This window comes from Pseudomonas sp. NPDC085632 (assembly GCF_044541255.1).
Taxonomy (GTDB): domain Bacteria; phylum Pseudomonadota; class Gammaproteobacteria; order Pseudomonadales; family Pseudomonadaceae; genus Aquipseudomonas.
Genome location: NZ_JBITSX010000007.1, coordinates 111,398 through 167,830, shown reverse-complemented (window position 1 = coordinate 167,830; position 56,433 = coordinate 111,398). Strand labels below are relative to the sequence as shown.

Genomic DNA, 56,433 nt, shown 5'->3' with positions numbered 1-56,433 from the left:
AAATTGCTTGGTCCAGGTCAGACCGCCGTCTGCGCTGGCGAGGATTTGCGCGTCGTGGCCGACCGCCCAGCCGTGCTTGTCGTCGACAAAGTACACCGCGGTCAGCAGTTGCCGAGTCGGCACCTTGGCTTGGGTCCAGGTTTTGCCCTGGTCGTCAGAATAGAGAATGTGCCCGCGATCCCCGACCGCGACCAAACGCGCACCGGCGTGGACGACATCAAGAATCAGGCTTTTAGTGGCTTTGGCGGATTCGGTGGCGTAGACCACGTCGGCTGGAGCCTCGGCGGCATTCACCGGGGCCGATAACGTGGCAAAGCCCAGCAGAGAGAGTGCTGTGGCCAGCAACGCGGTGTTGCGTAACGCCGGCGGGCGGCAACGACTCATAGACCTTCCCCTATTTATTATTGTTAGGCCATTTGGCCTTCAAGGGCGCCGCAAGTGTGCTCCGCTGATGGCTGCTCAGGAGCATAGTCCTGAAACCCGCAATCCAGAGCCACTTCGGAAGCTGGCTCATCCTATCGGGCTTTAGAAACGTCTGACAATCGGCGCCACGTTATCTTTTGTTAACCGCGCGGCATCAACGCATAACCCTGTAGGAGCTGCGGCACGCTGCGATCTCTTGATCTTTAAAACGAAAATCAAAAGATCGCAGCGTGCCGCAGCTCCTACAGGGATTTCGCGTTGTTATGACGGAGGATTCGTCGGATGGATGAGGGGAATCTTGCGAGAGGGACTTGCACGATCGGTATTATGGTATACCATCAGACGCACAGACACTCTCAATTCCTCAACGGAGCAGCTCATGAGTTTCGAAATTCGCAAGATCGTCAGCTATGTCGAAGAAACCTTCATCGAAGGCGGCAAGGCCACTGACAAGCCAGTGACCATGGTTGGCCTGGCCGTGGTGATGAAAAACCCTTGGGTGGGCAACGGTTTCGTTGAAGACCTCAAGCCGCAGATCCGCGCCAACTGCTCCGACCTCGGTGCGCTGATGGTTGAGCGTCTGGTCGGCATCATCGGCGGTGCGGACAAAATCGAGGCCTACGGCAAAGCTGCTGTGGTGGGTGCCGATGGCGAGATCGAACACGCCTCTGCGGTGATCCACACCCTGCGCTTCGGCAACCACTACCGCGAAGCCGTCAACGCCAAGAGCTACCTGAGCTTCACCAACAAGCGCGGCGGCCCGGGCACCTCGATTCAGATCCCGATGATGCACAAGGACGACGAAGGTCAGCGTTCGCACTACATCACCCTGGAAATGCAGATCGAAGACGCGCCGCGCGCCGACGAAATCGTCGTCGTGCTGGGTTGCGCCGACGGTGGTCGCCTGCACCCGCGCATCGGTAACCGCTACATCGATCTGGAAGAACTGGCCGCCGAAAAAGCCCAGTAATCACAATAAAAAGGCATTGCAGGAGCGCTCCATGATTCGGCTCACCGCTGAACTCACCCCGGCTGGCACCAGTTACCTGGCGACCGGCCAAGGCCAGCCCGTGGTTTTGATCCACGGCGTGGGCCTGAACAAAGAAATGTGGGGCGGCCAGATTGTCGGCCTGTCCAGCCAATACCGGGTGATCGCCTACGACATGCTCGGCCATGGCGCCAGCCCGCGACCGGCCAGCGGCACCGCCCTGCTCGGCTACGCCGATCAGTTGCTGGAGTTGCTCGATCACCTGAATCTGCCGCAGGCAGCGGTGATCGGTTTCTCCATGGGCGGTCTGGTCGCGCGGGCCTTTGCCCTGCATTACCCGGAGCGCCTGCAAAGCCTGGTGGTGTTGAACAGCGTGTTCAATCGCAGCGAAGAACAGCGTGCCGGCGTCATTGCTCGCACCGCGCAAGCGGCCGAACATGGCCCGGACGCCAATGCCGAAGCCGCGTTGTCTCGCTGGTTCAGCCGCGAATATCAGGCGGCCAATCCGGCGCAGATCGCCGCATTGCGCCAGACCCTCGCCAATAATGATCCGCAGGGTTACCTGACCACCTACGAATTGTTCGCCACCCAAGACATGTACCGCGCCGACGACCTGGGCAGCATTCAGGCGCCGACGCTGATCGCCACGGGCGAACTCGATCCGGGATCGACCCCGGAAATGGCCGAGCAACTGGCCCGGCGCATCCCCGGTGCGAAGGTTGCCGTGCTGCCCGAGCAACGGCATATGATGCCCGTAGAGTCGCCGCGTCTGGTCAACCAGACGTTGCTGGAATTTCTCGAATTCGCACACTCCCGACAAAACCATATAAAGGGGATCGTTGCATGACACTCGCACGCTTCCAGATGTGCATCGGCGGAGAATGGGTCGACGCCCTCTCCGGCAAGACTTTCGAAAGCCTCAACCCGGCCACGGCGCAAGCCTGGGCCGAACTGCCTGACGCCGATGAAGCGGACGTCGAACGCGCCGTGCAATCGGCACAGACGGCTTTCGACAGCCCGGCCTGGCGCGGGCTGACCGCCACCGCACGCGGCAAATTGCTGCGTCGTCTCGGTGACCTGATCGCGGAAAACAAGGAACAACTGGCGCAGCTGGAAAGCCGCGACAACGGCAAGCTGATCCGCGAAACCCGTGGGCAGGTCAGTTATCTGCCGGAGTTTTTCCATTACACCGCAGGCCTTGCCGACAAGCTTGAAGGCGGCACACTGCCGCTGGATAAGCCCGACCTGTTCGCCTACACCGTGCACGAAGCCATGGGTGTGGTCGCGGCGATCATCCCCTGGAACAGCCCGCTGTATCTGACCGCGATCAAACTTGCCCCGGCCCTCGCCGCCGGCAACACGATTGTGATCAAGCCGTCCGAGCACGCTTCGGCGACCATTCTGGAACTGGCGCGTCTGGCCCTCGAAGCCGGGATTCCGCCGGGCGTGGTCAACGTCGTCACCGGTTACGGGCCGAGCACCGGTGCCGCCCTCACCCGCCATCCGCTGATCCGCAAAATTGCCTTCACCGGCGGCGCAGCCACGGCGCGGCATGTGGTGCGCAGCAGCGCCGAGAACTTCGCCAAGCTGTCGCTGGAACTGGGCGGCAAGTCGCCGAACATCATCTTCGCCGACGCTGATCTGGACAGCGCGATCAACGGTGCGATTGCCGGGATCTACGCCGCGTCCGGGCAGAGCTGCGTGTCCGGTTCGCGCCTGTTGGTGCAGGACGAGATCTACGAAGAGTTCGTCAATCGGCTGGTCGAGCGCGCCCGGCGCATCCGCATCGGCAACCCGCAAGAAGACGACAGTGAGATGGGCCCGATGGCGACCGCGCAGCAACTGGCGGTGGTCGAAGGTCTGGTCGCCGATGCCATCGCTGAAGGCGCGCGCTTGCGTACCGGTGGCAAGCGTCCGGCGGATCTCGGCGAAGGCTGGTTCTACGAGCCGACACTGTTCGAATGCGACCGCAATTCGATGAAGATCATGCAGGAAGAAGTCTTCGGCCCGGTGGCTTCGGTCATCCGCTTTAAAGATGAAGCCGAGGCGCTGGCAATCGCCAACGACTCGCAGTTCGGCCTTGCGGCGGGCATCTGGACGCGCGATCTGGGCCGGGCGCATCGCCTCGCTCGTGATGTGCGCTCGGGGATCATCTGGGTCAACACTTACCGCGCGGTGTCAGCGATGGCGCCGATCGGCGGCTTCAAGAACAGTGGCTATGGACGCGAAAGCGGCATCGATTCGGTGCTGGCCTACACCGAACTGAAAACGGTGTGGATCAACCTCTCCCAGGCACCGATGCCTGATCCGTTTGTGATGCGCTAGGAGTCCTGCGAAATGATCGAACCCGGCATTTACAAAGACGTCATGAGCTCGTTCCCGTCCGGCGTCACGGTGGTCACCACCCTGGATCCTGATGGCGGGATCGTCGGCATCACCGCCAGCGCCTTCAGCGCGCTGTCGATTGACCCGGCGCTGGTGCTGTTCTGCCCCAACTACGCCTCCGACACCTACCCGGTGCTGCGCGACAGCAAGAAATTTGCGATCCATTTGCTGTCCGCTGACCAGACCGCCGAGGCCTATGCGTTTGCCGGTAAAGGCAAGGACAAGGCCAAGGACATCGAGTGGCACTTGAGCGAACTCGGTAACCCGATCCTGGCCAAAGCCACGGCGATCATCGAGTGCGAGTTGTGGCGGGAATACGACGGCGGTGATCACGCGATTATCGTTGGCGCGGTGAAGAACCTGATTCTGCCCGCGCAACCGGTGACACCGATGATTTACCACAAAGGCAAGCTCGGCCCCCTGCCGACACTGGCCTGACAGAACAACACAAAACCCTGTGGGAGCTGGCTTGCCAGCGATGGCGTCAGGTCAGTCAATATCGGTTTCGACTGTGACGCCGTCATCGCTGGCAAGCCAGCTCCCACAGGAATAAAGGTTGAGGCAAAGAATATGAGTAACGAAAAGTACGAAAAAGGCCTGAAAATCCGCACTCAGGTACTCGGCGAAGCCTACGTCCAGCGCTCGATCGAGAACGCCGACGACTTCACCCGCCCCCTGCAGGAAATGGTCACCGAATACTGCTGGGGCCATGTCTGGGGTCGCGAAGGCTTGTCCCTCAAGGAACGCAGCATGATCAACCTGGCGATGATCTCGGCGCTCAACCGTCCGCACGAACTCAAGCTGCATGTGCGTGGCGCCTTGCGTAACGGCCTGAGTCGTGAGCAAATACGCGAAATTCTGCTTCAGGTCGGCATCTATTGCGGCGTTCCGGCAGCCGTGGACAGTTTCCGGCTGGCCCGTGAAGCCTTTGCCGAAGCCGACGCCGAAGCCCCAGTTAACCCCTCGGCTGTTTAGATGCCCGTCTGGCATGGACAGCCAACCGAAAGAGCGGACCCCATGAAACGCCAGCCCCTCGACGACAGCTTCAAGGTCAATCGCAACCCCGTTACCCTGCGCGAAATCGTGCTGGATAAACTGCGTAGCGCGATCATGAATTTCCAGCTCATGCCCGGTGATCGTCTGGTCGAGCGCGATCTTTGCGATCGCCTTGGCGTCAGCCGCACCTCCGTGCGCGAAGCTTTACGTCACCTGGAATCCGAAGGCCTGGTCGAGTTCGCCGATGCCAAAGGCCCGCGCGTAGCGATCATCACCCTCGCCGATGCCGTCGATATCTACGAGCTGCGCTGCGTGCTCGAAGGTTTGATCGTCCAGCTGTTCACCCTGCGCGCCAAGGCCAAGGACATCAAAGCCCTGGAAAAGGCCCTCGATGACAACCGCAAGGCGTTGAAGGATGGCGAGTTGCAGCAGGTGATCGACTCGGTGCAAGGCTTCTACGACGTACTGCTCGAAGGCTCGGGCAACCATGTGGCGGCGACTCAGTTGCGTCAGTTGCAGGCACGCATCAGCTACCTGCGCGCGACCTCGGTCTCGCAGGCAAACCGTCGCGGCGCGAGTAACCAGGAAATGGAAAAAATGGTCGAGGCGATCAAGAGCGGTGATCCGCTGGTGGCGCATCAGGCCTGTGTTGATCACGTTCGCGCTGCCGCTGCGGTAGCGCTCGACTATCTCAAGCGCAAGCAGGAAGAGACCGGCGCAACCCCGGCCATGACCCTGCCGATCGCGCTGAAAGAACCCCGTATAGGTCACTGATATGTTCAGCCCGAGCTATTGCCCGAAATGCGGTGGCCCTGACCTCGGTCAGCAGGTACCGCCAGGTGATACGCACGAGCGCCTGATGTGCCGCGGCTGCGGCTACATCCATTACGTCAATCCGAAGATCATTGCTGGCTGCATCATCGAGCAGGACGGCAAATACCTGCTGTGCCAACGGGCGATCCCACCGCGCCCGGGCACCTGGACGCTGCCGGCTGGGTTCATGGAAAGCGGCGAGACCACCGAGCAAGCGGCTATCCGCGAAGTCTGGGAAGAAAGCGGTGTGCGCGCGGAAATCGTCTCGCCGTATTCGATTTTCAGCGTGCCGAAGATCAGCGAGGTGTACATCATCTTCCGTGCGATCGCGCTGGAGATCACCGGGCAGTACGGGCCCGAAACCATGGATTACAAATTCTACGCGCCTGAAGACATCCCCTGGGAGCAGATCTATTACCCGGCGATCCGGCAGATTCTCGAGCGCTATATCGAAGAGCGCCAGGCTGGGGTGTACGGGATTTACATGGGCAATGACGATAGCGGCAAGATTCACTTTATCCGCTGATCTCATCCCTCTGACACCCCAAAATCCCTGTAGGAGCTGCCGAAGGCTGCGATCTTTTGATCTTGTTTTTAGAAGCAAGATCAAAAGATCGCAGCCTTCGGCAGCTCCTACAGGGGTTCACGGTGAGTCTTAAATTGGGGTGATGCCTTCAACGATGATGATTTCCGCCCTCGCCCATTCTTCGCGATAACTTTTCGCCTCCTGGTACGCCGCCGAGTGGTAGCACGCCACGGCCTTCTCATAGCTTTCGAACTCGATCACCACGCTGCGCTGCGGCGTCTTGCGCCCTTCCATCGCCTCGCTGCGCCCGCCTCTGGCCAGAAACTTCGCGCCGAACTCAGCGAAGGCTGCCGGCGCGCGCTGGGTGTATTGGCTGTAGTGATCGGCATCGGCTATATCCACATGAGCAATCCAGTACGCCTTCATAGTGACCTCTTTGTTGATTTTGTATTATGGTATACCAATATATTTCCAACGAACCCTGAGAGTCCAGCATGGCCTTCAACAGCATCGAAGAAATCATCGAAGATTATCGCCTCGGCAAAATGGTCCTGCTGGTCGATGACGAAGACCGCGAAAACGAAGGCGACCTGCTGCTGGCTGCCGACCGTTGCACGCCAGAAGCGATTAGCTTCATGGCCCGCGAAGCGCGCGGGCTGATCTGCCTCACGCTGACCGACGCACATTGCCAGCGTTTGGGCCTGGAGCAAATGGTCCCGGCCAATGGCAGCGTGTTCAGCACCGCGTTTACCGTGTCGATTGAAGCGGCGGTCGGCGTGACCACCGGTATTTCGGCGGCAGATCGCGCCTGCACCGTTGCCGCCGCCGTCGCGCCGAATGCTCGCGCTGAAGACCTGGTGCAGCCCGGCCATATCTTCCCGCTGCGCGCCAAGGAAGGTGGCGTGCTGACCCGCGCCGGGCATACCGAAGCGGGTTGCGATCTCGCCCGCCTCGCCGGATTCACCCCGGCCTCGGTAATTGTCGAGGTGATGAACGACGACGGCACCATGGCCCGTCGCCCGGATCTGGAAGTGTTCGCACGCAGGCACGGGATCAAGATCGGCACCATCGCCGACCTGATCCACTATCGCCTGAGCACCGAACACACCATCGAACGGATTGGCGAACGCGAACTGCCGACGGTACATGGCACCTTCCGTTTGATCACCTTTGAGGATCGCATCGAGGGCGGCGTGCACATGGCGATGGTCATGGGGGATTTGCGCCGTGAAGAACCGACGCTGGTGCGGGTGCATGTGATCGATCCGCTGCGGGATCTGGTCGGCGCCGAGTACAGCGGGCCGACCAACTGGACGTTGTGGGCGGCGTTGCAACGGGTCGCGGCGGAGGGTCATGGAGTTGTGGTGGTGTTGGCCAATCATGAATCGTCGCAGGCGTTGCTGGAGCGGGTGCCGCAATTGACCCAGCCGCCAAGGCAGTTCAGTCGTTCGCAATCGCGGATTTATTCGGAGGTGGGGACTGGGGCGCAGATTTTGCAGAATCTGGGGGTGGGCAAGCTGCGGCATCTCGGCCCGCCGCTCAAGTACGCCGGCCTGACCGGGTATGACCTGGAAGTGGTCGAGAGTATTCCGTTCACCGAGTGAAGCTGCCCTCACCCCAGCCCTCTCCCGGAGGGAGAGGGAGCTGACCGAGTTGTTTGCACGCAATACGCCGACCTGAGATTCCGAGCCGAACTCAGGTTTTAAACAGCCTCCGATCGGCCCCCTCTCCCGAAGGGAGAGGGCTGGGGTGAGGGGCTGGATCTAACATTCACAAAAACATCCAAGCCGAACGCATCAAATAACCGCCCAGCCAGATAACCGGTAAGGCAAAGTGCTTGCACAAAGTTTGGAATACCATAATATGATATTCCATAGACCGGACACTCAAACGAACCGTCCGGCTACTGCTCCCGACAGGCGGGCAACAACGCAAGCCCGCTCAAAAACACAACAATGAGGGCGTGAAAATGGTGTTGAACAAAGCTGCAACCGCGATCTTTTTTGCGGGACTGCTCAGCGTCACCGGCCAGGCTGCAATGGCTGCCGAAAGCGTGAACTTCGTCAGCTGGGGCGGAAGCACCCAGGATGCGCAGAAACAGGCCTGGGCCGATCCGTTCAGCAAGGCCAGCGGCATCACCGTCGTGCAGGACGGCCCGACCGACTACGGCAAACTCAAAGCCATGGTCGAGAGCGGCAACGTGCAATGGGACGTGGTCGATGTCGAAGCCGATTTCGCCCTGCGCGCCGCGGCTGAAGGCCTGCTCGAACCCCTCGATTTCAAAGTCATTCAGCGCGACAAGATCGACCCGCGTTTCGTCAGCGATTACGGCGTCGGCTCGTTCTTCTTCTCCTTCGTCCTCGGCTACAACGAGGGCAAACTCGGCGCCAACAAACCGCAGGACTGGAGCGCCCTGTTCGACACCAAAACCTACCCCGGCAAACGCGCCCTCTACAAATGGCCAAGCCCCGGCGTGCTCGAACTGGCGCTGCTGGCTGATGGCGTAGCCGCCGACAAGCTCTACCCGCTGGATCTGGATCGCGCCTTCAAGAAACTCGACACCATCAAGAAAGACATCGTCTGGTGGGGCGGCGGCGCGCAGTCGCAGCAACTGCTGGCGTCCGGTGAAGCGAGCATGGGCCAGTTCTGGAACGGTCGCATTCACGCCCTGCAAGAAGACGGCGCGCCGGTCGGCGTGAGCTGGAAACAGAACCTGGTCATGGCCGACATTCTGGTCATCCCCAAAGGCTCGAAAAACAAGGACGCGGCGATGAAGTTTCTCGCCAGCGCCAGCAGCGCCAAAGGCCAAGCCGACTTCTCCAACCTGACCGCCTACGCCCCGGTCAACCTCGACAGTGTGGAGCGTCTGGATTCGACGCTGGCCCCCAACCTGCCGACTGCCTACGCTAAGGATCAGATCACTCTTGATTTCGCGTACTGGGCCAAAAACGGCCAGGCCATCGCGACACGGTGGAACGAATGGCTGGTCAAATGAAAATGGCGGCCACCGCGTCCCGTCCCTCCACTGCCACCGGGAGCGCCGCCAGCGCTGCCGGCTTGGCCCACGGAACACAGGCGGTTGCGATGCAGCAAGCCCCGTCCCTCAGACAACGCTGGCGCGGCGCCGGCAACCTCGCCCCGGCGCTGCTGTTCATCGGCCTGTTCTTTCTGGCGCCGTTGATTGGCCTGCTGTTGCGCGGCGTGCTCGAACCTGTGCCTGGCCTTGGCAACTATGAACAACTGTTCGCCAACTCCGCTTATGCGCGAGTGCTGCTCAACACCTTTTCGGTGGCCGGGCTGGTGACGCTGTTTAGCCTGTTGCTGGGCTTTCCGCTGGCCTGGGCGATCACTCTGGTGCCGCGCGGCTGGGGTCGCTGGATCCTCAACATCGTGCTGCTGTCGATGTGGACCAGCCTGCTCGCCCGCACCTATTCATGGCTGGTTTTGCTGCAAGCTTCGGGCGTGATCAACAAGGCCTTGATGGCGCTGGGCATCATCGATCAGCCGCTGGAGATGGTCCACAACCTCACCGGCGTAGTGATCGGCATGAGCTACATCATGATCCCGTTCATTGTGCTGCCATTGCAGGCGACCATGCAGGCGATCGACCCGATGATTCTGCAGGCCGGCTCGATCTGCGGCGCCAGTCCGTGGACCAATTTCTTCCGGGTGTTTCTGCCGCTGTGCCGGCCAGGTCTGGCCTCCGGTGGTTTGATGGTGTTCGTCATGTCGCTCGGTTACTACGTGACCCCGGCGCTGCTCGGCGGGGCGCAGAACATGATGCTGCCGGAGTTCATCATTCAGCAGGTGCAATCGTTCCTCAACTGGGGCTTGGCCAGTGCCGGCGCCGCGTTGCTGATCGCGATCACTTTGGTGCTGTTTTACTTCTACCTGAAGCTTCAACCGGAATCCCCGGTTGGCGCCAGTAACGCGAGGTAAGCCGACATGCTCCTGACCCCCAATGCGATGAGCCGGCGCATGCGCTTCGGCCTCTACGCCACCACCGGGCTGATCGGTCTGTTCCTGCTGTTGCCGATCGTGTTTATCGTGCTGCTGTCGTTCGGCTCCTCGCAGTGGCTGGTGTTCCCGCCACCGGGCTGGACGCTGAAATGGTACGGCCAGTTCTTCTCCAACCCCGACTGGATGAACGCTGCAGCAGCGAGCCTCAAAGTTGCTGTCCTCACGACGATTTGCGCTGTGGCCCTCGGTTTGCCGACGGCGTTTGCGCTGGTGCGCGGGCGTTTTCCTGGCCGGGAAATGCTCTATGGCTTGTTCACCCTGCCGATGATCGTGCCGTTGGTGATCATCGCCGTGGCGGTGTACGCGCTGTTCCTCAAGCTCGGCTACACCGGGACGATGTTCGCGTTTGTCGTCAGCCATGTGATCGTCGCGCTGCCGTTCACCATCATCTCGATCATCAACTCGCTGAAGCTGTTCGATCAGTCGATTGAGGACGCGGCGGTGATCTGCGGTGCTTCACGCCTGCAAGCGGTGTTCAAGGTGACCTTCCCGGCGATTCGCCCGGGGATGGTCGCCGGCGCCCTCTTCGCCTTTCTGGTTTCGTGGGACGAAGTGGTGCTCAGCGTGATGATGGCAAGTCCCACCCTGCAAACCCTTCCCGTGAAAATGTGGACCACCCTGCGCCAGGACCTGACGCCAGTGATCGCCGTCGCTTCGACGTTGCTGATCGGCTTGTCGGTGTTGGTCATGGTCATCGCCGCCGCATTGCGCCGGCGCAACGAAATCAGCGCCTGAGCGCCAGGAGTACGACATGAGTGCCGTGATCAAAGACGCTTCCCAGCAGAATGACAAACCCCTGGTCAGCCTGCGCAATCTGAACAAGCACTACGGTGACTTTGCCGCCGTCGACAACATCTCGCTGGATATCAAGGACGGCGAGTTCCTGACCTTCCTCGGCTCCAGCGGCTCGGGCAAAAGCACCACGCTGTCGATGCTCGCCGGGTTTGAAACACCGAGCAGTGGCGAGATCCTCGTCAACGGTCAGTCGCTGGTGAATGTACCGCCGCACAAGCGTGACATCGGCATGGTGTTCCAGCGTTATTCGCTGTTTCCGCATCTGTCGGTGCGCGACAACATCGCGTTTCCTTTGGCGATCCGCAAACTCGCGGCGGCTGAGCGCGACAAGCGTGTCGATGCGATGTTGAAACTGGTGCAACTGGAGCAGTTCGCCCATCGCCGCCCTTCGCAGTTGTCTGGCGGCCAACAACAACGTGTCGCCATCGCCCGCGCCTTGGTCTACGAACCACGCATTTTGCTGATGGACGAACCGCTCGGTGCGCTGGATAAAAAACTGCGCGAGGATTTACAGGATGAATTGCGCCAACTGCATCGTCGTCTGGGCATCACCATCGTTTACGTGACCCACGATCAGGAAGAAGCCATGCGTTTGTCGCAGCGCATCGCGATTTTCAGTCATGGCAAGATTGTGGGATTGGGCAGCGGTTATGACCTTTATCAGAATCCGCCGAATGCGTTTGTCGCCTCGTTCCTCGGCAACTCGAACTTCCTCAAGCTCAAGGCGCAGGGCAATGCGGCGGCTTCGTTTGAAGGACAGTCATTGTCGATTCGACTGACCGCTGGGTTGCACACCGATCAGGATGTGTTGCTGATGGTGCGGCCGGAAAAAGCGCAGGCGTTGAGCGTGTCGCAGGCGATCAGCGAACCGTTGCCTTCGGGGTGGAATGAGGTTTCAGCGAAGGTTGTGGAAGTGCTGTTTCTGGGTGAGAGCCAGACGTGCAGCGTAGTCACTTCGGGCGGGACTTCGATGACGGTCAAAGCGTTGTCCGCCGCCGGCATGCCGCTCAAGGCCGGGGATCCGGTGCAGGTACGCTGGGCCACCGCTGATGCTTGCGTCTACACCGAATGGACCGAAAGCGACCTCAACAAAGCCGCCGGCTCTCACTGAAATCCCCTGTAGGAGCTGCCGCAGGCTGCGATCTTTTGATCTTGCCGTTAAAAACAAGATCAAAAGATCGCAGCCTCGTTTCACTCGACAGCTCCTACAGGAATGCATTGCAAATGTGGGAGCGAGCTTGCTCGCGAAGGGGCCGTGTCAGTCACCAGCAATGTTGAATGACACACCGCATTCGCGAGCAAGCTCGCTCCCACAGGGTCTGCCGTCATTTCAAGAAAGTCCCCCTCAGGGCCACCCCAGCGTCGGGCTGCGGTGGCTCTTTTTTTGGTCTCAAGGCGCCACCGTCACATCGCCCTGCCCACTCTCGGCGAGTGCGGCAGCGACAAACCCCTCAGCCTTCTTGCGCTCGACAAACGCCCGCACATACGCCGCGCCTGCCTCTCGCCCACGGGGCACCGCCATGGCCTGGCGAATCGCCGTGAACGCGCCGTCCAGCACGCGGTAACGCGCGTCGGCATCCGCGACTTTCTGCAATGGCTGACGGACACCGGCGGCGGCATCCAGGTGTTGCTCGATAAACAGGTCAACGGCACCCGCCGAGGTTTCGGCACGCTCCAATTGTGCGTGCTGCAGCGTGCGACTGAGGAACAGGTCGTAAGCTGCGCCTTTGCCAACGGCCAGTCGCAATTCTGGCTGATCCAGATCCTCGACCTGGCGATACGCCGACTGCACCTCGACCAGATAAGTCCCCTCGATGATCACGTACGGCTCGCTGAACGCAATCTGCGCCTCACGCACCGGCTCGATGGCGAGGAATGCCAGGTTCCACACGCCCTCCTCCAGCGCCGCGAAAACCTTGCCCGCCGCATCAAAGGTGCACATCTCCAATTCGACACCCAACTCGGCAGCCAATGCTTTGGCCAATGCCACCGAAACCCCCTGCGGCGCACCGTCCGCCCCGCGCTGTGCCAGCACCGGGTTGCCAAAATTGATGGCGGCATGCAGCACGCCGTCGGGCGCGAGATCGGCCATTACGGCCGGGGTGATTGCACTCATAGTGTTGCTCCCTGATCGGATAAAAAGTCAGTGTGCGTCGTAGCTGACACTGTCGAGGACACAACACGCAGCGCGTAAGCCTTATGTCGGTGCCTGACAGGCACTCAAGTGTTCCAGCGCCCGACGCGTCACCGCATCGATGTAAGCCGCGTCACCATAGACCCGCGCCAGCAGAATCGCCCCCTCGTAATCCGCCACCCATTGTCGAGCGGTCAGCAAGGCTTGTCCCTCATCGACCTGGCCTTCCAGCAAATGCGCAAACGCCTTGGCCCATGCATCGAAAAAGCCGCGAATCGGCTCCAGCAATTCACTTTTACCGTACGCCGCATCGACCGCCACCACGCCCATCAGGCAACCAATCGAGTCATCCTGAAACAGCCGCGCAGCCTTTCGGCCCATTTTGCTCAGGCGTTCTTGCGGCGTGAGTTTTTCGTCGAAGGCCACGGCAAACAAGGTCTGGTTGATGACCTGATGCGTCCAGTCGAGCACGTCACGCAGCAAGGCCTCCTTGTTCGGATAGTGGTGATAGAACGAAGCCTTGGTAAAGCCGCAAGCGGACGCGAGTACGTCCATGGTGGTGCCATGGTAGCCGAGGCGTTTGAAGGTATTGGCGCACCGCAGGAGCAGCTCTTCACGGGGGATTTTCAACGGTCGCACGGGTATTTCCTGATCCGGATAACTGGCGGTGATTCTATGACATAAGCCTGCCCTTCTCAATTTGACGGTTACCAACTGTTCGTTTAGTTTCTATTTACCGAACAGATGGTCAGTAACTGGCCGCCGACAAAAAATCAGGGAAAGCAGAGATGAACGAAGCCAACAGTGGCCCCGGCCGAGTCACCCGCGAACAAAGCGGTCAGTTGTTTTTGATCGGTCTGGATCGCGCCGGCAAACGCAACGCATTTGACAGTGCAATGCTGACGGACCTGGCATTGGCCATCGGCGAGTATGAGCGCAATGACGAACTGCGCTGCGCCGTGCTGTTCGCGCATGGCGAGCACTTCACCGCAGGCCTGGACTTGATGGAGCTGACGCCGAAACTGGTGTCAGGCGCCTTCAAGTATCCTGAAGAAGGCATCGACCCATGGGGCGTTTCCAAACCGCGCAGGCGTAAACCGGTGGTGGTTGCCATTGAAGGCATTTGCTGGACGGCGGGTATCGAATTGATACTCAACGCCGACATCAGCATTGCCGCCACCAATGCCCGTTTCGCTCATCTGGAAGTGTTGCGCGGGATCTCACCCGCCGGCGGTTCCACCGTGCGCTTCACCCGCGCAGCGGGCTGGACCGCCGCCATGCGCTACATGCTCACGGGGGAAGAGTTCGATGCCACTGCCGCCCTGCACATGCGCCTGCTGACCGAAGTGGTCGCACCCGGCCAGACTCTGGCACGCGCCATCGAATACGCCGAACGCATTGCCAAGGCTGCGCCTCTGGCGATTCAGGCGACGCTGCAATCGGCGTTTCTGGCGCAGGATCAGGGAGACGATGCGGCGCTGTCGAAGCTTGATGAACAACTGCTGGCCCTGATCAAAACCGAGGATGTCCGCGAAGGCGTCATGGCGATGATGCAAAAGCGCGAACCGCAGTTCAAAGGTCGCTGAAGGCTTTGCTCAACTCACTCGGAACAATTTCATGAACACCATGGCCGCAGCCTTTGCCAAATCGATCCAGAGACAGGACATCGCCCTCATTGCCCGCGATGGTTATCCGTTGTCCGCCAAGCGCTACGGCGCAGCGGGCGTCGTCAAAGGTAACCTGATCATGGCCGGTGCCACCGGGGTCCAGCAGCGCTTTTATCGGCGTTTTGCCGAGCACGCGGCGCGCCAGGGCTTTCACGTGCTGACCCTCGATTACCGGGGCATCGGTGAATCGAAGCCGGCTTCCCTCAAAGGCTTTGAGATGTCTTATCTGGATTGGGCTTATCAGGATCTGGCGGCGGCAGTGGATCTGCTAAGCCAGGAAGCGTTGCCGTTGTATTGGGTCGGCCATTCGTTTGGTGGTCACGCGATTGGTCTGTTGCCCAATCACCCCGCCCTGACAGCTTGCTACACCCTGGGCAGTGGCGCGGGGTGGAGCGGCTGGATGTCCCGAACCGAGGCCTGGAAAATCCGTCTGATGTGGACGTTTGTGCTGCCGGTGATTGTCGCCCGCAAAGGCTACATGGCCTGGAGCATGCTGGGCATGGGCGATGATTTGCCGCTGGGCGTTTACAACGACTGGAAACGCTGGTGCAAATTCCCCCACTACTACTTCGACGACCCCGAGATGAGCCATCTGCATGCGCTCTACGCCGAGGTCACAACGCCATGCGTTTTCGCCACGTCGGTCGATGATCCGTGGGCGCCGCCGCGTTCGCGCGATGCGTTTGTCAAAGCCATGGTGAATGCGCCGCTGACATTGCTGGATCTGCAGCCGCCACTGGGCAGCAAACCGTACGGGCACATGGGTTACTTCCGCGAAAGCGCACAGCCGTTGTGGGATGAGGTGCTTGATTGGCTGCAAAGCGTCCCTGCACACACCACATAAGTTGTAGGAGCTGCCGCAGGCTGCGATCTGTTGATCTTGCCGTTAAAAACAAGATCAACAGATCGCAGCCTCGTTTCACTCGACAGCTCCTACAGGGGTTTTGTGGTGTTTAGGTGATTGGGGAATAGCCTTCGATTTCATCCGGCCAAGCGGTGAGAATTTCGAAGCCGGTCTCCGTCACCGCCACCATATGCTCCCACTGCGCCGACAACGAGCCATCCTTGGTCAGCACCGTCCAGCCATCCGGCATGTTCTTCACATGACGCTTACCTGCATTAAGCATCGGCTCCACGGTAAAAATCATCCCGGCCTTGAGCTTCATCCCTTGATTGGGAAAGCCGTAATGCAGAATCTGCGGCTCATCGTGGTAGACCTTGCCAATCCCGTGCCCGCAATACTCGCGCACTACGCTGAAGCCTTCCTTCTCCGCCAGGCTCTGAATCGCATGGCCGATATCGCCCAACGTGGCGCCAGGTTTCACCACACGAATACCCGCGCACATTGCTTCGTAAGTGGTCTTGATCAAGTGCTGCGCCTCAGGCGTCGCCTCGCCGACCACGTACATACGGCTGGTGTCGCCGAACCAGCCGTCCTTGATCACCGCGATGTCGAGGTTGACGATATCGCCATCCTTCAGCGGCGTGCCCGACGGAATCCCGTGGCAGACCACGTCATTGACCGACGCGCAGACAGTTTTCGGAAAGCCGTGATAGCCGACGTTGGCCGGCACCGCTTTCTGCACGTTGACGATGTAGTCATTACACAGTTGATCGAGCTGATCAGTGGTGACGCCAGCCTTCACATGCGGCACCAGCATCGCCAGCACTTCAGCGGCGAGTTTGCCGGCAGCGCGCGATTGGGCGATGTCGGCCGGGGTGTTGATCTTGATCTGGTTTCTCATGCGCTGACGGCTTCCTGAGTCAGTTGTTGCAGATCCAGCCCACCGTTCTGTTCGGCGCGGATCAGCAAGCGGCAAATGGCGCTGTGGTCGAGGTTGGGGTGCAGTTCGGCGAGCATGCCGATGCGCATCCAGTGCTCGGCCTGCGCGTTGATCGAGCGGCTGAGGGCGTTGCTGGAGATACGCAGGTTCTCGTGCATGTCCTCTGAAATTTTTACGATGCCCATATATGAATCCGATACGATGTGTATATGGATCGTATATTAGCCAAGCCTTACGCAGAATTGCAAATCAACTCAGCGCCGCGTCGAAAAACGATGAGATGAGACGGCTGGAACGCCGTTCGGCCAAACAGTACAGATACGTCTCGGTGAACAGCGCTTCGCCCTCGATTCTGATCGTGCGGATGTTCGGGTCGGCAATAAACTCCGCTTCCGACACCACCCCCAAGCCCAGCCCACGCACCACCGCTTCCCGCAACGCCTCACGACTGCCAATTTCCATGGCGATCCTCGGTTTCACCTGCGCCGCATTCAGCGCCTGCTCCAGCACCAGCCGCGTGGTCGAGCCGGGTTCGCGTTGCAGCAGCCGTTGCCCTTCCAGTTCTTCCAGGCGCACGCTGCCGCGATTGGCCAGCGGATGCTCATAGTGCGCAAAAAGGATGATCGCGTGCCGCGCATAACGCACCGAACACAACGCCGGATCATCCTGACGCCCGGCCAGCACGGCGATGTCGGTCACGTAGTTTTCCAGATCCGACAGCACTTGCGCCGAGTTACCCACGCGGATCGACACATCGATATTCGGATGCTGTTGCAAATAGCTGTCGACCATCTCGATCACATGAAACGGCCCCACCGCACCGACCTTGAGCTGGCCGCTGTCGAGCCGCCCGGAATCACGCAGCAGGTTATGCGCTTCCAGTTCCAGCAGGGCGATGCGCTGAGCGATAGGCAGCAGTTGCCGACCCACATCCGACAACTCGATCCGCCGCCCACGCCGGTGGAACAGCTCAACATTGTGCTGACGTTCCAAGGCCTGCACCTGCGTAGTCAGGGTCGGTTGACTCAACCCCGACGCCCGCGCCCCGGCACTGAAGCTGCCGTGACGGGCAACGGCCAGAAAGGCCCGCAGTTTGGCGCTCGACATCCATAGACTCCATCAATAGTTAGCTGCTATTTCCCATATTGAATTGATTGAATGACTGTCACGTGACAGACCTAGCCTGTGGCAACTCCCAACCACACCGTGGAATGCCATGAAAACAATCAAACAGTTTCTGCGTGCCGCCAGCCTGGCCTTACTTGCCCTGAGTACCGGCCAGGTCTGGGCCAAGGACAAACTGACCATTGGCCTGATTCCCTCCGAAGACTCCCAGGCGATGATCGAATCGAGCAAGCAAGTGCTCGACGATCTGCAAGCCAAAATCGGCATGCCGGTGGTGCCGTTCGTGGCCACCGACTACAACGGCATCATCGAAGCGCTGCGTTCGGGCAAGCTCGATGTCGCCTACCTCGGGCCGTTCTCCTACGTGCTGGCGACCTCGGTGGCCGATGTCGAAGCGTTCTCCGTGGCGGTGACCAAGAAGACCGGTCAGAGCGCCTACAAAAGCGTGATTCTGGCGCGCAAGGACAGCGGCATTCACACATTGGCCGACCTCAAGGGCCATACGTTCGCGTTCGTCGACCCAAGCTCGGCGTCCGGTCATTTGTTCCCAAAGGCAGGACTGGAACAGGCTGGGTTTGCCCCGGACACGCTGTTCAAGCGGGTGATTTTCTCCGGTTCCCACGACGCCAGCATCCTCGCGGTGGAAAACAAGAAAGTCGACGCAGCCGCCGTGGCTGACCGCATCTTCGCCAGTGCCGTGGCCAAAGGTGTGGTGAAGCAGGATGACTTCGAAATCGTCTGGAGTTCCAGGCCGATCCCCGAATCGCCGATGGTCTGGCGCAAGGCGCTCGATCCGGAACTGAAGAAGAAAGTCGCCGACGCACTGGCCTCGATCAAGGACGTGCCGTGGGGTGATCAGGGCGTGCTCAATGGTTTCCAGCCGACCACCGACGCTTCTTACGACGTGGTGCGTGAAACCGCCAAGGTGCTCGATCTCGATTTGCGGAGCATGAAATGATCAGCATCCGCCAACTGACCAAACACTACGGCAGCAACCCAGTGTTACGTGGCATCGACCTTGAAGTCGCTGCGGGCGAATTCGTCGTGGTGCTCGGTCAGTCCGGTGCCGGTAAATCGACCTTGCTGCGCTGCATCAATCGCTTGGCGCAGGCCGACAGCGGCACGTTGACCGTGGCCGGTATCGATGCCCTCGCCTGCCCTGATACCAGCGTTTTGCGCCGTGAAGTGGCGATGATTTTTCAGCACCACAACGTCGTGCCGCGCCTGAGCGTATTGAAGAATGTGCTGACCGGTCGCCTCGGCTCCGTCGGCACCCTCGCCTCGATTCTGCAACTGTTCCGCCGTGACGATGTGGCGCTGGCGATGCAATGCCTGGAGCGCGTCGAACTGGCGCACAAGGCCGGTGAGCGCACCGATTCATTGTCTGGCGGGCAGAAGCAGCGCGTCGGCATTGCCCGCGCCCTGGCGCAACGGCCGCAGGTGATTCTGGCCGATGAACCGATCGCCAGCCTCGACCCGAAAACCGCGCGGCTGGTGTTGCAATACCTGAGAGATGCCACCCGCGAACTGGGCATCACCGTGCTGTGCAACCTGCATCAGGTCGAATACGCCCGCGAGTTCGGCGACCGCGTGGTCGGCCTCGCGCACGGCAGTCTGGTGTTCGATGGCAAAGCGTCGAGCATGACCGACGCCGATCTGGCGCGAATCTATCCGGGGCAATCGGCGGAATCCACTGCTGACGTGCCCACGCCCACCCTTTCCTACCGTACTGCCTCGAGGGCCTGAGCATGCAACCGCAAAACTATCAGTGGGTCGGCGACCGGCCCCGTGGCCCGCGCAGTTGGCTGACCACCGGCGCCGTCGTCCTGATCGTGCTGTGGACGCTGAACTGGAGCGCCCAAGGCGCGCAGCTCAGCCTCGGTGAACTGGCGGCGGGGTTGCCGCAGATTGGTGATTTCCTTTCGCGCACCTTCCCACCGGATCTGAGCATTCTTCCGCGTCTGCTCGCACCAGCGGTGGAAACCTTGCAGATCGCCATTTGGGGAACCCTGCTTGGCGTCTTACTGGCGATTCCAATGTCGTTTCTCGCGGCGCGCAATCTGAGCCGCAACCGCTGGGTGTTTCACGCCACCCGCCAGGCACTGAATTTCACCCGCAGCATCAACGAACTGATCCTCGCCCTGATCTTCGTCTCGGCGGTCGGGCTCGGCCCGTTCCCCGGCGTATTGGCGCTGGCGCTGCATGGCCTGGGCATGCTCGGCAAGTTCTTCGCCGAGAGCATCGAAGAGATCGACCAAGGCCCGATTGAAGCACTGCAAGCGACCGGTGCGCGGCCACTGCAGGTGATCGTGTTTGGCGTTTTGCCGCAAGTCATCACCGCGTGGATTGCAGTGATTCTGTACCGCTTCGAAGTCAATCTGCGCTCGGCCACGGTGCTGGGCATGGTCGGTGCCGGCGGCCTGGGTTTCGAACTGGTGAGCAGCCTCAAGTTGTTCAAATATCAGGAAACCGCGACCTGCATCATCGTCATCACCTTCATGGTGATCGTCGCCGACGCCGTATCGAGTCGACTGCGTGCCGCCATCCAGAGCGGTTCAACGCATTAACCGCCGCTGTTATCGGTTCAGCCGATTCAAACCTGCGATTTATCGATTTGTACCGTTGTCGACCGCCATCGAGTATGTGGCCACACGACAACAACAAGAAGGATCCACCATGACTGCCCGTTTTCAGAACCCCGTCGATACCCGCTTCGGCTGGGGCAGCCTGCAAGACCTCGCCGCCATCACCGAGCAGCAGACTGTCGCCCTCGTGACCTTCCCTGAGGCCCGAGGGCTGGGATTGGTGGACCGTTTGCAACGCTTGCTCGGCGATCGTCTGATCTACATCTTCGAAGACGTCCAGCCCAACCCCGACGTCGCCCATCTGCGCAGCACCTACGAGCATTTCTGGCAGCACGCCGGCGACTGTGACGTGGTACTCGCCGTGGGTGGCGGCAGCGCCATCGACACCGCCAAGGCGTTGATCGTCGGCACCGAATCCGGCCATTTCGATGAACTGTTGGCGCTGCTGGCGACCGGCAAACCGTTCACCCCGGCACACTGCAAGCAGTTGATCGCCGCACCGACCACCGCCGGCACCGGCAGCGAAGTCACGCCGTGGGCGACGATCTGGGACAGCGCCAGCCAGAAGAAATATTCGCTGCACCTGGACTGCACCTGGCCAAAGGTGGCGATCATCGACCCGCAACTGATGCTCACCGTGCCGGGCGGCGTGACCGTTTCCACCGGTCTCGATGCGCTGTCCCATGCGCTGGAAGCGATCTGGAATGTCAACGCCAACCCGGTCTCGGACACCTTCGCGATCTCCGCGATCGAGGACATTCTCGAATGCCTGCCGCGTTTGCACAAAGATCTGTCGAGCCAAGAGTTGCGCACGCGCATGGCGCTCGCCGCGCTCAAGGCCGGGTTGGCGTTTTCCAACACCAAAACCGCGCTGGCGCACTCGATTTCCTATGAGATGACCTTGCGCCACGGCCTGCCCCACGGCATCGCCTGCTCCTTCACCTTGCCGCTGGTATTGGGCTTGGCCTGGGGCCACGACGCCACGCGCGACCGCACCTTGCAACGGGTATTCGGCGATGACCTGGGTAAAGCCCAGCAGCAGTTGCGCGAGTTCCTGCACAGCCTCGGGGTGAAGACCGAATTTGCCGATTACGGCGTCTCGGCCAAGGACGCCGACGCCATCATCCAGTTCGCGATGCAGGGCGCGCGCGGCAAGAATTTCATTGGCTCACAAGCCGCCTGACGCCTGATAAAACCCGAGTAACCCAAGCACCGACAGCGGCATGCAGCCGCGGTGATTTCCTGCCGCACCGAAAAAGAGTGCACCCGCCGACGACACCCGGCGGGAACCGACAACAATAAGGAAAAGATCATGAATCGTGCCGAAACAATGCCTGGTCTCGCCGTCCGTTCTGCCTCGTTCCGGGTCGCCCAGTGGCGCATGCTGCTGGCGGCGATGTTCTGTTACCTGTTTTTCTACACCGGGCGGCAGACCTTCGGTTTTGCCATTCCGGGGATTCAGGCTGAATTTGGCTTGAGCAAGGAAACCCTCGGTTGGGCGTCCGCTGCGATGCTTTGGGCTTATGCGATTGGTCAAGCCATCAACGGCAACCTCGCCGACAAGTTCGGTGGCCGGCGGATCATGACGCTGGGTGCGGTGTTGTCCTGCGCGGCGAACTGGGTGACCAGTTTTGCCAGTGGTTTCACCAGCCTGATTCTGCCGTGGGGCGTCAACGGTTACTTTCAGGCCTTGGGCTGGGCGCCGGGCGGGCGGTTGATTGCCAATTGGTGGGCAGCGGGTGAGCGCGGCAAGGTCTATGGCTTCTACACCTTCGCCGCCGGTTGCGCGTCGATTCTGTCGTACGTCACCTCTATCGTCGTGCTCGAAGTGCTGCAACTGGAATGGCGCTGGATCTTCCGCTTGCCGGTGCTGCTGATGCTCGCCGGCGGGATCATCTTCTATCTGGTCGCCCGCGAACGGCCGCAGGATCTGGGCTTCGAACCGGTGGGCGATACCGGCGTGGCCAACGCTGACGACAAACATCAGGAAGCCGCCCATGGCGAAGTCGAGTCCTCGGCACAACGCTATAAAGCCGTGCTGAGGAATCCCCGGCTGCTGATCGCCGCACTGTCACTGGGTTTTCAGAACGCGGCGCGCTACGGCTTGATCGTCTGGGTGCCGGTGCACTTTCTCGGCGCCAACTGGAAAAGCGGCGACAGCATGGTCGACCCGAAATGGATTACCGTCGCCCTCCCCGTCGGCATGGCGGTCGGTGCGTTGAGCAACGGCTGGGTGTCGGACAAGCTGTTCGGTTCCAAGCGTTATCTGGCGATCATGCTCTATATGGTGCTGGGTGCTGCGACCAGTTTGTGGATGTGGAGTCTGCCGCCACACAGCGTGATCGGTTTGGTCGCCCTGTTCCTTTGCGGCTTCTTCGTCTATGGCCCGGCCTCGAGTTTCTGGGCGCTGTGTCCTGACCTGGTCGGTGCCAAACGCGCGGGTACGGCGACCGGGATCATGAACTTTTCGTCCTACCTGTTCGCCGGACTGGCCGAGCCGATGATCGGGCGTCTGCTTGACACCACGGCAAACACGTCTCTCATCTTCATAGTGGTCACCAGCGCCTGCCTGTGCAGCGCAGCAGTGGCATTGTTCATTCGTCGCTGACGGGGCTTGCATGTACCAGTATCACAAGTGGTTGCGTTCGTTTCATGCAGTGGCCAAGACCGGCAGTTTTACCCTTGCGGCAGAGTACCTCAGTGTCGGTCAGCCGACCGTCAGCGAGCAGGTCAACGCACTGGAGAACACCTTCTCGGTCGAGCTGTTCCATCGCCGCGGACGCTACATCGAAATGAGCGCAGCCGGGCACAAGCTCTACGCCATCACCCAAGGCCTGTTCGGTCAGGAGGATGAAGCCGTGCAGCTGTTGCAGAGCTTCAAGCAGCGCAAGACCGGCATGTTGCGCCTTGGCGCGGTGTCGCCGCCGATTGCCATGAACCTGACCTATGAGTTGATGCAGCGCCATCCGGATATCGAACTGGAAACGTCGTTTTCCTCGGAAAAGGACACTCTGGCGCGGCTGTTCAACTTCGATATCGACGTGGCGATTCTGGCCTTGTCGGAATTCGATGAGCGCTTCCACACGCGGCTGTACCACCGTTATCCGATCATCGCCGTGGTCCGCGATGACCATCCGTGGGCCAGCCAGTCGCAGGTTCACATCAGTGAAATCAGCGGCGAAAAATGGGTGATGCGCGAGAAAAGTGCGCGCACCCGGCAACTGGTGGAAGAAAGCTGCAAGCGCCTCGACATCGAACTTAATTGCGTCATGCAACTGAACAGCCGCGAAGCCATCGTCCACGCCATCGTCAAGGGCATCGGCATCGGGTTTGTCTCGGCGGTCGAGTACGCCGAAACACCCGGCACCACGCCGATCACCTTTGTCGACCACCCGTTCTCTATCGAATACCACCTGTGCTGCCTCGGCATCCGCAGGAACCGGCCAGTGATTGCCGAACTGTTTGATTCGAATCCACCGCTGACCTGATCAGCATTGACCCTTGAACCGCCTACCTCATTGCCGAGGGACGGCCCACGCTTACCCGAAAACGGAGATTGACCATGCAGTACCAACAACCGACTCACCTGCAAGCCGCGATCCTCGACTGGGCCGGCACCGTTGTCGATTTCGGCTCGTTTGCGCCAACGCAGATTTTCGTCGAAGCCTTTGCCGAATTCGGCGTCGCCGTGTCGCTGGAAGAAGCGCGCGGGCCAATGGGCATGGGCAAGTGGGATCACATCCGGACCCTGTGCAACCTGCCGCAGATTGCCGAACGTTACCGCGCGGCGTTTGACCGCGTGCCGAGTGACGAGGATGTCACGGCGATCTACGAACGTTTCATGCCGCTGCAGATCGAGAAAATCGGCCTGCATTCGGCGTTGATCCCGGGCGCACTCGAGGCGATTGCGGCGTTGCGCGACAAGGGTTTGAAAATCGGTTCGTGCTCCGGTTATCCGGCGGTGGTGATGGCCAAGGTTGTCGAACTGGCGCGGGACAATGGTTATGTCGCCGACCATGTCGTCGCCACCGATGAAGTGCCGAATGGCCGGCCGCATCCGGCGCAGGCGCTGGCTAACGTGATTGCTCTGGGCATCGATGACGTGGCGGCGTGCGTCAAGGTCGATGACACCTGGCCGGGGATTCTCGAAGGTCGCAGCGCCGGCATGTGGACGGTGGCGCTGACCTGTTCCGGCAACGCACTGGGCCTGACCTATGAGCAATACAAGGCGTTGCCGTTGGATCGACTGGCGGAAGAACGTGCGCGGATCGGCAAGATGTTCGCCCCCTCGCGCCCGCATTACTTGATCGACACCATCGCCGAACTGCCTGAAGTCATCGACGACATCAACGCACGCCTGGCGCGCGGCGAAACCCCGCAGTCCTGCTGAAACCTGATCGTTCCCACGCTCTGCGTGGGAGTGCAGCCCGTGACGCTCCGCGTCACTGGACGCGGAGCGTCCCTAGAGGCATTCCCACGCAGAGCGTGGGAACGATCAGTGGCCTCGCTCAAATCGCAGGCAAAAAAAAGCTGCCAGTCTCGGCAGCAAAAACTTTAAGAACACGCGATGTATTGGCCTCAGCATAGACGCCGGATAATGACAGTGTCATGACAACCGCAAATTCACTGAACCGCCCCTGCCCCGTCATCAGGATGTCATCAAGATCACGGCAGAATCCTCGCAAACCGTCTTGAGCCTTGCGACGGATGCTTTGCAGGGATCCCCCATGAAAGAAGACGCCTCGCTGTTCGCCGCCATCGACCTGGGTTCGAATGCCTTTCGCCTGATGATCGGCCAATCTGTGCGCAGCCGAAAGGGTCTGCAGATTCAGGAAGTGAAAACCCTGCGTGAACCGGTGCGTCTCGCCGAAGGCATTGACGGCGGCACACTGGATGCCTTGGCGCTGGATCGCGGCTGGCAGGCATTGGCGCGGTTCGGCAAAAAGCTGCGCGGTTTCGAGGCCGGTCGGGTTCGTGCGGTGGCGACCAGCGCAGTGCGCGAGGCTGATAACGCGCAGCTGTTTCTGGCCAGTGCCGAACGGCATCTGGGCTTTCCCATCGACGTGATTTGCGGCCATGAAGAGGCGCGACTGGTCTACGCCGGCGTGACCCACGCCTTGCCGAGCGCCGCAGACCTGCGCCTGGTGGTCGACATCGGCGGCGGTTCCACCGAGCTGATCCTCGGCCAGGGCGCGCAACCGTTGCTCACCGAAAGCATCGCCATCGGCAGCGGCACCTTGAGCACGCGGTTCTTTCGCGGGGGCGATGTGTCCGCCGGTGCGCTACAGGAAGCCGAGCGCTTCGCCATTCTGCAGTTTGAAAAAGTAGCCCGACGCTACCGTGCTCAGGGCTGGCAGCAAACCATCGGCTCTTCCGGCACCGCGCGCATGCTCGCCAAAGTGCTCAAGGCCAATCGCCTCAACGACTACGATCAGGACGGCATCACCTACGGCGGGCTACTACGCCTGTCATTGCTTCTACTGAAGGTGAACAACGTCCAGCAACTGAAACTGGCCGGCCTGCAACCACACCGCCAGAGCATTCTGCCCGGCGGTCTGGTGTTGATGCTCGCGGCATTCAAAGTGTTCGGCATTGCGCAAATGCTGCCGTCGGAACCGGGCCTGCGTTTAGGCGTGTTGCACGGTTTGATGAGCCAGCACTAATCCTTGCCGCGACAGATTCGTCTCCCCTTCAGCGGCGCGATCGACTACCATGCCGCCGCCGGTTTCCAAACGGGATTAATAGGGAATCCGAGGTGCTTGCACAGCATCGATCGGAACTGCCCCCGCAACTGTAGGTGCTGAGCCTGCTCCACGACTGCCACTGGGTGAACCCCGGGAAGGCCGGAGCCAGGCGATGACGCATCAGTCAGGAGACCTGCCGGCACAGTGACTACTAACCGGCGGGGTGTCCGGGAAGGACATCGTGCCGTGCGCGTCTTTGTTTACTGCCCGGCCTTGCGCTGTTGCCCTGACTGCGTTCGACGATGTGTTTCCGATCCGTACTCTCCCGCTCCCCGTACGGTTCCCTCGGAGACTGACCCATGCTGCTGCCCCGTATCGCCACCCTCATCACCGGCCTGAGCCTCGGCGCCCTGGCGCAGGCGGCACCGACTGTCTATCCGCTGACAGTCGAAAACTGCGGCAGCACTCTGACCTTCCAGCACGCACCGACGCGCACCGTGACCATCGGCCAGGCCGGCACGGAAATGCTCTACGCCATGGGCCTGAGCGACAAAGTCGTCGGCACCTCACTGTGGTTCAACAACGTGCTGGCCAAATACAAGGCGCAGAACGACCAGATCGAGCGCCTGGCCGATAACGAACCGAGCTTTGAATCGGTGATCGGCAAGCGTCCGGAACTGGTCGCCGTGGAACTGGAATGGATGGTCGGCCCGCAAGGCGCGGTGGGCACCCGCGAGCAGTTTCATGAACTGAAGATTCCGACCTATCTGCTGCCTTCCGATTGCGAAGCCAAGGACAACCTCGTCGGCGCCGACGGCACGCGACTGGCACCGTTTCGCATCGACACGATCTATAAGAGCGTGAGCCAACTGGCGCAAATCTTCGATGTGCAGGAGCGTGGCCAGCAGCTCAACGACGAACTCAAGGCCAGCCTCGCCCAATCCATTGCCACCGCCCAGGGCAAAAAACTGAAGAACGCCAGCGCACTGGTGTGGTTCTCCAGCGCACAAATGGACATCGAGCCATTCGTGGCCGGGCACAAAGGCATTCCCGATTTCATGCTCAGCACCCTCGGCGTGCGCAACGTGGTGGAATCCGATGAGGAGTGGCCAACGGTCGGCTGGGAAACCATCGCCAAGGCCAATCCAACCTTTCTCGTCATCGCGCGCATGGATCGTCGCCGCTTCCCTGCTGACGACTATGAAAAGAAACTCGCCTTCCTGCGCAGCGATCCGGTCACGCGCAACATGGACGCGGTGAAACACAACCGCATCATCATTCTCGACGCGATGGCCATGCAGGCCAGCCTGCGCATGTTCGAGGGTATCGAGCAATTGGCCACGGCCATCAACGGCTATGACCTGTCGCAATGAGTGCCAGCCTGCTCCGTACGTTGCTGGCCTTGGCGATGCTGTTGATTGCAGTGGTCGCTGGCGTGGCCATCGGTGAAACCTCGATTGAACCGGGCGTGGTGTTACAAGTGCTGGCCAACAAGCTGTGGGGCGCCGGGCATGTGCTCGACCCTATTGATGAAGGCATTGTCTGGAACTACCGCCTGACCCGTGCACTGGTCGCGGCAGCCTGCGGTGCCGGTCTGGCGACGTGCGGGGTGATTCTGCAATCGTTGCTGCGCAACCCGTTGGCGGATCCGTATCTGCTGGGGATATCTGCCGGCGCCTCGACCGGGGCGGTGATGGTGGCGCTGCTCGGGGTTGGCGCCGGGATGATCTCGCTGTCAGTCGGTGCCTTCGCCGGCGCGGTCACGGCGTTCGTGCTGGTCATTCTGCTGGCGAGAGTCAGCGGTTCGGCCAGCGGCACCGGGCAGATCATTCTCGCGGGGATCGCCGGCTCGCAGCTGTTCAATGCGCTGACGGCGTTTCTGATCACCCGCTCGGCCAGCTCCGAGCAGGCACGCGGGATCATGTTCTGGCTGCTGGGCAATCTCGGTGGCGTGCGCTGGCCATCGGTGTGGCTGGCGGTGCCGGTGGCCGTGTTGGGACTGGTCGTGTGCCTGTGGCATCGCCGGGCGCTGGATGCGTTCACCTTTGGTGCGGATTCGGCGGCATCCCTCGGTATTCCGGTGCGACGCGTACAGATTCTGCTGATTGGCTGCGCGGCGCTGGTGACGGCAGTGATGGTGTCGATTGTCGGCTCGATCGGTTTTGTCGGTCTGGTGATCCCCCACGCCGCGCGGCTGTTGCTTGGCACCGGTCACGCGCGGTTGCTGCCGGCCAGTGCCTTGGGCGGTGCGGTGTTTTTGATTGCCGCTGATGTGCTGTCGCGGACGTTGATCAAGGGCCAGGTGATTCCGGTCGGGGTGATTACCGCGCTGGTCGGTGCGCCGGTATTTGCCTTGATTCTGGTTGGCCGCAGGTCCGCGCGATGAACAGTGTTCTGAGTTGTTCAGGTCTGACGTTCAAGGTGCGTGGTGCCGAGTTGCTCAACGGTGTCAGCCTTGACGTTCAGCGTGGCGAAACCCTCGGCATCGTCGGGCCAAATGGCTCGGGTAAATCCACCCTGTTGAAATTGCTGGCCGGGTTACGCGAACCGAGCGCCGGCGAGGTACTGCTCGACGGTCAGCGCCTCGGCAAAATGGCCCGGCGCAGCATTGCGCAGAAGCTTGCGGTGGTCGAACAACAGGCCGACACCGACGACGGCATTCGCGTGTTCGATGCGGTTGCGTTGGGACGCACGCCCTGGCTATCGGCGCTGCAGCCGTGGTCGCACGTGGACGACGCCATCGTCGAGCAGGCGTTGACTGACGTTGACGCGATGCACCTGCGCACGCGCCTGTGGCGCAGCCTGTCCGGGGGTGAGCGACAACGGGTACACATCGCTCGGGCCCTGGCGCAGCGACCGCAAATCCTGTTGTTGGATGAGCCAGCCAACCACCTCGACATTCAGCACCAACTGACCATTCTCAACGTGGTACAGGCGTTGCCGGTGACCACGTTGATTGCGCTGCATGATCTTAATCAGGCGTTGAAATGCGATCGTCTGGCGGTGCTGGAGCGCGGGCGGCTGGTGGCGTTGGGCAAGCCGCTGGAGGTGCTGACACCGCAGCGGTTACAGGAGACGTTCGGGGTCAGGGCGCACTATCTGACGGACCCGTTTGATGGGGCGCAGATTCTTCGATTCCACTCATGACGCTGTGCAGGTGAGTGGTCTGCCATATCGGGTCAGCGTCGACGTCAATAATCTCGAAACCCTGCCGCTGCCAGAACGCGATGGCGCCCGGTAAAAACGGATGGGTGTGCAGGTAGATCACTTCTACTTCATTGGCGAGCGCCAGATCCTTGAGTGATTGATACAGTGCGCCGGCCAGGCCGGAGCGGCGCTGCGCTGGAAGGACGAACAGCCGTACGATTTCCACCACTTTAAGGTCCGGATAGGGCAAGTGCGCGAAGCGTCGGTCGTAAGGGAGATAGCCGATTGAGGCGACAATCTGCCCTTCATGGCGGGCGATCAGAAAGCGCCCTGCCCCACGCAGATAAACCTCGGCAAAACGCACCAGATCGTCGGGCATGCCCGTCGCGCTGAGCTTGGGGAAAAGCTCGGCACGGGCCTTCAGAACAAAATTCAGAACTTCAGGAATGTCTGCGTCGGAAACAGTCTGGATAACGGGTTGATCACTCATGTAGCGGCAAACACCTGGAATGCGGCTGGGCACAGTAGCAACAACAGGTCCCGCGAAGCCATCCAGAATCTTATGACTTGCACAAAACCCTGTGGGAGCGAGCCTGCTCGCGAAGGCGGCAGATCATCCAACAATGATGTTGACTGACAGGACGCTTTCGCGAGCAGGCTCGCTCCCACAGGTATTGTGTTTCATGCAAGTTGAGCGTTACGCCAGCTCTTTGCGCAACTGCCGGGCGGCGGTGACCATGTGCACCAGCGCCGCTTCAGTCTCCGGCCAGCCACGGGTCTTCAAGCCGCAGTCCGGGTTGACCCACAGGCGCTCGGCCGGAATACGCTTGGCAGCCTTGCGCAGCAGATTGGCCATTTCCGAAGCATCCGGCACCCGTGGCGAGTGAATGTCGTAGACGCCCGGGCCGATGTCGTTCGGGTAAGCGAACGCTTCGAAGGCATTTAGCAACTCCATGTCGGAACGCGAGGTTTCGATGGTGATCACGTCGGCATCCATGGCCGCGATGGATTCGATCACATCGTTGAACTCGCTGTAGCACATGTGCGTGTGGATCTGCGTTTCGTCTCGTACACCGGAGGCGCACAGGCGGAACACTTCAGTCGCCCAGTCCAGGTAATGCTGCCACTGCGCCTGACGCAACGGCAGACCTTCACGGAACGCCGCCTCGTCGATCTGCACGATCTTGATGCCGGCGGCTTCCAGATCCACCACCTCATCGCGGATCGCCAGCGCCAATTGGCGGGCCTGCACTTCACGGCTCACGTCTTCACGCGGGAACGACCACATCAGCATGGTCACGGGACCGGTCAACATGCCTTTCATGACTTTGTCGGTGAGGCCTTGGGCGTAGCGGATCCACTCGACCGTCATGGCTTTCGGGCGGCTGAGGTCGCCGAAGATCACCGCCGGTTTCACACAACGCGAACCGTAACTCTGTACCCAGCCAAAACGCGTGAACACGTAGCCATCGAGTTGTTCGGCGAAGTATTCGACCATGTCGTTGCGCTCGGCTTCACCGTGTACCAGCACATCAAGGCCCAAACGCTCCTGGATTTCCACCGCGTGGCGAATTTCGCTGTGCATGGCTTCGGTGTATTCGGCTTCGGTCAGCTTGCCCTGTTTGAACGACTGGCGAGCGAGACGGATCGAGGCGGTTTGCGGAAACGAACCGATCGTCGTGGTCGGGAACAGCGGCAGATCCAGCCCCGCGCGTTGCTTGGCAATGCGCTGAGTGAACAGCGATTGACGCCGACTGTCCTTGGCCGTAATCGCAGCAACCCGCGCTTGAACCGCAGGTTTGTGAATACGCGGCGAGGCCGCGCGGGCAGCCTGCACCGAGCGGCTTTCAGTCAATGCACGCAGCACTTTCGGTGCTTCCGGCTCATTGACCGCTTGAGCCAGAACAGCCACTTCTTCGCACTTCTGCACAGCGAAGGCCAGCCAGCTTTTCAACTCGGCATCGAGCTTGTCTTCACGGCCCAGATCCACCGGGCTGTGCAGCAACGAGCAGGACGGCGCGACCCACAGGCGATCACCCAGACGCTCATGGGCATGCTGCAAAGTCGCCAGCGCGTTTTCCAGATCGCAACGCCAGACGTTACGGCCATTGACCACGCCCAGGGACAACACTTTATAGGCCGGCAGACGATCGAGAATGGTCGGGTACTGCTCCGGTGCGCGCACCAGATCGATGTGCAGGCCATCGACGGGAAGGTTCGCCGCCAGTCCAAGGTTTTCTTCCAGGCCACCGAAGTACGTGGCCAGCAGTTTCTTCAGCGGATCACGCTGGATCTGGTTGTAGGCACGCTCGAAAGCGTTCTTCCATTCCTGCGGCAGATCGAGTACCAGAATCGGTTCGTCGATTTGTACCCACTCCACGCCTTGAGCAGCGAGACGCGCAAAGATCTGCCCGTACAGCGGCAGCAAACGATCCAGCAATTCCAGCTTGTCGAATTCAGCACCCTTGGCCTTGCCCAGCCACAGATAAGTCAGCGGGCCGATGATCACCGGTTTGACGTTGTGGCCCAGCGCGCGGGCTTCTTCGACCTCTTCGAACAACTGCTCCCAGCCCAACTGGAACTGCTGATCAGCGCTGAATTCCGGGACCAGATAGTGGTAGTTGGTGTCGAACCACTTGGTCATTTCCTGGGCGTGCGCACCGCCGCAGCAACTGTCGCTGACGCCACGGGCCATGCCGAACAGGGTTTGCAGATTGGCTTTGCCATCGTGCGGGCGGAAGCGCTCAGGGATCACACCGAACATCAGCGAATGCGTCAGCACCTGGTCGTACCAGGCGAAATCGCCGACCGGCAGCAGCTCGATGCCGGCGTTTTTCTGCAAGTCCCAGTGGGCCTTGCGCAGCTCGCGACCGACTTCACGCAGGCCTGCCTCGTTCAGTTCTCCTTTCCAGAACGCCTCTTGCGCTTTCTTCAGTTCGCGGTCGCGACCGATGCGCGGAAATCCAAGGGAATGGGCCAGTGCCATAACAAACAACTCCAATGTCTTGTTGATGGCGGCCATTGTCGGCACCGGAGCCTAGTGAGACAAACTCATTTTAATCTTGATCAACACGAGCTTTCCTCATGATCAAATCATCGCTGAAAACGCCTCTGACTTGCGCATTGGCAAAAACACCAAGCCGTTTTTGCTGCAGGAAATTTCTTCACGGATCAAGCGATTGGTGAGCGTGACGACGCCCTTTGAAAACTCGATGACGCCTCTGTGTAAACGCACTCAAACCCGCCCCGGCAGGTCTTTGATTTCGATCTATCGTTAGATCGAAATGGCTGAATTGGCGACCGACTAAAGGTTGCGACAGCTGATGTCTGAGCCTATGTTGCACGCGAGTCTTTTCCCCGCGATTGGAACGCGATCAACACCACCTAGAGGTGAAGAAATGTCAAAGGAATCACGCCCTGCCGTACTTGGGCTGATCGGCAATACTCCGCTGGTACAAGTCACCCGCTTCGACACCGGGCCTTGCACGCTGTTTCTCAAACTTGAATCGCAGAACCCTGGGGGTTCGATCAAGGATCGCATCGGTCTGGCGATGATCGACGCCGCCGAACGCGATGGACGCCTGCAACCCGGTGGCACCATTGTTGAAGCCACCGCCGGCAACACCGGTCTGGGCCTGGCACTGGTTGGTCGCGCCAAAGGTTATCGCGTGGTGCTTGTCGTACCGGACAAAATGTCCACCGAGAAAGTCCTGCACTTGAAGGCCATGGGCGCCGAGGTGCACATCACTCGTTCCGATGTCGGCAAGGGCCATCCCGAGTATTACCAGGACGTCGCCGCCCGTTTGGCAAAAGACATTCCCGGCGCATTCTTCGCCGACCAGTTCAACAACCCGGCCAACCCGTTGGCTCATGAATGCAGCACTGCGCCGGAAATCTGGGCGCAAACCGAACATGATCTGGACGCCATCGTCGTCGGTGTCGGTTCGGCCGGTACGCTGACCGGCCTGAGCCGCTTCTTCAAGCGTGTGCAACCGGATCTGGAAATGGTCCTCGCCGACCCGGTCGGTTCGGTGATGGCGCAATACAGCCGCGACGGCTCGCTGCCGACGCCCGGCTCTTGGGCGGTGGAAGGCATCGGCGAGGACTTCATTCCGTCGATCACCGACCTCTCCAGCGTGCGCCACGCCTACTCGATCAGCGATGAAGAAAGCTTCGATCACGCCCGCCAGTTGCTCAAGGCCGAGGGTATTCTCGGCGGCTCGTCGACCGGCACCCTGCTCGCTGCGGCGCTACGTTATTGCCGTGAACAGACCGAGCCAAAACGCGTGGTGAGTTTTGTCTGCGACACCGGTACGCGTTACCTGTCGAAGGTCTACAACGACCAGTGGATGACCGATCAAGGCCTGTTGCAGCGCAAAGGTTACGGTGACCTGCGCGACCTGATCGCCCGGCGTTTCGAGGACGGCCGCGTGATCAGTGTCGGCCCCGGCGACACCTTGCTGACTGCGTTCCAGCGCATGCGCCTGGCGGATGTCTCGCAACTGCCGGTGCTGGTGGAAGGCAAGCAACTGGTCGGCGTCATCGACGAATCGGACATCCTGCTGCCGGTGCACGAGGACGCCGCGCGCTTCAGCCAGTCAGTCTCCAGCGTGATGACCGACAAGCTGCAAACCCTTGCGCCCGGCGCCAGCCTTTCTGAACTGGAAGCGGTGCTCAGCCGTGGCCTCGTCGCCATCATCGCCGATGCATCGGGTTTCCATGGCCTGATCACGCGCACCGACATGCTCAACCAATTACGGAGATCCCTCGCATGAGTCTGCACGACGATAAATCCCAAGGCTTCGCGACCCGCGTGATCCACGCCGGGCAGGCGCCGGACCCGACCACCGGCGCGCTGATGCCGCCGATCTACGCCAACTCCACGTACCTGCAAGACAGCCCCGGCGTGCACAAGGGTTTTGATTACGGGCGCTCGCACAACCCGACGCGTTTTGCCCTTGAGCGCTGCGTGGCGGACCTTGAAGGCGGCAGCCGTGCATTTGCGTTCGCTTCCGGGCTGGCGGCGATTTCCACGGTGCTGGAATTGCTCGATGCCGGCTCGCACATCGTCTCTGGCAACGACTTGTACGGCGGCACGTTCCGCCTGTTCGACAAGGTCCGTCAGCGCAGTGCGGGGCATCGTTTCAGCTTCGTCGATCTGGCCGATCTGTCGGCGTTCGAAGCGTCGTTGCAGGACGACACACGCATGGTCATGGTCGAGACGCCAACCAACCCGCTGCTGAGCCTGTCGGACCTGGCCGCCATTGCGCGCATCTGCCGCGCTCGCGGGATCATTTGCGTGGCCGACAACACTTTTGCCAGCCCGTACATCCAGCGGCCGCTGGAGTTGGGTTTTGACATCGTGCTGCACTCGACCACCAAGTATTTGAACGGTCACTCCGACGTCATCGGCGGCATCGCCGTGGTCGGCCAGAACGAAGAACTCGCCGAGAAGCTGGGCTTTTTGCAGAACGCGGTCGGTGCGATTGCCGGGCCTTTCGATGCATTCCTGACTCTGCGCGGGGTGAAGACTCTGGCGCTGCGCATGGAGCGTCATTGCAGCAACGCATTGGAGCTGGCGCAGTGGCTGGAACAGCAGCCGCAGGTTAAACGCGTCTACTATCCGGGCCTGAAATCGCATCCGCAGCATGAGTTGGCCAAGCGCCAGATGCGCGGTTTCGGCGGGATGATTTCCGTGGATCTGAACAGTGATCTGGACGGTGCGCGACGCTTCCTCGAGAACGTGAAGATCTTCGCCCTGGCGGAAAGTCTGGGGGGCGTGGAAAGCCTGATCGAGCATCCGGCAATCATGACGCATGCGACCATTCCGGCTGACACTCGCGCGAAACTGGGGATCGGCGATGGGCTGGTGCGTCTGTCGGTGGGTGTTGAAGACGTCGAAGACCTGCGCGCCGATCTGGCGCAGGCGCTGCAATCGATCTGACTTGGCAAGAACGGCAAAGCCCGCACGAAGCGGGCTTTGGTGTTCGAGTAGGCGGCCAGCGCTGGTCTCTGGCTTACAAGGTTTATCGGGCTTCCCACAGTACCGGGCCAATTGAAAAGGTAGTGCCTCGGCTGCTTCACACGGCATAAGGGCTGGATCTCAGCGCGGAGATCTTTCTAACCGTGTACCTTTCGGAGCGCGCCCCACGCCCCCTTGCTATCCGATTGCGCATCAGTCTGCGTCTTCGCCTACATCTTTGAGCCTAGCAAAGGCTCACAGAACCGCCGTGGCGTTTTTAGATTGATTTCAACTGTGCCCGACCCGTACAGGAAGAGAAGCGCCTAACAGCCGTCGATCCCCCCGCCGCGCCGCCTCGCAATCGCGATCTATACTCAATCAGTTCGATCATGATTCTGTCGACACCCGCACGCCCGACGGCGTGCCCGTGCCTTTCGCCAACCAGATTAACCCGAGCCAAATGGGTCGTAGCGCCCGCGATTACGCGGCGAACGATGCCTTATCGCTTTGTGGCTGCTGGGTCGTGGAGAAAAACTATGAGACACAAGCTGTTGTCAGGCGTGCTTCTGGCGGTCGTGGCGACCGTGGTCGTGCCCAATGTCTGGGCGGCGCAGCCGCAGGCGTTGGCTTCCGATGGATCGGATCAGGTAGGTGCCGGGGCAGTGGCTTCGGATGGCTCCGATCACGTTGGCGCAGGCGCGGTGGCTTCTGACGGCGCCGATCATGTTGGCGCTGGTGCGGTCGCTTCTGACGGCGCCGATCACGTTGGCGCTGGCGCGGTCGCTTCTGACGGCGCCGATCACGTTGGCGCTGGCGCGGTCGCTTCTGACGGCGCCGATCACGTTGGCGCTGGTGCGGTCGCTTCTGACGGCGCCGATCACGTTGGCGCAGGTGCGGTCGCTTCTGACGGCTCCGATCACGTTGGCGCCGGTGCGGTGGCTTCTGACGGCGCCGATCATGTTGGCGCCGGTGCGGTCGCTTCTGACGGCGCCGATCACGTTGGCGCTGGCGCGGTCGCTTCTGACGGCGCCGATCATGTTGGAGCAGGCGCGGTGGCTTCTGATGGGGCTGACCATGTTGGTGCGGGCGCGGTCGCTTCCGACGGGGCTGACCATGTTGGTGCGGGCGCGGTCGCTTCTGATGGCGCTGATCGTACCGGTGTCAACCGAGTTGCCTATTCGCGGGTCGGCGTCGGCTCTGATCGTGTTGCCTCAGCACTGATGACAGGCAGTTATTCCGACCAGTTCAACAGCCCTCAGTAGTCCTCCCTTGGCCCAACGGGCGGCGCCAGCGAGCCGCCCGTTGAGCACCGCACTAGCACACTTGTGCTAATCGACCGTCCTCTCACCTGACGTTATATTCCCCCGCAACCCCCGATGTTCCCCAACGTTGCCTGTTCGCAATGCGCGGGATCGTTGTGCCTGGAAATCAGAACAACACCAAGGAAGAAACACCATGAAATCCCTGATCGCAACACTCACTCTCAGCGCCCTGTTCCTGACCGGCTGCGCCACCCCCAAACAATGGGAAGCCACTGGCGGCAGCAAAAACGATGGCATCGTTCAGGTCTCCTATGACCTGGGCCAGTTCGAAAGCGGCCAGACCAGCGCCGAACAAGGCTTGACCGTCGCTGCGCAACGCTGCAAGACCTGGGGCTACAAAAACGCCGAGGTCACCGGCTCCGAGAAAAACAACTGTCGCACCATGGGCCAATACAACTGTCTGCAAACCACCATCACCCAGGATTACCTGTGCAAGCGCTGAACACGCTCTAACTTTGTAGGAGCTGTCGAGTGCAACGAAGCTGCGATCTTTTGATTTTGATCCTGAAAATGAAGATCAAAAGATCGCAGCATGCCGCAGCGCCTATAGGGTTTGGGTTTCGCAGTCGCGCAGCGCTCGTAGGGTTGCGCGCAGTTCGGCCGGACGTACCGGTTTGGACAGAATGGCAATGTCACGGTCTTGCAGGGCCGCCTGGATTTTTTCGACGTCGTGCCCGGTGATGATCATCGCCGGAACCGCCCAGCCTCTGCGCTTGCGCACATCGTCAATACACTCGATGCCAGTGGCGTGGGTGCCGAGGTCATAGTCGGCGACGATGATGTCGCAGTCGGTCATCAGATCCTGCCCGCTCAGCTCGGCTTGAACCACACAGCCCCAACGCTCCAGCAGCGCCGACGTCGCGAGCAATACGTTGCGATCATCCTCCACCAGACATACCTTCAACCCGGTCAGCAAACCGACCTGACGTGCCTCATCACGATTGGCCATTACCTGCGGCGGCGCGGTGATCGGCAAGCCGTACAAAGTCACCGCCGTTCCCCGCCCGAGCCGCGAGCGCAAGGCAACGCCGACTCCGATCAATTCACCCAACCGCTTGACGATCGACAACCCCAATCCCACGCCTTCGACATCTTTGTCGCGCACTTGCCGCACTCGATAAAACTCCTCGAACACCTTGGCCAGATGCTCTTCGGCAATACCGTTACCACGGTCATAAATCACGATGGCCAGCCCCGCTCTGCGCCGGCGCACGCCGATCAGCACCGGCCGCTGCGCGCCATATTTGAAGCAATTGGAAAGCACGTTCTGCACCATGGTCGCCAGCAACGCCGGATCGGTCTGAACCCAGTAGGAACAAGGACGCAAACGCAGCTCGACCCCGGCCCAACACGCCGCCTCGGCGTTCTGACGGATCAGCTCCGCGAGCCACTCACCTAAATTGACGGTTTGCAGTTTGGGCAGAACCCGGCCGTTATCGAGGGTGTACAGATCGAGAATCGAGCGGAACAACTGCGAGACGTTGAGCAGCGATCGGTCGATGTTATCGACCAGACGCCGCTCCTCCTCGCCCAACCGCGACTCCCGCAGACACGCAGTAAACAGGCCGATGGAATGAATCGGCTGGCGCAGATCATGACTCGCTTGCGCGAGAAAGCGCGACTTTTCCAGATTCGCTGCGACGGCTTCTTCGGAGGCTTTGCGTGTGCGCTCCAACAGCAGATGCGCATAGAACGGGATCACCGTGCTGGTGATCATCAGCATCAACACCATAAACGGCTGTGCCTGCCAAATCGGCGTCAGGCGATAAACAGCCAGCAACGCCAGCAAGGCCAGCACCGTGGCAATCGCCAGGTAACGCGAGCCATAGCGCATGCCGTTGCCAAGGTTGACCCAGATAATCACCGCATACAGCGGCAACGCCGCCTCGCCACCGACCACCAGCCCGAAGCAGGTGCCGGTGTAATCGTGAACCATGGCAAAAATCCGTCGCGCCGGATAATGCCCCGGCCAACGCGCAATAGCCTGACGCAAGCCGATCGAGGCCAGCAAAAACACAATGATGTAGGTGATCACCGGCAGATAGGTATCGAAGCGCTGGCCCGGCAAAAAACCCAGTATGAGCATGTAAACCACGGCAATACTGGCGATGATGATGCGCAGATTGGCCTGGTCGAGTTCGGTGTTTTTCTCGAACTTCATGGTTAAACGTCCTTGTGCGGCAATCGTCAGATTCCGAATCAGCCTACAGGCAACCCGTGCGCTCGGTGCTAATGTGCAGACCTTGAGCCACGCCTGACCCAGGGAGGGTCATGCCATGACCTGCCGAATTATCATAGCCGACGATCACCCTTTGTTTCGTGAAGCGATGCTGCGCACGGTTGAGCGTTTGCTGCCTGACGCCGTCCTTGAGGAAGCCGGTGACCTCGACGCCGTACTGGCCCTTTTGCCTTTGGGTGACGAGCCGGACACGCTGATTCTCGATCTCAGATTCCCCGGCCTGACCTGCGTCAGCCAGCTCGCCGAGCTGCGTCGACGCTTGCCGCGCACGACATTGATCGTAGTGTCGATGGTCGATGATCAAGCATTGATCAATGAAGTGATGGCCGCCGGTATCGACGGCTTTATCGGCAAAAACATCGCCCCCGATGAAATCGGTCAGGCGATTCTGGCGATTCGTGAAGGTGAAGTGCTGGTGAAGTTTGCGCCGTCCGGGCTGTTGCCGCTGGAAACCGGTGCCGCCCTCACGCCCCGTCAGCAGGACGTGCTGCGCTTGATCGCCCAAGGCAAGACCAACAAGGAAATCGCCCGTGAGCTGGATATCTCACCGTTCACGGTGCGGATTCATGTGTCCTCACTGTTGCGCACGCTCAACGTACCCTCTCGGGCGGCTGCCGCGGTGAAATACACGGGGACTCTGTAAGAGCTGCCGGTGGGCCGTGTTATGGATCGACTTGCGCCATCAGCTCCGGCACCGATTCCGGCCGTTTCGCGTAGCGCTGAGCGAGCACCGCGCAGACCATCAACTGAATCTGATGGAACAACATCAGCGGCAGAATCAGCACACCAATCGTGCTGCCGGCGAACAACACCTGTGCCATCGGCACGCCGGTGGCCAGACTCTTTTTCGAGCCGCAGAACAAAATGGTGATGCGGTCTTCCTGGCTGAAGCCGAATGCCTTGCCCAACAGCGTCGACGCCAGCAGCACCAGCGCCAGCAGAATGCAGCAGACCACCACCAGCCCCAGCAACTCGACCAGCGGAATCTGATGCCAGATACCTTCGTTGACCGCCTCGCTGAACGCGCCGTAAACCACCAACAGAATCGAACCCTGATCGACAAACTTCAGCCAGTTCTTGTTGCGCCCCACCCACGCACCGATCCAGCGGCGGGCGATCTGCCCGGCAATGAATGGCAGGAGCAATTGCACGCTGATTTTCAGGATCGCCTCCAGCGTCGAACCGCCATCACCGTGGACATTGAGCAGCAGCGTCACCAACAACGGCGTAAGAAAAATCCCGAACAGACTCGATGCCGCCGCGCTGCAGATTGCCGCCGGAATATTGCCCCTTGCCAGCGAAGTGAAGGCGATCGCCGACTGCACCGTGGCGGGCAGTGCGCACAGATACAGCATGCCCATGTACAGCTTGTCGCCGATCAGCGGTGACAGCAGGGGTTTGAGCGCCAGGCCCAGTAACGGGAAAAGCACAAACGTCAGGCCGAACACCAGCAAATGCAGGCGCCAGTGGCCGGCGCCGGCGATGATCGATTCACGGGAAAGTTTGGCGCCATGCAGGAAAAACAACAGGGCGATGGCGATGTTGGTCAGCCAGCCGAAGCCGACGGCGACCTGGCCGCTGGCCGGCAGGAAGCTGGCCAGCAGCACGACGCCAATCAGCGTCAGGGTGAAGTTGTCGGGCAAAAAACGTGGGCGAGTCATGGTCGGTTCATCCGGGGGTTGCCAGTGCGTGCCGACGACTCTAACGTGACTGCCAATTACCGACTAACGCCGAAGGGCCACAAGATGCCGCCTAAAGGACATGACAAGAGCGTTCGCCGCAGCATTCCCGGGCTGCCCAGCCTGCCGCGTCCACTCTACGGGCGCACCGAATCGCTCCCCAATCGCGCCCTGACCCGACGCCACAGTCATCCATGGGTGCAGTTGTCCTACGCGATTCAGGGCGTGCTGGAAATCCAGACCAGCGCCGGCCGCTTTGTCGCCCCGCCGGAGCGCGCCGTGTGGATTCCGGCGGGTGTACCGCATCGGGTATTCAGCTCGCCGCACACGGAAATGCGCAGCCTCTACATCGATTGCAGCGTCGCCGAATGGGCACTCGAACGTTGTCACGTGCTCGGCGTCAGCGATCTGCTCAGGGAACTGATCCGCGCGTTCAGTCAGGTTCCGGTGGAATACGACCAGAGCGGCCCGCATGGACGTCTCGCCCAAGTGATCCTCGATCAACTGGCCGACGCGCCGCAGATCGACCTGATGCTGCCGCTGCCGCAAGATGCCCGCTTGAAGCAGATTTACCAGAGCCTGGAACAACATCCGGAACAGCAGACCACGCTGAGCCACTGGAGCGAGAAATTCGGCGTCACCGAAAAGACCCTTACGCGCCTGTTTTTGCGCGACACCGGCCTGACCTTCCGCGCCTGGCGCCAGCGCTTGCGCCTGCTCGGTGCGCTGACGCCGTTGGAAAAAGGTGAGCGCGTCACAGATGTCGCGCTCGCCTGCGGTTACGACTCGACGTCGGCGTTTATTGCGGCATTTCGACAGCAGTTTGGGGAGACGCCGGGGGAGTTTTTTCGCTGATCAGCGATCCGCCAGTTCTTCCAGCAAATCCGCCGACGGCACGAAATACAGGCTGCCGGTGACCGCCGTGCTGAAGTCCAGTAACTTGTCGTAATTGCCCGGCGGCTTGCCGACGAACATGTTTTCCAGCATCTGCTCCATCGGTTCCGGCGAACGCGCGTAGCCGATGAAGAACGTGCCGAACTCCCCTGCTCCCGGCCGCCCGAATGGCATGTTGTCACGGAGGATTTTCACTTCCTCGCCAGCGGCGTTGGTGATGGTGGTCAGCGCACTGTGCGAGTTGCTCGGTTTGACCGCGTCATCCAGTTCGATGTCAGAGAGTTTCGTGCGCCCGATAACGCGTTCCTGCGCCTCAACGCTCAGGCCGTTCCAGGCGCTCATGTTGTGCAGGTACTTCTGCACCAGCACGTAACTGCCACCGCTGAAGTCGGGGTCTTCGTCACCGACGATGGTGAAATTCACCGCTTTGCGCCCGACCGGGTTTTCCGTGCCGTCGACAAATCCGATGATGCTGCGCATGTCGAAATAGCGGAAACCTTGCACTTCGTCGACCACCGTCACCGCATCGCCGAGAACCGCCATGATTTGCGTGGCCAGTTCAAAACACAGGTCCATTTGATCGGCGCGAATGTGCAGCAAAAGGTCACCCGGGGTTGCCGGAGCGTGCCGCCCTTCCCCGCCAAACTCGCGAAAACCGTGCAGCGACGCCGGGCGCGGACTGCCAAACAGGCGATCCCAGGCGTTCGAGGAAAAGCCGCAGATGCACGTCAGATTGCCTGTCGGTACGCGCTTGCCAACGGAACGCACCAACCCGGCGACGTCACCGCACCAGTCTTTGACGGTTTGCGCCGCTGCAGGCCCGGCGTTGAGCGTCGCGACGATGAATATCGCGCTGCTGGTAATCGGACTGCACACCGCTTGAGGTTCGAGAATGTCGGTATTCATCGCTGAAAACATTGCTCCGTAAAAAGTGCCCGAGCTGTTAACGAGGGCGGATAGTTCGTTTTTATCGAACTGTTGCGCAGAAATAAACGATTTTTCTTTGGCGCAAACTCGTCGCTAGCATGGCCTCGTCTGACCCCAACCCAAGAATAGACAGGGAGCGTGACATGTCAGCCACCAACATCAATATCGGCGAACCATGGATGTGGGGCGCCTTCATCGTCTTCGTGCTTGCCATGCTGGCATTGGACCTGTTTGTCTTCGGTGGGCGCAAGGCGCATCGGGTGTCCGTACGCGAAGCCTTGTCCTGGGTCATCGCCTGGTGCTTGCTGGCACTGGGTTTCGCGGCCCTGCTCTGGTGGTATCTGCACGGCGCGTTCGGCGCCGGGATTGCCCGGGAAAAAACACTCGAATTCCTCACTGGATATCTGATCGAGCAATCGCTGTCGATCGACAACATGTTCGTTTTCGTGATGATCTTCAGCTACTTCGCCGTACCGCCCGAGTTGCAGCGCCGAGTGCTGCTGTACGGTGTGCTCGGGGCGATCGTGATGCGCGCGGTGATGATTTTTGCCGGGGTCTGGCTGGTATCGCAGTTCGAATGGCTGCTGTATGCGTTCGGGGTGTTCCTGATCTTCACCGGGATCAAGATGCTGGTGTTTGCCGACCACCAGCCTGATCTGGACAAGAATCCGTTGCTGCGTTGGGTGCGCGGGCATATGCGCATCACCAGCAGCTTTCATGGCGAACGCTTTTTCGTCCTGCAGAACGGCGTGCGCTGGGCCACCCCGATGTTTCTGGTGCTGGTGCTGATCGAGGCCAGTGACTTGATGTTTGCGGTCGACAGCATCCCGGCAATCTTCGCCGTGACGACTGACCCGTTCATTGTCTTCACGTCGAATATCTTCGCGATCATGGGTCTGCGCGCGCTGTACTTCCTACTGGCGGACATGGCTGACCGCTTTCACTTGCTCAAGTATGGGTTGGCGATTGTGCTGGTGTTTATCGGCGGCAAGATGGTGTTGATGCCGTGGCTGCACATGCCGGTGGAATGGTCGTTGGCGGTGGTGGGTGGGGTGATTCTGAGTTCGGTATTGCTGAGTCTGGTGATGACCAAAGATGCCGAACGCCGCACTGAATGACACCCTTCATAAACCTGTGGGAGCGAGCTTGCTCGCTCCCACAGGGATTTCATTTGGCCGATGGTTACTTATCGGACTTGATACTGGTCCACACTCGGGTGCGAACACGCTCAAGTTTCTGCGGTAACGGCTGCACGACGTAGAGATTTTTCAGCGCTTCAGGTGTTGGCGTCAGGTTCGGGTTGTCGGTGATTTCCTTGTTGATCAGCGGTATCGAATCCTTGTTCGCATTCGGGTAGCCGAGGAAGTCGCTGATCGGCGCAATCACCTTCGGATCGAGCAGGTTGTTGAGGAATTCATGCGCCTCGGCGACGTTCTTCGCGCTCTTCGGAATGGCGAAGGTGTCGAACCAGATCGGCGCGCCTTCCTTCGGCAAGCGCCAGTCGACCACTACGCCGTTTTTCGCCTCTTTGGCGCGGTTGCCGAACTGGTAGAAGCTGCCGGAATAACCGATGGCCACGCAGATGTCGCCGTTGGCGATGTCGGTCATGTACTTGGCCGAGTTGAAATAGGTCACGTACGGACGAACCTTGAGCATCAGTTCCTTGGCTTTTTCATAGTCGGCGGGGTTCTGGCTATTCGGGTCGAGACCCAGGTAATGCAGGGCCAGCGGCAGGATTTCCGTCGGCGAATCAAGCATCGCCACGCCACAGGATTTGAGCTTTTCCATGTTCTCCGGTTTGAACACCAGATCCCAGCTGTCTACCGGCGCGTTGTCGCCCAGCGCTGCTTTGACCTTGGCCGGGTTGAAGCCGATCAGCACGGTGCCGACCATGTAAGGCACGCCGTACTGGTTGCCCGGATCGTTCTTGCCCAGCAGTTTCAACAGCTCCGGATCCTGGTGGCTCCAGTTCGGCAGTTTGGATTTATCCAGCTTTTGAAACACGCCAGCCTTGATCTGCGTTTCAAGGAACTGGTTCGACGGGACAACAAGGTCGTAACCGGAGTTACCGGTCAGCAGTTTGGCTTCCAGTGATTCGTTAGTGTCGAAGGTGTCCCAGGTCACTTTGATGCCGCTTTTTGCGGCGAAATCCTTGGGCACGGACGGCAGGATGTAGTCCGCCCAGTTGTACACGCGCAGTTCGCGTTGCTCGGCCTGTACGGCCCCGGCCAGCAGCGTCAGCCCACACACAGTGGCGCCCAGAATGCGTTTCATCGTGACCATGGTTGTTCCCCAAAAGGCAGCGTGAGTTCGATGGTTTTTATGTTCTGTACACGGCAGCGGCTGTAAAGGTAGCCAAGGGTAAAAAGGTCCAGCGTCTCGTTGTGGTTTTGATTCTTGCTGACAGCGTAGCTGGAGCACAGTGGGGGATGGGCCAAAAGGGGATCGATGTGGCCAATTTGATTGACCGCCGGGATGCGGAAACAACAATGCCCGGCGAATGGCCGGGCATTGTCGTGAAGCGGATCAGGTCAATCGGTGTAACCCAACCTCGCCGCCCTGCTCTGCTCAGTCTGGCCGCGTGTCGCCAGGCAGTAATACAACGGAACGGTGACCACCAGGCCGACCAGCCAGGACAAGTCCGCGCCCTCGACCAGATTGGCGTAAGGCCCGACATACAGCGAGGTATTGGCAAACGGCAACTGCACGAGGATGCCGATGAAGTAAGCGATGATCGCGTGCAGGTTGAACCGTCCGTAAACCCCGCCATCGGCGCGGAAGATCGAGGTGATGTCGTAGCAGCCGCGCTTGATCAAATAGAAGTCGATCAGGTTGATCGACGCCCACGGCACCAGCACCAGCAACAACGCCAGAATCAAACCGATGAACTCGGAAATGAAATCCGCCGAAGCACCGAGTGCGACCACGCAGCAACCGGCCAGCACCACGCTCGACAACACTACGCGCACCTTGATGCTCGGCGTCCATTGACTGGCGAAGGTCTGGATCGAGGTGATGATCGACAGCACCGCGCCATACAGATTCAGCGCGTTATGGCTGATGATATTCAGCAGAAACAACACCATCAGAATCGGCCCGAGCCAACCGGTCGATTGCTTGACCGCGACCATCGCTTCGGTGCCTTCCGGGGTCGCGAGCACGGCAACAGCGCCGAAGCTGAACGACAGAATGGTGCCCAGCGTCGCGCCCAGATAGGTCGCCCAGAACGGCTTGGCAATGCCAATGTCCGCCGGCAGGTAACGCGAGTAATCGGACACGTACGGCGAGAAGCTGATCTGCCAGATGATCCCCAGCGACACCGTCGCCAGCCAGCCGGACAAGTTAAAACTGCCGCGAGTGAGAAAGTCCGCCGGCAAGTCGTGGGCAAAGATATAGATGAACCCTGCCAGCAACGCACTGCCCATCACCCAGGTGCCGATGCGGTTCAGCGTGTGAATGAAGTTGTAGCCGATCACGCCAATCGCGGTGGCCGCCAGTGCGCCGATCAGTATGCTCAACGGCGCCGGCACCGACGGCGCAATGCCGACGATGGATTTACCGGCCAGGACGATGTTGGAAATGAAGAAACCGATGTAGATGATCGCCGCGAAAAACACGATCAACAGCGCGCCATAACGACCGAACTGGCCGCGACTCTGGACCATCTGCGGAATGCCCATGCGCGGGCCTTGGGCCGACGCCAGCGCGATCACCACGCCGCCGATCAGGTGCCCCAGCGCAATCGCCAGCAGCCCCCAGAGCAGATCGAGATGGAACACCTGAACCACCATGGCGCCGGTGACGATGGGCAGTGGCGCAATGTTGGTGCTGAACCAAAGGGTGAATAGGTCGCGGGCCTTCCCGTGGCGTTCCGCGAGTGGGACGTAGTCGACCGTATGGTTCTCGATCAACGGATCTTGCCGGGACATCTGGGACATATGCATGAACTCGAGTTGGTCTGTTCTTATCGTTGTTTGAAGCCAAACCGGGGGGACTCTCTGGCCACCCCTCAGATGCAGACCATATTATGGTATTCCAAGCAATTGACAAGACTGATCCGTAGTTTACGGCGCTATCTGATACGCCATCCTCGCTGAAACCGCGGCCTGCAGACCAGCCGCAAGCCCCGTAAATGCTGAGTTTCCGACGAACGCGGCACGTTTATCGGTTCAGCTTAAAAGCCCTTGCAAAGATTGAATACTGGTATACCATCAGACCAACAAACACATAAAAACAGCACCACATCTGAGGACCGACCAATGATCGATGCCGCCATCTACAAACAAGTCATGGGCTCGTTCCCGTCCGGCGTAACCGTTATCACCACCCTGGACGATGACGGTCAGATCGTCGGCCTGACTGCCAGCGCGTTCAGCTCGCTGTCGATGGACCCGGCGCTGGTGCTGTTCTGCCCCAACTACAGCTCCGATTCCTACCCGGTGCTGATCAAGAACAAGCGCTTTGCCATCCACGTTCTGTCCGGCGGCCAGCAAAGCGAAGCCTACGCTTTCGCCCGCAAAGGCAAGGACAAGGCGCAAGGCATCGAGTGGACCTTGAGCGAACTGGGTAACCCGATCCTCGCCAACGCGACGGCTATCATCGAATGTGAGCTGTGGCGCGAATACGAAGGCGGCGACCACGCCATCATGGTCGGCGCGGTAAAGAACCTGATCGTCCCCGAACAGCACACCGGACCATTGGTGTATTGCCACGGCAAGATGGGCGCCCTGCCCGTCGTGGCCTGACCGAAACCTCAAGCCCTATGCAAATCAAATGTGGGAGCGAGCCTGCTCGCGAAAGCAGTGTTACAGACGGCGCAACAACCGACTGACACAGCAAGATCGCGAAACGCTCACTCCCACCGATTTTTGTAGCCTCAACAACAAAAGATCCGAGGAAGCGTCATGAAATTTTCCCTGTTCATCCACATGGAACGCTGGGACGAAAGCGTCAGCCACCGCCAACTGTTCGAAGACCTCACCGAACTGACCCTGATGGCCGAAGCCGGCGGTTTCAGCACCGTGTGGATCGGCGAACACCACGCCATGGAATACACCATCTCGCCGAGCCCGATGCCGCTGCTCGCCTACCTCGCTGCCAAAACCACCACCATTCACCTCGGCGCCGGCACCATCATCGCGCCGTTCTGGCACCCGCTGCGCGTTGCCGGTGAATGTGCATTGCTCGACGTCATCAGCAACGGTCGTATGGAAGTCGGCCTGGCCCGTGGCGCTTATCAGATTGAATTCGATCGCATGGCCGGCGGCATGCCTGCCTCCAGCGGTGGCCAGGCATTGCGCGAAATGGTCCCGGTGGTCCGCGCCCTGTGGCAAGGCGATTACGCCCACGACGGCGACATCTGGAAATTCCCCACCTCCACCAGCGTGCCGAAGCCGATCCAGAAGCCGAACCCACCGATGTGGATCGCCGCCCGCGACCCGGATTCGCACAACTTCGCCGTGGCCAACGGCTGCAACGTGATGGTTACGCCATTGATGAAGGGCGACGAGGAAGTCCTCGACCTGAAGAACAAGTTCCAGACCGCGCTGGACAACAATCCAGACGTGCCGCGTCCGCAACTGATGGTTCTGCGCCACACCTACGTACACACCGCGGATAACCCGGATGGCTGGAAAGTCGGCGCGAAAGCGATCTCACGTTTCTATCGCACCTTCGATGCGTGGTTTGGCAACAAGGAAACGCCGGTCAATGGCTTTCTGGCGCCGAGCCCGGAAGAGAAGTTTGCCGGGCGTCCTGAGTTTGAGCTGGAGAGTTTGCACAAGACGGCGATGATTGGTACGCCGGAGGAGATCATTCCGCGGATCAAGTACTACCAGGAACTGGGGGTGGATGAGTTCAGTTTCTGGTGTGACAACAGCTTGCCGCATGAGGAGAAGAAGAAGTCGTTGGAGCTGTTTATCAAGCATGTGGTGCCGGCGTTTCGTTGAAAACCGTGTACTTGAAGCGCAATACAAAGGGGCGAATTCATCGATATGAATTCGCCCCTTTTTTCGCTTTTCTCAGCGAGTGAAAACTAGCCCTGAACGGTGGCCTTTCGGCTCCTGCGCATCTGCTTCAAATTGAAACGCAGTTTGCGCATCCCGTGAGCAATGCGCGGAAACAACAACGTCCAGCGAGGATGCGCCACTACCCCGCAATCACGGCTGTCTTGCCGAGTCATCGAAGTGATCTGCTGCGGCAACGGCACACCGTACTTGATGCACTTGGTGATCAGCGCATCGACATTACGTTCCATGAAATTCAGCGCGACGTCACGCCCGGCATTGAACGAACCGACGTGTTTCTTCAACGCCGCCAAGGTGTCGCGATACGCCGCATAACTGCCCATCACGTACTCGACATCCTTATGGCTCTGCGTCAGCGAGCCGCTTCTGACCCGTTGGAAGTAATAATCTGCTGCGGTGGCAAACGTGGTTTGGCTGTGCAGATAAATGTTCATACTGAACACATGATCTTCATGGGCCCGACCTTCCAGGCGCACCGCAAAACGCTCGCACACCGAACGCTTGAAAATGTATTGCCACGTCGCCGCGTGATACTTGCCGGACAAAATCAGATCTTCCAGCAAGTCGCGCCCCGCATCGAACCAGCCATTGCGGCTGGCGGCGGTGTTACGTCGCAACAGTTGCTTCTCGCCGTCCACTTCCGTGTACGAACGCTTGGAGAAATAAAACAACTCAAGCGCCGCGTTGGCCTCAATCTGCTCCACCAGGGTCGAAAACAATTCCGGGCTGACCACATCGTCCGGATCGCAGAAAAAAACAAACTCCCCCGTTGCCGCCGCCAGACCATTGCGCCGCGCTGCACCCACCCCCTGATTGAGCTGAGTCACCACTTTGACTTCCGAACGATCGCCGTAACCGGCCTCAATCACGGCCAGGGTTCCGTCGGTCGAGCCGTCGTTGATCAAGATGATTTCGTGCAGCGGCACGGGTTGGTTGATCAGCGAATCGAGGGTTTCAGCAATGTAGGACTCAACGTTGTACGTGGGGATGACGACGGATATTTTCGGAACAGACACGTTGTTCAACACCTGAGGCGACGGCGTAGGCCGATGATGGAAATTTGTGAGGCAAGGTTGACGTGCGCAGGATGGGAGAAGGCACGTTTTCAACGCTTTGAGACAAAGCGATGCCAATATGATGGCATCATGATAAATGGTCGGTGATGGAGGCGTCAAAGGCAGAGGAAACGGGGACAGACCACGTTTCACTAGATGGTCGATTTTTTTGGCCGTCCCGGGCTCCCTCGCTGCACGCGACGACCGATCATTGCCTCGACATCAACAGCAAACTTTGAACCGCCAAAAACATTATTTCCATTGGTCGCGTCACGAATCTGGTCAACCAACTCTGATTCTAAGTCATTTTTGAACAGTTCGCGGTAAGCGTCTGCCGGCTGCCCGCCCTGCCCTCCAAGCGCCAAATACTGAGCATGAGGGGTAACAATGTGTGATCGCTCTGATTGTGCGTTAACACGGTAACTTGACCAGCGATATTCTGCCGGATGATTTACCATTTTCGCTCTGACGGGATTCATTTCGATGTATCGATAACAGCACAACAAATATCGTTCACTCTCAACAAGACATGAACGAAACCGGCCTTCCCATAAACTTCCGCTGCGACTATACGTACGATTTATATATTGGACGTATCGCTGCCCGACACCTTTCATCAGCAGGCTTGCGCTGTTGACATTTTGAGGACTGACTAACAAATGAACGTGATTGGTCATTAAGCACCACGCATGAATATCACAATCATTTTTAGAAGCCTGCTCGACCAAAAGCTCCAAATAAAAAAGGTAGTCTTCCTCGGTAAAAAAACAGACAGATCTATTGTTTCCTCGCTGAATCAAGTGCAATGGTACGCCTGGTATCAAAACTCGGGGTCTACGCGGCATCGATGAATCCTTTCAATTGGTCGAACTGAAAGCTTAGCGGGCCGCACGGTACAAATGACGGCAAATTTTTACGTATTGTTGCAGTCAATTACATAAACGTGGTCTGTCCCCCTTTCCCCCACTCATCACATCGCCCACTACTGTTAGAGGCCACCGAAATTCTCAACACAAAAACATTATTCTGACAGTATCCATATCAGACTGAATAACTTTTAACTCTTCATCATCGACACCGATTTCAACGAGACTCTCGGCGCTGCACTTTTCATATGTATCCGCCAACATCTCCAACATATCAATCGCATACTGACTTTCTTTTGACAGTTTTAGCCCGCGACGAATGCCTTCCATGTAAATAGCAGTCTGCAGAACTGCGTTAGCGCCAGGAGTAAAAAGGGGTCAGACCACGTTTTTTGAATAAATTGCAAAGCCGTGGTCCGCCCCCTTGTCTAAACGTGGTCTGCCCCCACTTACCTAAAGAGATTTATTGAGCTTTGCCATTCAACTTTCCTACAAACTCTTCAATTACATTCGAGATGAGTTCTCCCTCCTCGGGAGAGACTAAAACATTCATGACTTGCTCATCACAAGTGCAGTCATAAATATCAAAACCCGTCCAGCCTTCAGACCAAAACTCTACAGTTGCCAGTTTCCCAAAGCCTTCCAACTCTACTCGTTCCAAGTCACCAAAATCTCCGCCTGCGAATTTTGAGCTCGTCACAGTGTAGCCTTTGAGCAGAGGCATAATTTTTATTTCGAACTGAAAATAATCCATATCCCCCTCACTTTCTATCTAAGATTTTAATATTTTTCACTTCAGGCAGATGTTCTCCGCCCTGCTTTTCCAACAGATACTGCTGAGACTTACTGGCATCTTGACCAATCATTTTATACCAGCCTTCCTTGCCACCTTGCAACAACCCACTACTTGGAACATCAAATTCGACATACACGGCCCCTTTAGATGCAGCCCCCTTAAAATCAGCCGCACCGTTAATTGAGATGTAAGTTTGCCCTCCTGCACCCTGTACGACCCTGTTGTTACCTTGCATCTGTAATAGCTCACCAGGGGACATCCATCTCCCTACACGAGTCATACTTACATTATTGATAACTTTGGTTTCGCCGAGCTTCAACAAGCTACCAGCAGCCCCCTTTACACCCTGAAGTACAGATCCGCCCGCAGCGGAGAGCATTAATGAGAGAGCCATCTCGCCCCAATAATCTGGATCGGTCAGCATCATCTCGTAGCTTTCTATCGCTTTGCCCCCTTGTCCGTCATTTGCATAAAGCAAGGTGGAAGACAAGTCGAACTGCCACTGCGCAGAGTTTTTGTAAGCATCCTGCATCGCCACTGGCAATGCTACATAAGCTTTGTACTCCAAAGGTTCCATGATCATCCACGGTTTCCCTGAATCATCAAGCAACGTATAGCTGACGATTTTAGAGTCCGCATCCATATTCAGAACAAAATTACCAAGAGTCTGAGAATTAGTGCCCGCCAGTTTAAGAATTGATGAGCATCCCACACCCGTTGAATCGTTTTTGCATGCTTCATACTTTTCAAGGTACTTATCATAGTGTCCTTGAAAGTTAAATTTTGTAGCGTTAGCAGTAATCCATGCGCCGTTTTGCAAAGTTTCTGCATCAACATTTTCTTGCGTCGAAGCTGCAAGAACCCCAACAATCTGGGATCCCATGATCAATAGGTCCGGGTTGCCCTTAAACCAATTGTTCATCTCTTTAACGAGGGCCTCATTCGCACCAGCCGCCAACGCGCCAGTCGCAAAATCCCCACCGGTCATTTCCGCCAACAACCCGCCAACCGCAGCATGAATGATGACTTTGGTAGCGGTGCCATCATCGACCACACCTTTTGTGAGATCACCCACCAAGTTGAAGCTGAACGCAGCTACCGTATTGAATAGCGCGGTTTGCAGCAGATCACCAATATCTGCATCGCCGCCCACTGCCTTGGTGATCAGCGCAGAAGTACCGCCTTGAAGGATCTGGCTTCCCGCGAACTTGCTTACACCTTCCCACGTAGCTAATGACGTCCCGGCATATTTGCCGTTCGCGTCGAATTTCACGCCGGTTAGTTTGGTCAGATATTCGGACATCAATCCAGCCGTCAACCCGGAAATCACATAACCCTGCAGCGCATCGGATGAAGTAACGTCCGCGAACACCGCTCCAAGGTTTCCGCCGTTATTGATGAAGCTTGTCGTGGCATTCGTAGCCGCTCCGGTAGCTACAGCCGCAAAGGTTGCGGCCCAGAATGTGCCCATTCCGCTTAACGCTGTCAGGGCAGCCGGTCCGACGACGGCGGCCATGACGATCGCGATGATCATCTGCGACGCCGGACCAAGCCCCGAGTTGTTGTATTTGAATGACTCGTGAATCTCCTTCACCAGCCGCCAATCAACATCCCCGCGCGCCTCGGCTTCTTTCAACCACGCCAACTGCGGGTCAGCCTTGACCATGCTGTCAATGGTCTGGCTGACGGACTGCTGGTTCACATCCTTGATGTCGATTTTCAGACCATCAACGGCCTTGATCACGATGTTGCCCTTGGCAATCATCTGGGTCTGGCGCAGGGTTTCGTCGGTGTTGCCGCGACCTTTTGAAGAGACCCAGGCGGCGTTGTTGTTAGTCTTGGTATGGCTTTCATTGTGAAGGTCTTTGACCCCTTCAAAGGTGATCGCCCCACCGCTGTCCAGGGTGATGTTGTTACCACTTTCAAGCTTGGCAACCTGATAAAGCTGATCGCCCTTGCTCTTGAGCGTCAGATCGCCGCCAGACTTGATCTCGGAGCCGACATACTTGTTGTCGGTCACCTCGTCGTGCTGCATCTTCAGCTTGCCGAAGCTGCCCTTTTTCTTCTTGTCATACAGGGAGTAATCGGTGTCCTGCAGTGCCAGAATTTGCAGGTTGTCACCCGCAACCAGATAGGCTTCGTCTCCTGCAGTAACTCGACTGGAAATCACACTCAGGTCTTTACCCGCATCCAGTCTGACGTCACCGCCCGCGGTAATACCGGACATGACCTGACTGACATGGTCTTCCTGGCGTGTCACTTTTTTGTTTTTGGACAGCGAGTGCTCCTCATCCGCCGCCGAGGTGATCACCATGTTTTCGGCGGCTTTCATCGCCACATCACGCTTGGCATCGATGTCGCTGGCAATGACATTGATGTCGCGCTTGGCGTCGGCCTTGAAGTCACGTCCGGCATTGATATCAGCACCCAATTGGGTGACGTCGCTGCGGTTGTGCTTTGCGTCCAGATACACGCTGTTGTTGACTTGCACTGACGACACGTTAATGTCGCGACCCGCGTTCAACACCATGTCGCGGCCGCTCGTCATCACGCCGCCGATGATATTGATATCCTTGGCCGCTTTGACAGTCAGGTCATTGGCTGCCTCGATCCGTGCCGCGTTATCGGCATAGTCATGATGCTGAGTGCCAAATCGGGTGCTGTTGTCGGACGAGGTGATTGTCCTTTCGTTGATCACATCGCCCGTGCGCGTGGTCAGGCTGACATCGCGTCCGGCAATGATGCCGCCGGCCTTGTTGACGATGTTATTGGTTGCCAACAGATCCAGACGGTTACCCGCCTCGATCGAACCACTATTGACCAGATCCTTACCCGCCGTCGCCAACAGATTATTCGTGGCCTTCAACGTCCCGACGTTGTCCAGATTCTCACCGGCAATCAGCGTCACGTCATTACCGGCAATCAACGCCCCGGTCGGGCCCAAACGGCCATTGGCCTGAGCCAGATACACCACCGGCACCAGCACCTTTTCGCCATTCACTTCGTGCTCTTCGAGCCAGACGATGTCGTGGGTCAGTGCCGCGACTTGCTGCGATGTGAGACCGACGCCGACCGACAGATTGAGTGCGTCCTTGCTGGCGATGGCGTTGTTCATCAGGTACTTGAACATGCCCTCGTTGGAGGTCTGGCCATCGATGAAAGCCTGGCCGGTGCGTGCGGTGACGGCTTGCTGGATCAGGCGTTGTTCATAGAGACCGTCACCGAGGCGCTTGGCGCTCTGGTCGGGGTCATAGCCGAGTTTTTCCAGCAGGTAGTCGGAGCTCATGAACGACTTGAGGTCGGTCAGCAACGGGTTGGTTTCGATCAGGTATTTGTGCGCGTTGGACGGCGCCTTGGTGTCCGGCAGGCCTGTGACGCGGGTCACCGGCCGGGTGTCGATCGACTCCTTGGCGTCGTTGCCGCGGTCTTTCATGCCCGGGCCGGCGGGTTTCACCGGCACATTGACGTCGACCGTACTGGCCACGGCCTGCACGACACTCGGGGTACGGTGGAACGTATCCACTGCGCGTGTGCTGTCGGAGACTGCAGGCGGCGCGTCAATGAAAAGATTACGCGGGCCGCCACTGCTGGCAGCCACAACGTGCTCTTCAGTGGCGACGGTTTGCCCACCCACGGTCCAGGTTGGCGCCGGACCCGTGGCGCCCACGGGCGCACTGTCGCTGGCGCCTTGACCGCTCAGGCGGAACAGGCCGTTTTCACCGGTTGGCAGTGAGAAGCCTGGCAAGGACAGCGGATTGACTTGCTGTTGGGCAAGGTCCGGCGGCAGTTGGCTGTTGATGCGAATGACGGTGGTGCCAGTATTGCCGACATTGGTGTTGCCGACCTTGTTGGCGCCTCCGGTGGAGCCGTAATCTTCGTGGATCACGCTGTTTTGCAGAGTCTTGGTGGCCGTGATCGAAACATTGCCACCGGCCTGGATGACCGCATTGCGACCCGCGACGGGACTGGTGCCGTCAGTGGCCACTTCTTTATCAGAGGTCAGCGTGAAGCCCTGCAGCCTGGTCGGCATATCGACCAGGTTATTGGGGTCGTATTGAGACTGCGGGCTGGTGTTGCCCCAGCTATAACCGGAGACAGTGAGATCGCCGACAGACTTGTTCGTCACCGAGTCCTTGATCACAACCACTCGTGTCAGACCACCGTCGTGACCGGGTTCCCGGCCCGTTGCCGAGGTAACGACACCCTGGGCAAAATTCCCCGTACCGTCAATGTAATAGACGTTCGGAAAGTCAGGGTTATTGCGCTGGTTGTACGCCACCACCTCCGGCATGAAGACATTGAAAGAGCCCAAGTCGATGGCGCCGGTACGGAAAATTCGCGTGCGCTCGATGCTGCCGCTGACCGCACCGACGTTCCTCATGTTGTTGGCATTGATAGTGATGTTGCCGGAGGCGCTGAGCGTACTTTTGCTGTTGAGGAATTCACCGCCGTTGAAGATGAAATCGCCACCGGCCGTCAGCAACGATGAAGCCGTGGTGTCATTGTCCTGCCCACCTTCGAAGACTTCGTGGGCAATCAGGTTGACGTCGTAGGTGCCACCCGAACAATCGCCGCATTGAACGCCGATAAAACCGGACACCAGTTTGCGATTCAGCGCGAAACTCTGCGTCCCATCGTCCCCCGAGGTACGGTTGGCAAAGTTGGCGGCGTCAATCTTGAAGGTTTTGCCGCTCTCCATCGAACCCGACAGGTTCGACACCTGACTGGCCTGTGCGGTCCCGTAACCGTTGATGGTCACATTCCCCAGCCCGTAAAAATCACCGTTCTGGTTGGTCAGGTTGCCTACGCTGAGCGTCATGTCGTTGCCGCTGAAAATCAGCCCGCGATCATTGAGCAAAGAAGACGTGTTGATGTTCAGGTTCTGCGCTGCACCCAAGGTGCCGTAGTTGGCGAGGCTGCCGGCGTTGACGGTCAGGTCTTCGCTGGAGGTGATGCGTCCGGCATTGATGAGCTGACCGCCCACACTGATGGTCGAGGTCGCACCCGCCGCAAAGCTTCCAGCGGCACCGAGGTTCATCTGTGCGGCAGAGAGGTAAGTCCCTCTCTGACTCGACAGCCGGCCATTGCCGCTGTAGGCCCCGCTCAACTGCATATCGATCAAGCCGTCGCTGGCGATCAAACCGTCGTTGATCCAGTTGCCGCCGCGTACCTGTAACAGATCCGAAGCGAGCAACTTGCCGTTAGCGGCCTGACTGAACTGCCGAACATTGACATTCAGACGCCCAGCCTGGATGACACTGCTGTTATTCCAGGTATCGGCATTGAGTTCCAGCAATCCGCCGGTGGTGATGCTGCCGCCGGCGCCCATCACGTTGGCTGTGGAGATATCGAACCTGCCACGACCAACGTGATTGAGTTGCCCGCCGCCATTGAGGAAGCTGCCAACGTTGACGGTCATGTCGGTATTGGCGGTTTCCAGAACGCCGTTGCGGTTGTCGATTTGTCCGCCGATCTGGAATTCGGTCTTGCCAGAGTTGCCCAGCGAACGCAGGCGTCCATTCTGGTTGTTGACGCTGGCCGCTCTGATGCTCAGTTGCGTGTTGCTTTCAATGACACCCGCGCCGTTGTTCAGCG

Annotated in this window: 53 protein-coding genes and 1 riboswitch (2 of these 54 only partly in view); of the genes, 34 read left to right on the top strand and 19 right to left on the bottom strand. The window is 59.3% G+C overall.

What is annotated here, in order from left to right:
* A protein-coding gene (locus ACIF4X_RS08695; protein WP_397481790.1) for a WD40/YVTN/BNR-like repeat-containing protein crosses the window boundary here: on the bottom strand, positions 1-384 show its 5' end (the start). Its footprint begins 660 nt before the window's first position; 384 of the gene's 1,044 nt are visible here — the first part of the coding sequence; its start codon is at positions 382-384; its stop codon lies beyond the left edge, outside the window.
* Between the two features lie 418 nt (positions 385-802).
* Here ACIF4X_RS08695 and ACIF4X_RS08690 point away from each other — a divergent pair, with 418 nt between their 5' ends.
* The 7 genes from ACIF4X_RS08690 (at position 803) to ACIF4X_RS08660 (ending at position 6,131) form a co-directional block, all read left to right on the top strand.
* Positions 803-1,393, top strand: coding sequence for an amino acid synthesis family protein (locus ACIF4X_RS08690; protein WP_122594276.1), 591 nt, complete (start codon positions 803-805; stop codon positions 1,391-1,393).
* Between the two features lie 31 nt (positions 1,394-1,424).
* On the top strand, positions 1,425-2,258 hold the full coding sequence (locus ACIF4X_RS08685) for an alpha/beta fold hydrolase (RefSeq protein ID WP_397481789.1): 834 nt from the start codon (positions 1,425-1,427) through the stop codon (positions 2,256-2,258).
* Complete coding sequence (locus ACIF4X_RS08680) at positions 2,255-3,736, top strand: aldehyde dehydrogenase (protein WP_397481788.1); 1,482 nt, start codon at positions 2,255-2,257, stop codon at positions 3,734-3,736. The genes ACIF4X_RS08685 and ACIF4X_RS08680 overlap by 4 nt, the downstream gene beginning before the upstream one ends.
* Positions 3,737-3,748: 12 nt before the next feature.
* Complete coding sequence (locus tag ACIF4X_RS08675; RefSeq protein ID WP_007917997.1) at positions 3,749-4,234, top strand: flavin reductase family protein; 486 nt, start codon at positions 3,749-3,751, stop codon at positions 4,232-4,234.
* A gap of 132 nt (positions 4,235-4,366) precedes the next feature.
* Positions 4,367-4,771: a carboxymuconolactone decarboxylase family protein gene (locus ACIF4X_RS08670; protein ID WP_008088075.1), complete on the top strand. Its 405-nt coding sequence runs from the start codon at positions 4,367-4,369 to the stop codon at positions 4,769-4,771.
* 42 nt (positions 4,772-4,813) lie between these two features.
* Positions 4,814-5,566, top strand: coding sequence for a GntR family transcriptional regulator (locus tag ACIF4X_RS08665; protein ID WP_397481787.1), 753 nt, complete (start codon positions 4,814-4,816; stop codon positions 5,564-5,566).
* A gap of 1 nt (position 5,567) precedes the next feature.
* Positions 5,568-6,131, top strand: coding sequence for an NUDIX hydrolase (locus tag ACIF4X_RS08660; RefSeq protein WP_397481786.1), 564 nt, complete (start codon positions 5,568-5,570; stop codon positions 6,129-6,131).
* 129 nt (positions 6,132-6,260) lie between these two features.
* On the opposite strand, the gene ACIF4X_RS08655 is transcribed toward ACIF4X_RS08660, so the two are convergent.
* The gene (locus tag ACIF4X_RS08655; RefSeq protein ID WP_397481785.1) at positions 6,261-6,557 is read right to left on the bottom strand and encodes a DUF1330 domain-containing protein; all 297 of its coding nucleotides are present in this window, start codon (positions 6,555-6,557) and stop codon (positions 6,261-6,263) included.
* 68 nt (positions 6,558-6,625) lie between these two features.
* On the opposite strand from ACIF4X_RS08655, the gene ribBA reads away from it, so the two are divergent.
* The 5 genes from ribBA to ACIF4X_RS08630 all read left to right on the top strand — a co-directional run bounded on the left by ribBA (position 6,626) and on the right by ACIF4X_RS08630 (position 12,057).
* Complete coding sequence (gene ribBA / locus ACIF4X_RS08650; RefSeq protein ID WP_397481784.1) at positions 6,626-7,735, top strand: bifunctional 3,4-dihydroxy-2-butanone-4-phosphate synthase/GTP cyclohydrolase II; 1,110 nt, start codon at positions 6,626-6,628, stop codon at positions 7,733-7,735.
* A 365-nt stretch (positions 7,736-8,100) separates the two neighbouring features.
* Positions 8,101-9,126, top strand: a complete 1,026-nt coding sequence (locus ACIF4X_RS08645) for an ABC transporter substrate-binding protein (RefSeq protein WP_397481783.1) — start codon at positions 8,101-8,103, stop codon at positions 9,124-9,126.
* Complete coding sequence (locus ACIF4X_RS08640) at positions 9,123-10,070, top strand: ABC transporter permease (RefSeq protein ID WP_397481796.1); 948 nt, start codon at positions 9,123-9,125, stop codon at positions 10,068-10,070. The genes ACIF4X_RS08645 and ACIF4X_RS08640 overlap by 4 nt, the downstream gene beginning before the upstream one ends.
* A 6-nt stretch (positions 10,071-10,076) precedes the next feature.
* Positions 10,077-10,886 carry an ABC transporter permease gene (locus ACIF4X_RS08635; protein WP_007918021.1) on the top strand — a complete coding sequence of 270 codons (810 nt, stop codon included), beginning with the start codon at positions 10,077-10,079 and terminating at the stop codon, positions 10,884-10,886.
* A 16-nt stretch (positions 10,887-10,902) separates the two neighbouring features.
* Positions 10,903-12,057, top strand: a complete 1,155-nt coding sequence (locus ACIF4X_RS08630) for an ABC transporter ATP-binding protein (protein ID WP_397481782.1) — start codon at positions 10,903-10,905, stop codon at positions 12,055-12,057.
* 279 nt (positions 12,058-12,336) lie between these two features.
* On the opposite strand, the gene ACIF4X_RS08625 is transcribed toward ACIF4X_RS08630, so the two are convergent.
* Positions 12,337-13,062 (bottom strand): transporter substrate-binding domain-containing protein, encoded by a 726-nt coding sequence (locus ACIF4X_RS08625; protein ID WP_397481781.1) that lies wholly within the window; start codon positions 13,060-13,062, stop codon positions 12,337-12,339.
* 81 nt (positions 13,063-13,143) lie between these two features.
* Positions 13,144-13,719 (bottom strand): TetR/AcrR family transcriptional regulator, encoded by a 576-nt coding sequence (locus ACIF4X_RS08620; RefSeq protein WP_008088096.1) that lies wholly within the window; start codon positions 13,717-13,719, stop codon positions 13,144-13,146.
* Positions 13,720-13,868: 149 nt separating this feature from the next.
* On the opposite strand from ACIF4X_RS08620, the gene ACIF4X_RS08615 reads away from it, so the two are divergent.
* Together ACIF4X_RS08615 and ACIF4X_RS08610 are read left to right on the top strand one after the other, a co-directional pair.
* Entirely contained in the window at positions 13,869-14,666 is a 798-nt protein-coding gene (locus ACIF4X_RS08615; protein WP_397481780.1) for a crotonase/enoyl-CoA hydratase family protein, read from the top strand.
* 31 nt (positions 14,667-14,697) lie between these two features.
* Positions 14,698-15,591, top strand: a complete 894-nt coding sequence (locus ACIF4X_RS08610; RefSeq protein ID WP_397481779.1) for an alpha/beta fold hydrolase — start codon at positions 14,698-14,700, stop codon at positions 15,589-15,591.
* 109 nt (positions 15,592-15,700) lie between these two features.
* Here the strand turns inward: ACIF4X_RS08610 and map are convergent, their stop codons facing one another.
* The 3 genes from map to ACIF4X_RS08595 all read right to left on the bottom strand — a co-directional run bounded on the left by map (position 15,701) and on the right by ACIF4X_RS08595 (position 17,638).
* A complete protein-coding gene (map, locus tag ACIF4X_RS08605) occupies positions 15,701-16,492 on the bottom strand; it encodes a type I methionyl aminopeptidase (protein ID WP_397481778.1) in 792 nt (263 codons plus the stop codon).
* A complete protein-coding gene (locus ACIF4X_RS08600; protein WP_007918027.1) occupies positions 16,489-16,716 on the bottom strand; it encodes a ParD-like family protein in 228 nt (75 codons plus the stop codon). The genes map and ACIF4X_RS08600 overlap by 4 nt, the downstream gene beginning before the upstream one ends.
* Positions 16,717-16,780: 64 nt before the next feature.
* Positions 16,781-17,638: a LysR substrate-binding domain-containing protein gene (locus tag ACIF4X_RS08595; RefSeq protein WP_397481777.1), complete on the bottom strand. Its 858-nt coding sequence runs from the start codon at positions 17,636-17,638 to the stop codon at positions 16,781-16,783.
* A 109-nt stretch (positions 17,639-17,747) separates the two neighbouring features.
* Here ACIF4X_RS08595 and phnD point away from each other — a divergent pair, with 109 nt between their 5' ends.
* The 11 genes from phnD to ACIF4X_RS08540 all read left to right on the top strand — a co-directional run bounded on the left by phnD (position 17,748) and on the right by ACIF4X_RS08540 (position 29,072).
* Positions 17,748-18,614: a phosphonate ABC transporter substrate-binding protein gene (gene phnD, locus ACIF4X_RS08590; protein ID WP_397481776.1), complete on the top strand. Its 867-nt coding sequence runs from the start codon at positions 17,748-17,750 to the stop codon at positions 18,612-18,614.
* Positions 18,611-19,402, top strand: a complete 792-nt coding sequence (gene phnC, locus ACIF4X_RS08585; protein ID WP_397481775.1) for a phosphonate ABC transporter ATP-binding protein — start codon at positions 18,611-18,613, stop codon at positions 19,400-19,402. The genes phnD and phnC overlap by 4 nt, the downstream gene beginning before the upstream one ends.
* Before the next feature lie 2 nt (positions 19,403-19,404).
* Positions 19,405-20,223: a phosphonate ABC transporter, permease protein PhnE gene (gene phnE, locus ACIF4X_RS08580; protein ID WP_397481774.1), complete on the top strand. Its 819-nt coding sequence runs from the start codon at positions 19,405-19,407 to the stop codon at positions 20,221-20,223.
* A 109-nt stretch (positions 20,224-20,332) separates the two neighbouring features.
* Positions 20,333-21,424 carry an iron-containing alcohol dehydrogenase PsrA gene (gene psrA / locus ACIF4X_RS08575; protein WP_397481773.1) on the top strand — a complete coding sequence of 364 codons (1,092 nt, stop codon included), beginning with the start codon at positions 20,333-20,335 and terminating at the stop codon, positions 21,422-21,424.
* Between the two features lie 129 nt (positions 21,425-21,553).
* A complete protein-coding gene (locus ACIF4X_RS08570) occupies positions 21,554-22,849 on the top strand; it encodes an MFS transporter (protein WP_397481772.1) in 1,296 nt (431 codons plus the stop codon).
* Positions 22,850-22,859: 10 nt separating this feature from the next.
* Positions 22,860-23,729, top strand: a complete 870-nt coding sequence (locus tag ACIF4X_RS08565) for a LysR substrate-binding domain-containing protein (protein ID WP_397481771.1) — start codon at positions 22,860-22,862, stop codon at positions 23,727-23,729.
* Positions 23,730-23,803: 74 nt separating this feature from the next.
* Positions 23,804-24,631, top strand: coding sequence for a phosphonoacetaldehyde hydrolase (gene phnX, locus ACIF4X_RS08560; protein WP_397481770.1), 828 nt, complete (start codon positions 23,804-23,806; stop codon positions 24,629-24,631).
* A gap of 337 nt (positions 24,632-24,968) precedes the next feature.
* The gene (locus tag ACIF4X_RS08555; protein ID WP_397481769.1) at positions 24,969-25,904 is read left to right on the top strand and encodes a Ppx/GppA family phosphatase; all 936 of its coding nucleotides are present in this window, start codon (positions 24,969-24,971) and stop codon (positions 25,902-25,904) included.
* A 42-nt stretch (positions 25,905-25,946) separates the two neighbouring features.
* Positions 25,947-26,141, top strand: a riboswitch (cobalamin riboswitch).
* Between the two features lie 143 nt (positions 26,142-26,284).
* Positions 26,285-27,298: an ABC transporter substrate-binding protein gene (locus tag ACIF4X_RS08550; protein ID WP_397481768.1), complete on the top strand. Its 1,014-nt coding sequence runs from the start codon at positions 26,285-26,287 to the stop codon at positions 27,296-27,298.
* 8 nt (positions 27,299-27,306) lie between these two features.
* On the top strand, positions 27,307-28,311 hold the full coding sequence (locus ACIF4X_RS08545) for a FecCD family ABC transporter permease (protein ID WP_397481795.1): 1,005 nt from the start codon (positions 27,307-27,309) through the stop codon (positions 28,309-28,311).
* Positions 28,308-29,072, top strand: a complete 765-nt coding sequence (locus tag ACIF4X_RS08540; protein WP_397481767.1) for an ABC transporter ATP-binding protein — start codon at positions 28,308-28,310, stop codon at positions 29,070-29,072. The genes ACIF4X_RS08545 and ACIF4X_RS08540 overlap by 4 nt, the downstream gene beginning before the upstream one ends.
* Here the strand turns inward: ACIF4X_RS08540 and ACIF4X_RS08535 are convergent.
* Both ACIF4X_RS08535 and metE read right to left on the bottom strand, forming a co-directional pair.
* Positions 29,011-29,562: a GNAT family N-acetyltransferase gene (locus ACIF4X_RS08535; RefSeq protein ID WP_397481766.1), complete on the bottom strand. Its 552-nt coding sequence runs from the start codon at positions 29,560-29,562 to the stop codon at positions 29,011-29,013. The genes ACIF4X_RS08540 and ACIF4X_RS08535 overlap by 62 nt on opposite strands.
* Before the next feature lie 207 nt (positions 29,563-29,769).
* The gene (metE, locus tag ACIF4X_RS08530; protein ID WP_397481794.1) at positions 29,770-32,058 is read right to left on the bottom strand and encodes a 5-methyltetrahydropteroyltriglutamate--homocysteine S-methyltransferase; all 2,289 of its coding nucleotides are present in this window, start codon (positions 32,056-32,058) and stop codon (positions 29,770-29,772) included.
* A gap of 412 nt (positions 32,059-32,470) precedes the next feature.
* On the opposite strand from metE, the gene ACIF4X_RS08525 reads away from it, so the two are divergent.
* The 4 genes from ACIF4X_RS08525 to yecR all read left to right on the top strand — a co-directional run bounded on the left by ACIF4X_RS08525 (position 32,471) and on the right by yecR (position 36,798).
* The gene (locus tag ACIF4X_RS08525) at positions 32,471-33,847 is read left to right on the top strand and encodes a pyridoxal-phosphate dependent enzyme (RefSeq protein WP_038368045.1); all 1,377 of its coding nucleotides are present in this window, start codon (positions 32,471-32,473) and stop codon (positions 33,845-33,847) included.
* On the top strand, positions 33,844-35,016 hold the full coding sequence (locus ACIF4X_RS08520) for a cystathionine gamma-synthase (RefSeq protein ID WP_397481765.1): 1,173 nt from the start codon (positions 33,844-33,846) through the stop codon (positions 35,014-35,016). The genes ACIF4X_RS08525 and ACIF4X_RS08520 overlap by 4 nt, the downstream gene beginning before the upstream one ends.
* A 554-nt stretch (positions 35,017-35,570) precedes the next feature.
* Entirely contained in the window at positions 35,571-36,296 is a 726-nt protein-coding gene (locus ACIF4X_RS08515) for a hypothetical protein (protein ID WP_397481764.1), read from the top strand.
* A gap of 193 nt (positions 36,297-36,489) precedes the next feature.
* Positions 36,490-36,798 carry a YecR family lipoprotein gene (gene yecR / locus ACIF4X_RS08510; RefSeq protein WP_242206137.1) on the top strand — a complete coding sequence of 103 codons (309 nt, stop codon included), beginning with the start codon at positions 36,490-36,492 and terminating at the stop codon, positions 36,796-36,798.
* Positions 36,799-36,900: 102 nt separating this feature from the next.
* On the opposite strand, the gene ACIF4X_RS08505 is transcribed toward yecR, so the two are convergent.
* Positions 36,901-38,517, bottom strand: coding sequence for a hybrid sensor histidine kinase/response regulator (locus tag ACIF4X_RS08505; RefSeq protein WP_397481763.1), 1,617 nt, complete (start codon positions 38,515-38,517; stop codon positions 36,901-36,903).
* Between the two features lie 115 nt (positions 38,518-38,632).
* On the opposite strand from ACIF4X_RS08505, the gene ACIF4X_RS08500 reads away from it, so the two are divergent.
* Complete coding sequence (locus tag ACIF4X_RS08500; protein ID WP_397481762.1) at positions 38,633-39,238, top strand: LuxR C-terminal-related transcriptional regulator; 606 nt, start codon at positions 38,633-38,635, stop codon at positions 39,236-39,238.
* A 19-nt stretch (positions 39,239-39,257) separates the two neighbouring features.
* Here ACIF4X_RS08500 and ACIF4X_RS08495 read toward each other — a convergent pair whose 3' ends face one another.
* Positions 39,258-40,256: a bile acid:sodium symporter family protein gene (locus ACIF4X_RS08495; protein WP_397481761.1), complete on the bottom strand. Its 999-nt coding sequence runs from the start codon at positions 40,254-40,256 to the stop codon at positions 39,258-39,260.
* Between the two features lie 84 nt (positions 40,257-40,340).
* Between ACIF4X_RS08495 and ACIF4X_RS08490 the strand changes: the two genes are divergently transcribed.
* Positions 40,341-41,129 (top strand): AraC family transcriptional regulator, encoded by a 789-nt coding sequence (locus tag ACIF4X_RS08490; protein WP_397481760.1) that lies wholly within the window; start codon positions 40,341-40,343, stop codon positions 41,127-41,129.
* Here the strand turns inward: ACIF4X_RS08490 and ACIF4X_RS08485 are convergent, their stop codons facing one another.
* Positions 41,130-42,074: a Dyp-type peroxidase gene (locus ACIF4X_RS08485; RefSeq protein WP_397481759.1), complete on the bottom strand. Its 945-nt coding sequence runs from the start codon at positions 42,072-42,074 to the stop codon at positions 41,130-41,132.
* 164 nt (positions 42,075-42,238) lie between these two features.
* On the opposite strand from ACIF4X_RS08485, the gene ACIF4X_RS08480 reads away from it, so the two are divergent.
* Positions 42,239-43,213: a TerC family protein gene (locus ACIF4X_RS08480; protein ID WP_397481758.1), complete on the top strand. Its 975-nt coding sequence runs from the start codon at positions 42,239-42,241 to the stop codon at positions 43,211-43,213.
* Positions 43,214-43,277: 64 nt separating this feature from the next.
* Here the strand turns inward: ACIF4X_RS08480 and ACIF4X_RS08475 are convergent, their stop codons facing one another.
* Together ACIF4X_RS08475 and ACIF4X_RS08470 are read right to left on the bottom strand one after the other, a co-directional pair.
* Complete coding sequence (locus ACIF4X_RS08475; protein WP_102902123.1) at positions 43,278-44,378, bottom strand: polyamine ABC transporter substrate-binding protein; 1,101 nt, start codon at positions 44,376-44,378, stop codon at positions 43,278-43,280.
* Between the two features lie 248 nt (positions 44,379-44,626).
* Complete coding sequence (locus ACIF4X_RS08470; RefSeq protein WP_397481757.1) at positions 44,627-46,033, bottom strand: purine-cytosine permease family protein; 1,407 nt, start codon at positions 46,031-46,033, stop codon at positions 44,627-44,629.
* Positions 46,034-46,354: 321 nt separating this feature from the next.
* Between ACIF4X_RS08470 and ACIF4X_RS08465 the strand changes: the two genes are divergently transcribed.
* Together ACIF4X_RS08465 and ACIF4X_RS08460 are read left to right on the top strand one after the other, a co-directional pair.
* Positions 46,355-46,840, top strand: coding sequence for a flavin reductase family protein (locus tag ACIF4X_RS08465; RefSeq protein WP_397481756.1), 486 nt, complete (start codon positions 46,355-46,357; stop codon positions 46,838-46,840).
* 159 nt (positions 46,841-46,999) lie between these two features.
* Positions 47,000-48,043, top strand: coding sequence for an LLM class flavin-dependent oxidoreductase (locus ACIF4X_RS08460; RefSeq protein ID WP_397481755.1), 1,044 nt, complete (start codon positions 47,000-47,002; stop codon positions 48,041-48,043).
* Positions 48,044-48,129: 86 nt separating this feature from the next.
* On the opposite strand, the gene ACIF4X_RS08455 is transcribed toward ACIF4X_RS08460, so the two are convergent.
* From ACIF4X_RS08455 to ACIF4X_RS08435, 5 genes are all read right to left on the bottom strand, one after another.
* Complete coding sequence (locus ACIF4X_RS08455; protein WP_397481754.1) at positions 48,130-49,137, bottom strand: glycosyltransferase family 2 protein; 1,008 nt, start codon at positions 49,135-49,137, stop codon at positions 48,130-48,132.
* A 191-nt stretch (positions 49,138-49,328) separates the two neighbouring features.
* A complete protein-coding gene (locus ACIF4X_RS08450) occupies positions 49,329-50,021 on the bottom strand; it encodes a transposase (protein ID WP_397481753.1) in 693 nt (230 codons plus the stop codon).
* A gap of 162 nt (positions 50,022-50,183) precedes the next feature.
* Positions 50,184-50,372, bottom strand: a complete 189-nt coding sequence (locus tag ACIF4X_RS08445) for a hypothetical protein (RefSeq protein ID WP_397481752.1) — start codon at positions 50,370-50,372, stop codon at positions 50,184-50,186.
* 133 nt (positions 50,373-50,505) lie between these two features.
* Positions 50,506-50,796: a hypothetical protein gene (locus ACIF4X_RS08440; protein ID WP_397481751.1), complete on the bottom strand. Its 291-nt coding sequence runs from the start codon at positions 50,794-50,796 to the stop codon at positions 50,506-50,508.
* Between the two features lie 7 nt (positions 50,797-50,803).
* On the bottom strand, positions 50,804-56,433 hold the 3' portion of the coding sequence (locus ACIF4X_RS08435; protein WP_397481750.1) for a filamentous hemagglutinin N-terminal domain-containing protein. Its footprint extends 6,037 nt past the window's final position; only the last 5,630 of its 11,667 coding nucleotides appear in the window; the start codon falls outside the window, past its right edge; its stop codon occupies positions 50,804-50,806.

What these genes read in the sequence shown, in the direction of transcription:
- ACIF4X_RS08690 (WP_122594276.1), top strand. Translation starts at nt 803, where the DNA reads ATGAGTTTCGAAATTCGCAAGATCGTCAGCTATGTCGAAGAAACCTTC.
- ACIF4X_RS08685 (WP_397481789.1), top strand. Translation starts at nt 1,425, where the DNA reads ATGATTCGGCTCACCGCTGAACTCACCCCGGCTGGCACCAGTTACCTG.
- ACIF4X_RS08680 (WP_397481788.1), top strand. Translation starts at nt 2,255, where the DNA reads ATGACACTCGCACGCTTCCAGATGTGCATCGGCGGAGAATGGGTCGAC.
- ACIF4X_RS08675 (WP_007917997.1), top strand. Translation starts at nt 3,749, where the DNA reads ATGATCGAACCCGGCATTTACAAAGACGTCATGAGCTCGTTCCCGTCC.
- ACIF4X_RS08670 (WP_008088075.1), top strand. Translation starts at nt 4,367, where the DNA reads ATGAGTAACGAAAAGTACGAAAAAGGCCTGAAAATCCGCACTCAGGTA.
- ACIF4X_RS08665 (WP_397481787.1), top strand. Translation starts at nt 4,814, where the DNA reads ATGAAACGCCAGCCCCTCGACGACAGCTTCAAGGTCAATCGCAACCCC.
- ACIF4X_RS08660 (WP_397481786.1), top strand. Translation starts at nt 5,568, where the DNA reads ATGTTCAGCCCGAGCTATTGCCCGAAATGCGGTGGCCCTGACCTCGGT.
- ACIF4X_RS08655 (WP_397481785.1), bottom strand. Translation starts at nt 6,557, where the DNA reads ATGAAGGCGTACTGGATTGCTCATGTGGATATAGCCGATGCCGATCAC.
- ribBA (WP_397481784.1), top strand. Translation starts at nt 6,626, where the DNA reads ATGGCCTTCAACAGCATCGAAGAAATCATCGAAGATTATCGCCTCGGC.
- ACIF4X_RS08645 (WP_397481783.1), top strand. Translation starts at nt 8,101, where the DNA reads ATGGTGTTGAACAAAGCTGCAACCGCGATCTTTTTTGCGGGACTGCTC.
- ACIF4X_RS08640 (WP_397481796.1), top strand. Translation starts at nt 9,123, where the DNA reads ATGAAAATGGCGGCCACCGCGTCCCGTCCCTCCACTGCCACCGGGAGC.
- ACIF4X_RS08635 (WP_007918021.1), top strand. Translation starts at nt 10,077, where the DNA reads ATGCTCCTGACCCCCAATGCGATGAGCCGGCGCATGCGCTTCGGCCTC.
- ACIF4X_RS08630 (WP_397481782.1), top strand. Translation starts at nt 10,903, where the DNA reads ATGAGTGCCGTGATCAAAGACGCTTCCCAGCAGAATGACAAACCCCTG.
- ACIF4X_RS08625 (WP_397481781.1), bottom strand. Translation starts at nt 13,062, where the DNA reads ATGAGTGCAATCACCCCGGCCGTAATGGCCGATCTCGCGCCCGACGGC.
- ACIF4X_RS08615 (WP_397481780.1), top strand. Translation starts at nt 13,869, where the DNA reads ATGAACGAAGCCAACAGTGGCCCCGGCCGAGTCACCCGCGAACAAAGC.
- ACIF4X_RS08610 (WP_397481779.1), top strand. Translation starts at nt 14,698, where the DNA reads ATGAACACCATGGCCGCAGCCTTTGCCAAATCGATCCAGAGACAGGAC.
- map (WP_397481778.1), bottom strand. Translation starts at nt 16,492, where the DNA reads ATGAGAAACCAGATCAAGATCAACACCCCGGCCGACATCGCCCAATCG.
- ACIF4X_RS08600 (WP_007918027.1), bottom strand. Translation starts at nt 16,716, where the DNA reads ATGGGCATCGTAAAAATTTCAGAGGACATGCACGAGAACCTGCGTATC.
- ACIF4X_RS08595 (WP_397481777.1), bottom strand. Translation starts at nt 17,638, where the DNA reads ATGTCGAGCGCCAAACTGCGGGCCTTTCTGGCCGTTGCCCGTCACGGC.
- phnD (WP_397481776.1), top strand. Translation starts at nt 17,748, where the DNA reads ATGAAAACAATCAAACAGTTTCTGCGTGCCGCCAGCCTGGCCTTACTT.
- phnC (WP_397481775.1), top strand. Translation starts at nt 18,611, where the DNA reads ATGATCAGCATCCGCCAACTGACCAAACACTACGGCAGCAACCCAGTG.
- phnE (WP_397481774.1), top strand. Translation starts at nt 19,405, where the DNA reads ATGCAACCGCAAAACTATCAGTGGGTCGGCGACCGGCCCCGTGGCCCG.
- psrA (WP_397481773.1), top strand. Translation starts at nt 20,333, where the DNA reads ATGACTGCCCGTTTTCAGAACCCCGTCGATACCCGCTTCGGCTGGGGC.
- ACIF4X_RS08570 (WP_397481772.1), top strand. Translation starts at nt 21,554, where the DNA reads ATGAATCGTGCCGAAACAATGCCTGGTCTCGCCGTCCGTTCTGCCTCG.
- ACIF4X_RS08565 (WP_397481771.1), top strand. Translation starts at nt 22,860, where the DNA reads ATGTACCAGTATCACAAGTGGTTGCGTTCGTTTCATGCAGTGGCCAAG.
- phnX (WP_397481770.1), top strand. Translation starts at nt 23,804, where the DNA reads ATGCAGTACCAACAACCGACTCACCTGCAAGCCGCGATCCTCGACTGG.
- ACIF4X_RS08555 (WP_397481769.1), top strand. Translation starts at nt 24,969, where the DNA reads ATGAAAGAAGACGCCTCGCTGTTCGCCGCCATCGACCTGGGTTCGAAT.
- ACIF4X_RS08550 (WP_397481768.1), top strand. Translation starts at nt 26,285, where the DNA reads ATGCTGCTGCCCCGTATCGCCACCCTCATCACCGGCCTGAGCCTCGGC.
- ACIF4X_RS08540 (WP_397481767.1), top strand. Translation starts at nt 28,308, where the DNA reads ATGAACAGTGTTCTGAGTTGTTCAGGTCTGACGTTCAAGGTGCGTGGT.
- ACIF4X_RS08535 (WP_397481766.1), bottom strand. Translation starts at nt 29,562, where the DNA reads ATGAGTGATCAACCCGTTATCCAGACTGTTTCCGACGCAGACATTCCT.
- metE (WP_397481794.1), bottom strand. Translation starts at nt 32,058, where the DNA reads ATGGCACTGGCCCATTCCCTTGGATTTCCGCGCATCGGTCGCGACCGC.
- ACIF4X_RS08525 (WP_038368045.1), top strand. Translation starts at nt 32,471, where the DNA reads ATGTCAAAGGAATCACGCCCTGCCGTACTTGGGCTGATCGGCAATACT.
- ACIF4X_RS08520 (WP_397481765.1), top strand. Translation starts at nt 33,844, where the DNA reads ATGAGTCTGCACGACGATAAATCCCAAGGCTTCGCGACCCGCGTGATC.
- ACIF4X_RS08515 (WP_397481764.1), top strand. Translation starts at nt 35,571, where the DNA reads ATGAGACACAAGCTGTTGTCAGGCGTGCTTCTGGCGGTCGTGGCGACC.
- yecR (WP_242206137.1), top strand. Translation starts at nt 36,490, where the DNA reads ATGAAATCCCTGATCGCAACACTCACTCTCAGCGCCCTGTTCCTGACC.
- ACIF4X_RS08505 (WP_397481763.1), bottom strand. Translation starts at nt 38,517, where the DNA reads ATGAAGTTCGAGAAAAACACCGAACTCGACCAGGCCAATCTGCGCATC.
- ACIF4X_RS08500 (WP_397481762.1), top strand. Translation starts at nt 38,633, where the DNA reads ATGACCTGCCGAATTATCATAGCCGACGATCACCCTTTGTTTCGTGAA.
- ACIF4X_RS08495 (WP_397481761.1), bottom strand. Translation starts at nt 40,256, where the DNA reads ATGACTCGCCCACGTTTTTTGCCCGACAACTTCACCCTGACGCTGATT.
- ACIF4X_RS08490 (WP_397481760.1), top strand. Translation starts at nt 40,341, where the DNA reads ATGCCGCCTAAAGGACATGACAAGAGCGTTCGCCGCAGCATTCCCGGG.
- ACIF4X_RS08485 (WP_397481759.1), bottom strand. Translation starts at nt 42,074, where the DNA reads ATGAATACCGACATTCTCGAACCTCAAGCGGTGTGCAGTCCGATTACC.
- ACIF4X_RS08480 (WP_397481758.1), top strand. Translation starts at nt 42,239, where the DNA reads ATGTCAGCCACCAACATCAATATCGGCGAACCATGGATGTGGGGCGCC.
- ACIF4X_RS08475 (WP_102902123.1), bottom strand. Translation starts at nt 44,378, where the DNA reads ATGGTCACGATGAAACGCATTCTGGGCGCCACTGTGTGTGGGCTGACG.
- ACIF4X_RS08470 (WP_397481757.1), bottom strand. Translation starts at nt 46,033, where the DNA reads ATGTCCCAGATGTCCCGGCAAGATCCGTTGATCGAGAACCATACGGTC.
- ACIF4X_RS08465 (WP_397481756.1), top strand. Translation starts at nt 46,355, where the DNA reads ATGATCGATGCCGCCATCTACAAACAAGTCATGGGCTCGTTCCCGTCC.
- ACIF4X_RS08460 (WP_397481755.1), top strand. Translation starts at nt 47,000, where the DNA reads ATGAAATTTTCCCTGTTCATCCACATGGAACGCTGGGACGAAAGCGTC.
- ACIF4X_RS08450 (WP_397481753.1), bottom strand. Translation starts at nt 50,021, where the DNA reads ATGCCGCGTAGACCCCGAGTTTTGATACCAGGCGTACCATTGCACTTG.
- ACIF4X_RS08445 (WP_397481752.1), bottom strand. Translation starts at nt 50,372, where the DNA reads ATGGAAGGCATTCGTCGCGGGCTAAAACTGTCAAAAGAAAGTCAGTAT.
- ACIF4X_RS08440 (WP_397481751.1), bottom strand. Translation starts at nt 50,796, where the DNA reads ATGGATTATTTTCAGTTCGAAATAAAAATTATGCCTCTGCTCAAAGGC.